This is a genomic window from Microcoleus sp. bin48.metabat.b7b8b9.023, from assembly GCF_013299185.1.
In the GTDB taxonomy this organism is placed as follows: domain Bacteria; phylum Cyanobacteriota; class Cyanobacteriia; order Cyanobacteriales; family Microcoleaceae; genus Microcoleus.
In genome coordinates this window covers 1-43,429 of sequence record NZ_JAAFKG010000067.1, presented here as the reverse complement: position 1 = coordinate 43,429, position 43,429 = coordinate 1, and the positions used below count along the sequence as shown (strand labels likewise).

At 44.6% G+C, this 43,429-nt stretch carries 34 protein-coding genes, 1 tRNA gene, 1 pseudogene and 1 CRISPR repeat array; of the genes and pseudogenes, 8 read left to right on the top strand and 28 right to left on the bottom strand.

What is annotated here, in order from left to right; all coding sequences use genetic code 11:
* From QZW82_RS27790 to QZW82_RS27745, 11 genes and pseudogenes are all read right to left on the bottom strand, one after another.
* Positions 1-88 (bottom strand): annotated as a pseudogene (locus QZW82_RS27790) (IS1 family transposase); the annotation flags it as partial.
* Between the two features lie 28 nt (positions 89-116).
* On the bottom strand, positions 117-962 hold the full coding sequence (locus QZW82_RS27785; protein WP_293156068.1) for a DUF3854 domain-containing protein: 846 nt from the start codon (positions 960-962) through the stop codon (positions 117-119).
* An 86-nt stretch (positions 963-1,048) separates the two neighbouring features.
* Positions 1,049-2,468, bottom strand: a protein-coding gene (locus tag QZW82_RS27780; protein WP_293156065.1) for an IS5 family transposase whose coding sequence is annotated in 2 segments (ribosomal slippage) — positions 1,049-2,407 and positions 2,409-2,468 — 1,419 coding nt in all. Because the reading frame shifts where the segments join, the coding sequence is not laid out codon by codon here.
* A 107-nt stretch (positions 2,469-2,575) separates the two neighbouring features.
* Positions 2,576-2,848 (bottom strand): DUF3854 domain-containing protein, encoded by a 273-nt coding sequence (locus QZW82_RS32320; RefSeq protein ID WP_293369994.1) that lies wholly within the window; start codon positions 2,846-2,848, stop codon positions 2,576-2,578.
* 14 nt (positions 2,849-2,862) lie between these two features.
* Positions 2,863-3,279 carry a hypothetical protein gene (locus QZW82_RS27775; RefSeq protein WP_293156062.1) on the bottom strand — a complete coding sequence of 139 codons (417 nt, stop codon included), beginning with the start codon at positions 3,277-3,279 and terminating at the stop codon, positions 2,863-2,865.
* Positions 3,280-3,410: 131 nt separating this feature from the next.
* Positions 3,411-3,803, bottom strand: a complete 393-nt coding sequence (locus QZW82_RS27770; RefSeq protein ID WP_293156059.1) for a hypothetical protein — start codon at positions 3,801-3,803, stop codon at positions 3,411-3,413.
* Positions 3,804-3,968: 165 nt separating this feature from the next.
* On the bottom strand, positions 3,969-4,526 hold the full coding sequence (locus QZW82_RS27765) for a hypothetical protein (RefSeq protein ID WP_293156056.1): 558 nt from the start codon (positions 4,524-4,526) through the stop codon (positions 3,969-3,971).
* On the bottom strand, positions 4,514-4,780 hold the full coding sequence (locus QZW82_RS27760) for a hypothetical protein (protein ID WP_293156053.1): 267 nt from the start codon (positions 4,778-4,780) through the stop codon (positions 4,514-4,516). The genes QZW82_RS27765 and QZW82_RS27760 overlap by 13 nt, the downstream gene beginning before the upstream one ends.
* The gene (locus QZW82_RS27755; protein WP_293156050.1) at positions 4,781-5,254 is read right to left on the bottom strand and encodes a hypothetical protein; all 474 of its coding nucleotides are present in this window, start codon (positions 5,252-5,254) and stop codon (positions 4,781-4,783) included.
* 9 nt (positions 5,255-5,263) lie between these two features.
* Entirely contained in the window at positions 5,264-5,731 is a 468-nt protein-coding gene (locus QZW82_RS27750) for a hypothetical protein (RefSeq protein WP_293156047.1), read from the bottom strand.
* Positions 5,732-5,995: 264 nt separating this feature from the next.
* Positions 5,996-7,141 carry a tyrosine-type recombinase/integrase gene (locus QZW82_RS27745; RefSeq protein ID WP_293156044.1) on the bottom strand — a complete coding sequence of 382 codons (1,146 nt, stop codon included), beginning with the start codon at positions 7,139-7,141 and terminating at the stop codon, positions 5,996-5,998.
* 147 nt (positions 7,142-7,288) lie between these two features.
* Between QZW82_RS27745 and QZW82_RS27740 the strand changes: the two genes are divergently transcribed.
* Positions 7,289-7,375: transfer RNA gene (locus QZW82_RS27740), tRNA-Arg, on the top strand.
* 3 nt (positions 7,376-7,378) lie between these two features.
* On the opposite strand, the gene QZW82_RS27735 is transcribed toward QZW82_RS27740, so the two are convergent.
* Positions 7,379-7,609 carry a hypothetical protein gene (locus QZW82_RS27735; protein WP_293156041.1) on the bottom strand — a complete coding sequence of 77 codons (231 nt, stop codon included), beginning with the start codon at positions 7,607-7,609 and terminating at the stop codon, positions 7,379-7,381.
* A gap of 88 nt (positions 7,610-7,697) precedes the next feature.
* On the bottom strand, positions 7,698-8,831 hold the full coding sequence (locus tag QZW82_RS27730) for a transposase (protein WP_363318908.1): 1,134 nt from the start codon (positions 8,829-8,831) through the stop codon (positions 7,698-7,700).
* A 387-nt stretch (positions 8,832-9,218) separates the two neighbouring features.
* Between QZW82_RS27730 and QZW82_RS27725 the strand changes: the two genes are divergently transcribed.
* From QZW82_RS27725 to QZW82_RS27705, 5 genes are all read left to right on the top strand, one after another.
* Positions 9,219-10,745: a site-2 protease family protein gene (locus tag QZW82_RS27725; protein WP_293156074.1), complete on the top strand. Its 1,527-nt coding sequence runs from the start codon at positions 9,219-9,221 to the stop codon at positions 10,743-10,745.
* Between the two features lie 138 nt (positions 10,746-10,883).
* Entirely contained in the window at positions 10,884-11,837 is a 954-nt protein-coding gene (locus tag QZW82_RS27720) for a PIN domain-containing protein (RefSeq protein WP_293156038.1), read from the top strand.
* Between the two features lie 230 nt (positions 11,838-12,067).
* Positions 12,068-12,349 (top strand): hypothetical protein, encoded by a 282-nt coding sequence (locus QZW82_RS27715; RefSeq protein WP_293156035.1) that lies wholly within the window; start codon positions 12,068-12,070, stop codon positions 12,347-12,349.
* A 29-nt stretch (positions 12,350-12,378) separates the two neighbouring features.
* Positions 12,379-12,774 carry a hypothetical protein gene (locus QZW82_RS27710; protein ID WP_293156032.1) on the top strand — a complete coding sequence of 132 codons (396 nt, stop codon included), beginning with the start codon at positions 12,379-12,381 and terminating at the stop codon, positions 12,772-12,774.
* 547 nt (positions 12,775-13,321) lie between these two features.
* Positions 13,322-13,966, top strand: coding sequence for a hypothetical protein (locus QZW82_RS27705; RefSeq protein ID WP_293156029.1), 645 nt, complete (start codon positions 13,322-13,324; stop codon positions 13,964-13,966).
* Positions 13,967-14,076: 110 nt separating this feature from the next.
* On the opposite strand, the gene QZW82_RS27700 is transcribed toward QZW82_RS27705, so the two are convergent.
* From QZW82_RS27700 to QZW82_RS27680, 5 genes are all read right to left on the bottom strand, one after another.
* A complete protein-coding gene (locus QZW82_RS27700; protein ID WP_293156026.1) occupies positions 14,077-14,250 on the bottom strand; it encodes a hypothetical protein in 174 nt (57 codons plus the stop codon).
* 20 nt (positions 14,251-14,270) lie between these two features.
* Positions 14,271-17,276 (bottom strand): UPF0182 family protein, encoded by a 3,006-nt coding sequence (locus QZW82_RS27695; RefSeq protein ID WP_293156023.1) that lies wholly within the window; start codon positions 17,274-17,276, stop codon positions 14,271-14,273.
* 322 nt (positions 17,277-17,598) lie between these two features.
* On the bottom strand, positions 17,599-18,891 hold the full coding sequence (locus QZW82_RS27690; RefSeq protein ID WP_293156020.1) for a glutamyl-tRNA reductase: 1,293 nt from the start codon (positions 18,889-18,891) through the stop codon (positions 17,599-17,601).
* Positions 18,892-19,078: 187 nt separating this feature from the next.
* Positions 19,079-20,116 (bottom strand): class II fructose-bisphosphatase, encoded by a 1,038-nt coding sequence (glpX, locus tag QZW82_RS27685; protein ID WP_293156018.1) that lies wholly within the window; start codon positions 20,114-20,116, stop codon positions 19,079-19,081.
* A 68-nt stretch (positions 20,117-20,184) separates the two neighbouring features.
* A complete protein-coding gene (locus QZW82_RS27680) occupies positions 20,185-20,424 on the bottom strand; it encodes a hypothetical protein (protein ID WP_293156015.1) in 240 nt (79 codons plus the stop codon).
* Positions 20,425-20,468: 44 nt separating this feature from the next.
* Between QZW82_RS27680 and QZW82_RS27675 the strand changes: the two genes are divergently transcribed.
* Complete coding sequence (locus QZW82_RS27675; RefSeq protein ID WP_293156071.1) at positions 20,469-21,086, top strand: CP12 domain-containing protein; 618 nt, start codon at positions 20,469-20,471, stop codon at positions 21,084-21,086.
* 152 nt (positions 21,087-21,238) lie between these two features.
* On the opposite strand, the gene QZW82_RS27670 is transcribed toward QZW82_RS27675, so the two are convergent.
* The 8 genes from QZW82_RS27670 to QZW82_RS27635 all read right to left on the bottom strand — a co-directional run bounded on the left by QZW82_RS27670 (position 21,239) and on the right by QZW82_RS27635 (position 38,565).
* On the bottom strand, positions 21,239-22,033 hold the full coding sequence (locus tag QZW82_RS27670) for a dienelactone hydrolase family protein (protein ID WP_293156012.1): 795 nt from the start codon (positions 22,031-22,033) through the stop codon (positions 21,239-21,241).
* A gap of 435 nt (positions 22,034-22,468) precedes the next feature.
* Positions 22,469-23,386: an AraC family transcriptional regulator gene (locus QZW82_RS27665; RefSeq protein WP_293156009.1), complete on the bottom strand. Its 918-nt coding sequence runs from the start codon at positions 23,384-23,386 to the stop codon at positions 22,469-22,471.
* Between the two features lie 109 nt (positions 23,387-23,495).
* Positions 23,496-23,882, bottom strand: a complete 387-nt coding sequence (locus QZW82_RS27660) for a VOC family protein (protein WP_293156006.1) — start codon at positions 23,880-23,882, stop codon at positions 23,496-23,498.
* Between the two features lie 140 nt (positions 23,883-24,022).
* Positions 24,023-24,694, bottom strand: coding sequence for an SOS response-associated peptidase (locus QZW82_RS27655; RefSeq protein WP_293156003.1), 672 nt, complete (start codon positions 24,692-24,694; stop codon positions 24,023-24,025).
* A gap of 150 nt (positions 24,695-24,844) precedes the next feature.
* Positions 24,845-25,789 (bottom strand): UV DNA damage repair endonuclease UvsE, encoded by a 945-nt coding sequence (uvsE, locus tag QZW82_RS27650; RefSeq protein WP_293156000.1) that lies wholly within the window; start codon positions 25,787-25,789, stop codon positions 24,845-24,847.
* Between the two features lie 353 nt (positions 25,790-26,142).
* Entirely contained in the window at positions 26,143-33,498 is a 7,356-nt protein-coding gene (locus QZW82_RS27645) for a sigma-70 family RNA polymerase sigma factor (protein ID WP_293156077.1), read from the bottom strand.
* The gene (locus QZW82_RS27640; protein WP_293155997.1) at positions 33,495-36,806 is read right to left on the bottom strand and encodes a helicase-related protein; all 3,312 of its coding nucleotides are present in this window, start codon (positions 36,804-36,806) and stop codon (positions 33,495-33,497) included. The genes QZW82_RS27645 and QZW82_RS27640 overlap by 4 nt, the downstream gene beginning before the upstream one ends.
* A gap of 106 nt (positions 36,807-36,912) precedes the next feature.
* Positions 36,913-38,565, bottom strand: coding sequence for an AarF/ABC1/UbiB kinase family protein (locus QZW82_RS27635; RefSeq protein WP_293155994.1), 1,653 nt, complete (start codon positions 38,563-38,565; stop codon positions 36,913-36,915).
* Between the two features lie 354 nt (positions 38,566-38,919).
* On the opposite strand from QZW82_RS27635, the gene QZW82_RS27630 reads away from it, so the two are divergent.
* Positions 38,920-39,504: a Uma2 family endonuclease gene (locus tag QZW82_RS27630; RefSeq protein ID WP_293155991.1), complete on the top strand. Its 585-nt coding sequence runs from the start codon at positions 38,920-38,922 to the stop codon at positions 39,502-39,504.
* Positions 39,505-39,634: 130 nt separating this feature from the next.
* On the opposite strand, the gene QZW82_RS27625 is transcribed toward QZW82_RS27630, so the two are convergent.
* Together QZW82_RS27625 and QZW82_RS27620 are read right to left on the bottom strand one after the other, a co-directional pair.
* The gene (locus tag QZW82_RS27625) at positions 39,635-40,696 is read right to left on the bottom strand and encodes a mannose-1-phosphate guanylyltransferase (RefSeq protein WP_293155988.1); all 1,062 of its coding nucleotides are present in this window, start codon (positions 40,694-40,696) and stop codon (positions 39,635-39,637) included.
* A 360-nt stretch (positions 40,697-41,056) separates the two neighbouring features.
* A CRISPR array of direct repeats spans positions 41,057-42,103; the repeat unit is 37 nt; unit sequence GCCGCAAAACACCTAAAACCCTATCAGGGATTGAAAC.
* Between the two features lie 98 nt (positions 42,104-42,201).
* A complete protein-coding gene (locus QZW82_RS27620) occupies positions 42,202-43,104 on the bottom strand; it encodes a trypsin-like serine protease (protein WP_293155985.1) in 903 nt (300 codons plus the stop codon).
* Between the last annotated feature and the right edge of the window lie 325 nt (positions 43,105-43,429).

The window sequence follows — 43,429 nt, the reverse complement described above, 5'->3', positions numbered from 1 at the left end:
GACTGCATTGGACACAAATGTGATTTTGTTTTCCTTTCTTCTTGCCGTTTTTACGGATATGGGTTGATTTACATTCAGGGCATTGCATAAATTATTCCTCCTATTCATACTCTAACTCAGCAACGCCTAAAAATCTTTCGTTGCGCTGGCTCAAGACACTCTAAAAGGCGATCGCAATCCGTAGGGTCAACACCAGGGTCATACTTACCACCGACGTAGGTGTAAATCTGGCTGGGATTGTGTGACACAAGTGAATGAGAGCCGTCAAGGTTAATCTTGACTACCCCGTTGGAACAATTCAAACCATCGGGGTTTATCTTGTTTGGGTCAACAGCAGTCCGATTGACAACCCAATTCAGAACCTCATTAATATTGCCTGACTTTGCCCGATTGTTAACCCAAACGCCCTTTACTTTCTCTGAGTAGGTGTTTAGCCAGTCACCTATACGCCGTCTCTCTTCCGCCTCTGGCCGCAATTCATAGTGACTGCCTACCCAGTGGTACAGTTGTCCCGCAATTGACACCCAATGACCGTTCCCATAGAGTGCAAATTCGGATTTCTGGACGAAGTTTTGTTCTGCAATCGGCGCTGTGTCTGGAATGTAGTCATTTGTACTATTCTCATACTTCTGGCATACTACTTCACGTGTGCGCGCAGGAAGAGTTAGAGAATTATTAGGGGTTGAAACTGCTTTTTTGCGATCGCTTTTTTTAAGCTGTCGCTCCCATTCCTCTAGAGTTAGCGCGTTCGCGACAGCTTCCTTGAATGCTTCTGCCCCGTTAGCTTTGATAAAGTCATCCATGCCTTTGAACTGCTTGTCCCAAACCGTTATGTGGACTTCACACCCGTGCTCAATCAGCAAGCGGCCGAATTTCAAAATGGCTGCACGGCAAGATGGGTTCTCGGCAAAATCCGAGTCAAAGTCTATGTAGGGCTTGCTGAAAAAGTCAGAAAACAGCATTTAGAAAGATGAGTGGATTTGAACTCGCCTCGGTAATATAATTTTTATTAATTTTTCGATGGCGAAACATAGCTTTTGCCAATGATTTAAGCCAAAAAACATGACAAAAGGTTTTTGTTGTGAAATAGACCGAAAAAAAGCCAAAAAGCCTGCCTTAGCAGGGCAGAAAGATTCATCACCAGAAAAGTTATTGCGATGCTTGTTTCCGAAGTATTATTAAGTTTAGCCATCACTCTAGCGAGGCTGAATCTTCTTTTGGCTTCTCCAAATTTCCCCTCAATTAAGTTACGAATTCTCTCATCTGATTGAGCTTGTTTTTTTAGTGATTTGCTCAGATTTTTGGGAGATTTTCTTAGGCGAACACCGCTCATTCTTATGCCGAGTTCTTTGCACAAAATGCTATTTTCTTCTGTTCGATATATCTGATCTACATGAATTGATTCAGGGTAATATCCGGTAAATTTTTTAAAGGCTTCTACTTGTGTTTTAAGGTCTCCTGATTCGTTGAAGTTATCCCAACTAATTCGGTCTAAAAATACGTAACCCTGGAGACAACTGGCTGACAGTTTTGCCCCAAATTCAACGGATTTCCCGGCTTTCCCTCTCACTATCGGGCGGATATGTGGTTGCTTTAAACTTACTATTCTATCGGGAATACTATGTTCTTTCTTTTCATACATTGAGAACTGTTGGCGGTAGACTTCTGTAACTACTAACAGCATTCTATAATCAGATTTGGTTAATAACTGTAGCTCACCCATTCGCTCTATACTCGCCAAATTTCTTTGGATGTATTGCAGTTGTTTTTTAATTGCTTTTCTTCTTGCTTTTCTTCGTGGCTTTTTTTGTTTTGCTACGCTCAGGTATTCTTTTCTGGCTCTGTTTCGATAGGTTAAGAGGCTTTTTTTTTTCGGTGATTTAGTTTGATTGTGTAGTATATCTATAATTTTTTCTGTATGTTCTCTGGCTTGATTTAATAGTCCTAAGTCCGTCGGATATTTAATGTCTGCTGGCGCGCAGGTTGCATCTAATATTAATTTTCCTTGATTTTTGGGTTCACTTCTTTCTGATGATTCTTTTTCTACTTCCTCTCCTTGTACTTGGGTCTGGTCTTTGACCATTTTTTCATTGATTTTATTGACTAGGTTGATTCCTATTCTTTTCCTAAAATGAACTAACATGGATGAGTCGAATGGTGATTCATTACTATAGCCACTCAGACCTAGAAAGTATTGTATGTATGGGTTTTCTCTTATTTGTTCTACTGTTTCGGCATCGCTAGTTCCCAATCTTTCTTTGATTATTAATGCTCCTAATGCCATACGAAACGATTTGGCGGGTGCTCCTGTTGAACAGGTGAAATTTTGGGCATATTCTTCTTCAAAATCTGACCACGGAATTATTTTTGCCATGATTACCCAACGATTATTCTTTGACAATTGTCCCTCGTGCAAGTAGGTCAAAGTTGGAAGGTTCTTTTGGGTTTGGGTCAAGTTTTCGGTACATGGACGAAAGTGATGCTGTGCATGGCTTTTGACTAATTTTACCTCATAGTCTTACACATTGTTAGTGCCGAATGCGAGTCAAAGCCTTTTCAGGCAAGGGTTTTAGGCTTATTCAGCAAGCCCTATGTAGTGAATGGTTCCAGGTTGCGCCCAGTCGCTGACCTCTTTTGCTAACTGACCGTCTTTTCCCCAATTCCAAACGCCTGTAAGCGCAATTACCGCCAAAGCTATGCTCAATCCCGCTCCAGCTTTTTTTACCCCTTCTGTCCAGTGCCGGGGAATGCTGGTGTCGTTGCGAGTCTTGAGCCAGTAATCCTTAGACCTCCTGCGAAAGTCCTCACCTAATCGACAGAACCGATAATTACCAGTATGTCTGGCCAATCTTTTATTATTAGTTAATAATGGCTGAAATGGCTACTGTTAAAGGATCGATAAAATACTTTCGCAGGAGGTCTCTTATCTGGCATGGCTAAAAATATCGCGTCAGGCTCCATTCCTGAGGCTGTGAGGTATTTGCGCGGTTTTTGTCCTTCTGGTTGGTGAGGTCTATCTGGTTTGGCTTGTCCGTAGCGATTCCCCATTCTTGACCCTGTTCGCCAGTTAACGTCGCGACACCACCAACCACCTGTTTTGATTGGCTCTTTGGGTTGGATGCGTTCGTTGAGTTCTTTAGCCTCTAGCGATTCAATGTTGAGACGGGCGATCGCTTCTGATAAGGCTGAGCCTTCTACCCACTCGGTGAGGTGTTTGGGGTTGATGGAAATTGAATTTACGGATGCAGAAATTTTCCCGTTGGGATATGATGATTCCATGGATTTAATGTCCGCTCTCAAAGGCGGGTTTAGTACCAAAAGCCGTTGCGCTCAGGTTCCAATTGATAGCAGCGGTTTTTTGGCGTTTGCAGGTTTTGTTGAAAATTTAAGGCATAGGGGGAACCGCCCTGCTAGTTGATTGCAGGCGCGATTAGGCTGTCGTTGCGAGCACAGCCACCTATTTCAGAGTCAGGGACAGGTACAAAAGTCTCAACCAGCGTCTGCCAGCGATTCACCTCGGGTATTGACTTTTCTAGGTCGATCTCTGATGGCTGTGCTGTACCCTCTGCTTCCCACTCAATACGTGGGCCGGGCGGTGGTGAGGACAATCTATTGATACCCAGGACTATCGCGACCAGGGATTCCTTAACCGCATGACAGAGCATTTGCCAAAAAGACCATTTCTTTGGATTTCCTTCGCGAACACGCACGAGAAAATCAATCAGCGGTTCACCCGAGACATGAAAAGGCCGGAGGCATCGCCTAGACTCTCTGAAATACTTATCAACATCAATATCAACCATGTTTTCATTTTAGCCGTTGACGTGGGTCAGAAGATTGCTAGAGAGCGAGTGAGTTTCCCGTCACATCCAAACCCTTAATCTGAGGCAGTCGTCGAGTGTTTTTACCTTTAAACCCGACGAGTGAGTTTTCGGACGTAAATCGCACGCAACTCACTCGCCTTTTACCTACTCCCCGACTAAGCGTTTATACTCACCCTCGGCATCTTTGTATTTTTGAGAGCCACCTTTATTGACTCCCCAAATCTCAAGAATGATTTTTGCCTTGCCGTAGCCGCGCGCCCGCAGTTGCATGATGCGTTCTGCGAGTTCCGCATCGCCGTTCTGGGAACGTTCTGCGTCGGGTTCAACTAGCTGGTTTGAACGTTCCACCACAGGCTCGTCGCTATCGTCAGAAGTCAGTGCCAAAGCGCGTTCTAGATGTTCCACCGGGTTCAGGATAGATTCTGCTTCCTGCCTGCGTTGCTGCTCGGAAATGTACACGGAAGTGCTAACTTCATCCACCATGTCCGCATTGATTGCCGCTTTTTTCAGAGCCTCAAATTCTTCCTCTTCAGCAACCTTTAAAGCTAATTTCCGGGATTCAAAGCAGCAGGCAAATCCGGCTATCAATGCTGCTCCTGTGGTTAGATTGTGCAGCGGTACTTTACGGGATAGAAGGAATGGCGGCGCCAACCATAAAGCGACACCCGAGACCGTGAGGATAGTTGCTTTTAAGCCCGACATAGTATCACCCCCAAACCTATTAAGGACGCGATCGTACTCGCAATCAGCCGACCTCTGAGTTCGAGTAAGTCAATTTTGAGAACTCGGACGATAAAGTCGTCTAACAACCACGCAGACGCAGAAACAATCAGCTTGAGCGCGAAAAGTGCCTGTACCAAGAGCAACAGGTTGGGATGGAGCGACGCCAGCCAGCACAGGAAGCTGGAGGCAATCGCAGTTAGCAGAAAGTTGTTGCCAAGTGCGATCGCTCTCATTTACTTATTTCCTCCCAGCAGTTTGGTTTTGATTTCCTCAATCCTTGCAGTGGCGTTGGTTTCAGCCTTCTCTAGCCCAAAACCCAGCCGCGCGTAACCGGGGCGAAGTCCGTGCAGGTGTTTAGCTAGACCTGCGTCGGCGCGCTTTTTTTTCAGTTCGTTGGTGGCAACGCTTTTCTCGTATCCCCGGTGTAACTTATGGACTTTTGCGTCGGCTTCCTCAATTTTGCCCATTGCCTTGTAAGCGCGTTTGGCGTGACCTGCACCTTCGGTTTTTTCCTTGGCTAAGTCCTTGAGTGCGTTGGCTTCGTCCTTGGTGAAGTAGCGTGGGTCGGTGCATATGGGGGTTGTGCGGATGCTGCTGAATTTGCCGGGGTTAAGCGGCGTGATAACGCTGGCGTCGGTCGGTGCGATTAGCTTTTCGTTTTTGGCGGTAATGGCGTCGCTGTTGCCACCACCAAATAAGGTTGTCATTGCTCCCATTTACTTGGCTCCGATTTGAATGTTGATGCGGACTGGAGGAAATAAGTTGAGGGGGTTGATTTGCCGCCACATGGACATAGCCAGCACAAACACCCCCGCCGATGCGAGTACGAGTGCGATGAGTTGTCCGAAGTCAACCCAGTCTAAAAAGTTGGTGGAATTGTGGCGGGTAAAGTTGCAGACAGGAAAGGAGCCGTCGTTAGTCCAGTCAACAGTGTCTACACTGTCTACATACGCTGTGTCAAGCGGTTCAGATATTTTGTCTACAGTGTCTAGCTCCGTGTCTAGTGGTGTAGCTAGCACTGTGTCAAGCGATTCGCCGTCAACGAAATACAGTTCTAGTAGCGACTCCCACGTGGCAGTTTTGGAAAGTTTTCCGAACTGTTTGGCGTCTTCGTTGGTGAAACCGTTCTGAAAGGCGATCGCCCTGAGTTTGTCGATGCGGCGGTAGTGAGGGGATTCAGTCATGGCAAAACCCCGCCAACTCAAATGTAAAGAGTTGCGGCTGCTTCTTAGGGCAACCGACTGAAAATGTCATAATTTTTAAGCTCCAAACGTTGTTAGATAACGGTTTGGGGAAGTCGTGACTTGGTTAGCATTGCAAGTGCTAGTCAGTCGCGCACCAATCTTCCTTAGTTACATACGATCGCAGTTTCACAGGCATCTGTCAACACACGGACTGTAAAGTTTCGTATCGCAAAAGTTGCCTATAGAATCAACATATTAACAGCATCACAATGGGCGTAAATGCTCCAATACTTTGTTATCTAAATAGTGGGAATTGATAATACTTTCCGACGTATCGCACCAGCGAGCAAGCACCGCAGATGGAATGCCTTGCGCCAATTGCTCGCTAATAAAAGTATCGCGACAAGAATATGGGGTAGTAGGCTTGTAACCAGGTTCCCGTGTCTTGTCAGTGATAGGTAAAACTATCTTCTGCCAAGCTCTTTGAGAAAAATTGCTGTAGTTGATTGCCTCCCTAGTTGGAGAACAAAAAACCAATTGCTTAGACTCAAACTGTTGCGGCTTAATTGACAACAAAAACTCCTTCAACCCATTGTTGCAAGGGAATTTCCGGTGTTTGTTATTTTTACTGCCCTTGCTCTCAACAGCTTTGCCCTCAATAAACTGAATGCTGCCGTTAAACAAAACGTAAGAACAGTCTGGCGAGACATTCCCCCAAGTCAAACCAATAGCTTCGCTAGGACGGCAACCCGTTAAAAACCAAAACTTTACCAATGGGTAGTATGTGTTGTAGCAGCGTCCGGGCTGATTTTTGTGAGACTCAAAAGCTTGTAACACCAGCAACTTTTCTTCAGTGACAAAAGCATTAGGAGTAGGGTCATTCTGCCAGTTGTACTTAGGTAAATCATTAGCCATATCTTTGTACGGACTGACAGGCAAAATAATTAACCTGTGCTTGATGCCCCAATTAACAGCAGCATTTAAGTGGGTGAGAATGCGCTTAGTCATGTCCCCCGTTGTTGCCCCTAAAAGAACTTCGCGAACCTCTAGCGCTTGCAGAACATCCGAAGGGCACTTGGCTACGTGTCGCCCCAACGTAGTCCGCAAGTAGTGCAAAGACTTTGGTTTAAGCGTGTCCTCCTTGTAACCTAAATATTTGTCCCACAACTCTTGCAGCGTCAAACCCGCCACCCCAAATTTAGCCTGTACCAGATTGCCCTGTTTGTGGGCTTGGACAGGCTTGTACTTGCTTAAATCATTTGGGTCAAACATCCCTGCAAGAATGTCAAACTCAATCTGCTTAGCCTTGCATTCTGCGATCGCCCGGTTCTCCAGAGTATCCGCCAGACCGATATACAGAAACGTATTTTTACCGGAATAAAGCTCGCGGGGCAAATGAAGACGTAGCATACCTCGGCTTGCCATCACTCCCACAGTCCCCTTTCTCCGACGCTGAGATTGGTTTGTTTGCACGATTGCGCCCTCAACTCTACAGGCTTACAATATCAAAATGTTGTGCATTTGTTGTGCATCTTGGTTTGCTTTTGTATGATTAAAGGCTGAAAGGCTTACGTACCGACAGATGCAAAAATTTGAAGCTACTGCCTTCTAAGCAGCGAGCCGCAGGTTCAAGTCCTGCCGTACCCGTTAACCAAACCTATACATGACAAGAGTTTCCAACGTTTGGACACAAACGGACATACTGCCTGAAACCTTGTGTCGCAGTTTTTGCGTAGTTGTTTCGGATTCGGGCATCCGAAACACCATCAAATCTGCACAGAAGCGCCGCCTGCGAAACCAGGCTAATCTTTCCGTTTCCGGGCGATCGACACTCCTAGCTATCTGAGTATATGTTTGACACACCCGATGTGCTATCATAAAAAGTCTTTTGTGTCAATAGCCCAGAAGTTAAAACAGCAGCAGCCGATTGTGGGCCGGGTAGCCCTCAAGAGTTATCCTTAGTAAACTACCTGCCACCAAGCTGAGTACAGCTATGGTGGGGGCTTTCAACAGCCCTCAAGCTACAGAATAGCTCGGAACCTTCAGGTCGGTTTACAGACGACCCCAATAATTTAATCATCATCGCACCGTTCAAATCAGCATCGCCATGCCAACCGCAATGTCCACACTTGAAACTCTTACCCCTCCGATAGGACTCGCCTCTAGTCGGATGGATATGCAGGCATTTGTGGCAGGTTTGACTTGTATAGCGCGGATTAATCGCAATCACTTCAACGCCCGCACCAATACCTTTGTAGGTCAAGAACTGGCGCAACTGATAGAACGCCCAACTATTGGAACGAAACCGCTCAGTCTTGCTTCTCGGCATCTGGTTGGTACGATCTCTAATCCCCGTCAAGTCCTCGATGGCGAGGATAGCATTACTCGCTCCTGCTTGCTTGATGATGGTTTTGCTGATTACATGATTTTCATGTGTTTGAAAACGTCGCTCGTTCCCCGACAGCCGTTGCAAAATCTTACGGCATCTGCGCCGTGTCGATCTTGTGCCTTTCGATGCTTTACTCTGAAGCGAAGCTCTAGTTCTGGAATATCGATCTCTGACTGCGGTAATGTGCTTACCGCTCCATTTTTCGCCCTCGCTAGTTACGGCAATATCTGTACGTCCAAGGTCTACACCAATTACCTGGCTAGATTTAATCGGTTCTGGTGGTGTGTCTTTGACCTGAATATGGATGTAGTAGCTACCATCTCGATGTTTGCAGAGTTGGGCAGCAGTAGGCTTCTTACCTTTGAGCTTGCCTGTCTGGTACTGCCCCACATTCATTTTGATGTGGTAGCGTCCATTCATCAGCGTGAGGCTGACAGTCCAATCTTTTTCCCTAAAAGCAAAGATTCGAGCATCGTAGTCAGCACTGGTTGGCTTGAACGTTTTAACTGGCTTGCCCTTGAGCTTGGCAGTTTTGCGATTAGCACCAACCCGCACACAAGCGCTGACTGCCAAGTTAGCGCTAAGCCCAAAGTTCGAGCGCAACTCTTGATAAACCGTAGTTTGAATCGTGGTCTTGCTAGTGGTCTGTGGCTTAACTACCTCATTGGCATAGTTGCAAGCAGCCGCAAACGCCTGAAGGGTTGCCTCTATTTGGGCGACCTGTTCTGGCGAGGGATTGAGTTTGCTTTCCTAGCGTCAGTACTTGTTCCATGCCAATTATTTTATCACATGTGACATATTTTTTATGGCAAGTGTAGATCTGTTTGTTCATTCGTCGCCCACCCCTTTGGTTGCCATCGATCTGCGATTGTCAACCCACTCAGGGGTGGGACTCTTCAATCACACCCCATTCCTCCCACCGCCAAGCCGAGTACGGCTATGGCGGGGGTATCCTGGGGGTCTAGGTGTTCGGGCTATTTTTGGACAGGTTTGGATATGTTAAGAGCAATTTTATTTCATATACCCCAAAATTTAATGCTATTACTCGACCGCAGCGCGATCGACCAGTTACAGCCGGTATTGGCGCAAGCAACCGGAATGCCGATCGTTGCATCGGAAAATACCGCCACAATTGCACTGGTATTGGTTGCTGTGGGAATTCTGGGTTGGGGATTTTATCGGGCCAGACCTTTTGGCAAACTGGGAATGTTAGCTTGGTTGCAGTCAGTGGTGCTGATGAGTCCGTGGCTGCTGTTCTTTGGTTTGTTCGGTGCCGGGATTTACCTAAATCTAGTGGCGGTATTGTTGCTGCTGGTGACATCCACGGGATTGTACATTTATCTGGGCAGGCAATTACGCAAGGCAGCAGCCGATGCAGCGATTGACTCGCGCCCCGATCTGGCCCAGATCGAGTCCCAAAGCGATGGAAACTCCCCTCCAAACAAACAACAGGTACCAGCAAAAGAAATTATTAAGATCGTCACATCGCCTGCAACTAATGAATTAGAAATAATTCCCGTTCCAGTTGAAGACCTCAAGGCAATTCAAGGAATCTTTGGCATCGATACTTTCTTTGCTATAGAAACGATTCCCTATCAAGATGGGGTAATCTTGAAAGGCAATCTCCGGGGAGACCCAGAACAAGTACACTCGCGTTTGACGGCAAGTTTGCAAGAAAGATTGAACGATCGCTACCGCCTGTTTTTAGTAGAAAATCAGGACGAGAAGCCGGTAGTTATTATCTTGCCCAGCACAAATGACCCGCAGCCAACTACCCTATCTCAAAAAATCCTCGCAGTCGTGCTACTACTAGCAACAATTGCTACCAGTTTGGAAACAGCGGGTTTGCTGCTGAGTTTCGATTTCTTTAACTCGCCTGGTAGATATCCAGAAGTGCTGCCAATTGCGGCGGGAATTTGGGCGGTTTTAGGGTCAGGCGAAATTGCTCGCCGAGTGCTGGCAAATCAGTACAAGGTTGGCTTGAGTTGGCCGTTTTTTATACCAACTTTTCAGATAGGTTCTTTTGGGGCGATCGAGCGTTTTGAGTCGCTGCTTCCCAACCGTAAAGTTTTGTTTGACATCGCTTTTGCTGGGTCAGCCGCTGGGGGAATAATTTCTCTGCTCATGCTGGTAACGGGTTTGCTGCTTTCTCACCCCGGCAGTTTGTTTCAAATTCCCGCAGAGTATTTCAAGGGCTCGGTTTTGGTGGGAACTTTGGCAAAAGTGGTTTTGGGTGCGGCGTTGCAGCAACAGATTGTTGACGTTCACCCGCTGGTAGTTATTGGTTGGTTGGGCTTGGTAATCACGGCGATTAATTTGATGCCTGCGGGACAGTTGGACGGAGGTAGAATTGTGCAAGCAATCTACGGCCGGAAAATTGCCAGTCGCGCTACTTTGGCGACGTTTGTGGTGCTGGCGATCGCTTCTTTAGTTAATCCTTTGGCTTTATATTGGGCGATCGTGATTCTGATTTTACAGCGGAATCTGGAGCGGCCGAGCCTCAACGAGCTGACTGAACCTGACGACGCTCGCGCAGCTTTGGGTTTGTTGGCTTTGTTCTTAATGATTTCTGTACTTTTGCCCTTGACTCCCGCTTTAGCTGGGCGTTTAGGAATTGGCAACTAATCATCTGACCATTGGTGGGCTGGGTGCGCTTGGGCGCACCCCAGATATTTATGAATTAACCCAATAGAAAAGCTCGGAATTTGTTTAAACTTAATTTAGCAAGTAAAAATCACGGATATGAGCATCTAGGCTAAAGTTATGGCTAATCAACTTCCTCCTGTATTGGTAACTTTTGATGCGGATGTTTTGATGGCTGGCAGAACCCAAGTTTGGCAAGAATATGCCAAGGTGGGAAGTTGCTATCTCCCGGAAGTAGTGTATGACGAAATAGATTATCTGACAGGGAAAGCGGTAGAAAAAGCTCAAGAGCAAGTGGCCAGAGAGTTTATGCGCTTTTTTGCAGATAGTGGCTGGATTGTGACTGATGCTCAAGAAACGCATCGGGGTCTAGAACCCTCGATGAAAAATCAAAGCGCACAAGCAATGCTAGTAGTAGCTACAGCTCAGTGCGTTTACGGTCTGGCTCAGGAACATCCCGACGCACTGGTGGTGTTTGTGTCCAACAGTCAGCCTCTGCTGAAGCGGATAGCTTCTGTGGGGGCTGCGAATCTTTGCGGCATTACTGCGGCGATGCTGTTAAATTGGGCGAGGAAAGCGGAACGCCCGCCGGCTGCGACTCAGCAATTGCAAAGTTTGATGCGAACTTTAGCCGATCGCCAATCAACTCAGCGCTCTAACAGTAGAATACAGAATGCTGGTGTTGGCAAAACCGGGACATCTGTTAGCAAGTTCACGATGCGTGGCGATTCTGATTTGGACTCGCCCAGTAGTTCTACTAAAACTAATCAAACGGGTTTGAGTGGGAGCCCCCGTAAGAGTTCGCGCACCAATGCCAAAAAGCCGGTGCCCAGTCGCGAGGAACGGAAAGATTACGAGCCGGCTGTATATCGGATCAAACACATTACGCCTCCGAAAAAAAGGGATGGCGGTTTTCTGTCTGGTGCGTTCAATTTTTTGGGAGCGTTATTTTTCTTGACGGTAGCGGTGGGTATTTTGTGGCGAGTGTTGGATGCTCGGGGTTTTAGAAAGACTTTTGTACCGGCTCTACCGCAGCCTGTGCAACAATTTGTCAAGTCGATCGACCCTAAATGATATATCGGTCTGAAAATTCCGCTTTCTAGCTTCAATAAGGACTATCACCATCGACAGCAAGTAGCAAAAGTCTGTGATAGCCTTAATCTGTAATTGCCAGCCCGGTTAATTGGTAACTATTCACAGATTGAGAACACATCAAAATAAGCGAGAAAGCATTAGCGGAATTAGATTTTACATCTTTGCGCGATCGCAAATTTTTTCCTTCTCCTGTGGCTTGGGAAGACCAAGTGCTATATTTTTTAATGCTCGATCGCTTTTCAGACGGCACAAAAAACGGTTATGAGGACGATCGGGGAAAAGTCGTCACCAGCGGGAAAACTATCCCGAAGCTTTCCCAGACGGAACAATTTTGCCAGCCGAATTTTAAGATTCATCTAGTTATAACAAAAAAGGTTATATTAGCAATTGGGATAATTACCCTGAGTATGTCGAAGGAAATTTTTTCGTTATCAAAGATATCCATACAGGTGAAGGAAGCACAGATTTTTACCAGCCTTCTGAGGCGCTAATAAATCTGTGCGAAGCTTACAATTTTTGGATGGCTTATACAGATATCGATGGATTTCAAGTTGATAAAGTCAAGCACGTGCATTTGGGTAAAATTCGGTTATTTGCAGAAATTATTCACGAATTTGCTCACTTAATTGGTAAGGAAAAATTTTACTCGATTGGCGAGATTACCGGAGGGCACAAACAAGCATTTTCTACATTAGAAGTGGCTGGTTTGAATGCGACTTTAGGAATTAGCGAAATCCTCGATGCCTTTGCCTACATGGTAAAAGGATATCGCGATCGCAGCGTTTATTTTTCTTTGTTCCGCAACTTTCTGCTGCTGCAAAAAGAATCTCACGTTTGGTTTAAGAATAAAGTGGTCACGATGTTTGACGACCACGACGGTAGAAAAAGGCAACCACAAAGCGCATTTTTGTGCTAGTAAAAACGGTGAAAAGGTAATATTAAACGCTTTAGATCTGGATGCGACGACTTTGGATATTCCTTGCATTTATTACAGTATCGACTACAGTTTACACAAAGTTGGGGACAGTTTCAAGTGCATTTACTAGACAGACAACACGCAAATTAATAGTAAAGTTTATGTTGAGGACAGACAGAGAAAATGTATTTCGCTGACTGTACCGGCGGCTGGGTTTGTAATTTATGAGCAGGTGAACGTTAAGGGTTAGGACATTTCTAATGTGTAGATTTTTATCATTTATAAGGTTTGTAGTGAGGACTTCAGTCCTCTGATTTTTGATGCGGACTGAAGTCCTCACTACAAACCTATTTTATAGCGGTTGTTCGAGCAATAATCGGGACAGTTTTTTGGGGTGGTGGCTAAAACTGGCATTCTACCGTTAAGATTTCAGCCTCTGAGGAAGCTGGAACCCTTATTATACCGTTCGCGATCGCAAAATATCCGGACTATTGCTCGATCGGACATAATATTAATTAAGATTTCACTATTTGCGCCGAATTTAACAATGCTTAACTGGAACGAAATAATTAGTGGATTTGTCTTAGCTTTGGCGGGTTTTGTTTATGCTGCATTCTTTTTTGTGGTTCTTCCCTTTAGGCAGTACGATTATGCAGCACCGATTTGGGCTATAGTAATGGCGATCGGCCTGACGGTAGCAATGAATTGGCTACTATCTGAATCCTTGCTGACTGGGTGGGTTTGGGTAGCTGCATTATTTGGTTTTCAGATACCCCTGATGCTTTTTTGTAGCGAGTTTCTGGGAGATGGACTATTGCTGCCTAGTCTGTTATTTTTTGGAACAATGATAGTAGGAGTTACGAGCATTTATACCAATTTTTCGCAAGCAAAAATACTGTTGATTGTGAGTTTGTGTACAGTATTTTTCCTGACTTTAATGTACATATCTTTCATTGGTGGCTATGTGCTCAGAGGCAAAAATCCGTTTCATGGTTCTTCAAAGCAAATGCTACCGCTGTTGAATCACAAGGTAGAAATTCACACTGACGATCCCAAACAATTGCAATTCAATGGTAAAACAGGCGAACTCACTCAGATCGATCGCTATGAAGTGACCGTCAAGCTAGATGATGATAAAGTATTCTGGCCTTATGTCCAGCTTTGGTGGGAAGATGTCAAGCCTGCTAACTAACAGTAATCCTCAGAGTTATCAACTCTAAATAACTTTCTCCCCTTCTCTTCTCTCAGCGCCCTCAGAGCCATCTGTGGTTTATTTCGAGCCCGGAATTCTGTCAAGCAATTTTAATAAAGATGTTTCAAATTCAGCAAAAATTGAGCGCTAGGCAAATAGGTGATCACAAATTCACTGCTAAATAAAGCATGAATCGGGAAGCGGTGCAAGTCGCGGTTAGAAATCAGAATTAAGTTGGTAATGCCGTTTGATTGTAATTGTTGTTCGATGAATGAGAATGCCATTTCCATACACATATCATCTGTCAATTCAACGCTGGAGATGCGCCTTCTACTGGCCTCACAATTGCGGGTTTATTAGTAGATTTTGGCTGGAAAAGTGCCTTCAGTGCCTTGTCGAGATTTTCTGCCATCACAATTCGATTTTCGTAGGCAACAATCACTCTAATTAAAGTTGGCAAACTATTGCGTTCAGCCTCCAAATAAAAAGGTTCTACGTACAGCAAAGATTGTTCTATCGGAATTACTAATAAATTACCTTGAATCGCCTTTGAACCCTGCCGATTCCACAGAGAGATTTGTTCAGAAATTACCGGATCTTGGTTGATTAAAGCTTCTATCTGTTCCGGGCCGTAAACTAATCGCTGTTTGGGGAATTGATACAATAGCAACTTACCATAATCATCGTCATCCGATCGCCCTGCAATCCAAGCAATTAAATTATTACGACTGACTGGCGTAAATGGCAATAGCAAAATAAACTCTTCTGATGTTTCCGTCGGCAGTTTCGTAATCAAATAATACGGTTCTACGGGCTGCTGTTTGCCACCATAAATCTCATTAGGAACACGCCACAAATCCTCCCGATTGTAAAATACCTGCGGATCTTCCATGTGATAAGTTAACAACCGTTCCGATTGAATGCTCAACAAATCTACGGGATATCTAATGTGTTTGCGGAGTGCCGGAGACATTCTTTCTAGGGGTTTGAAGAGTCCGGGAAAGATAGCCATCCAACTCTTAATGATCGGGTCGGAAGGATTGCTAACGTAAAAATTAACAGAGCCATTGTAGGCGTCAATCACGACTTTTACCGGGTTGCGAATGTAGTTAAATTCATTTTTTCCTGGATCTGAATAGGGGTAGCGCTCGCTCGCTGTATAGCCATCGATAATCCAGTAAAGATAGTTAGGATATTTATCGTTTGCAGGGGGTGATTTTTTAATAGAGTTGCCAGATTGAACTAATTCTTTTTCTATTTCTCCTTTACTGAGATTGGCGTTTGCTACTACTAAATATGGATCGGAATCGTAGCGCAAAAAAGGAGCAATCGCCCGGACTCTTTTGTTAATATTGCGGCGATAAAGTAACTTGGTTTCTGGTGTAAAATTGCGGGTAAGCGCCATTTGCCAATTTTTGAGATAACTCGCAAATAGCAAGCGCTTCCATAGAGAGTCGATCGCAATTCCGCCGGTACCGCTGTAGGTATTGTAAACATTGTCTTGGCCGCTGGGATAGTCGAATTCCTTGACTTTTGTCGGTGCGATGGCGTCTGTATCGGTGACTTCGCCGTAGTAAATGCGCGGATAGCCGATCGGGATACTGGCCCGAATGCTATCTTTAGTTACATCTAAAACAGTGTCTCCTGTCTGGGCTGTTACCCCAATATCTTTGACAAAATAATCGGGTAAACCGCCGACACCGACTGTGTTTACGGGAGAAAGAGTAAAGCCGTAACCGTGAGTGTACACGAGATGTTCGTTTACCCAAGTTTGAGCTTCCGGCGCAACTGCTGTGTAATCTAATTCCCGCGCCGCCAGAATTACTTGCTGGCTTTCCACATCTCCCTTTTTTGCTGTGGCGTTTTTGATTGTGTAGCGATCGATATCCGCATCAGGAAATGTATAATAAGGTCGAATTTGCTGTAACTGTCGGTTGGCTTGCAGCAGTGGCTGTTTGTCCCACAGCCGGATGTTGCTAATAGTAAGTTGATTTTTTTCTAAGTCTTGATAGGTAAGTTTTCCGCCTGGATCGAATGTTTTAATTTCAATTTTCTTCAGGTCAAAAGCTTGTTGAGTAAAGGCAATGCTGCGCTGGATGTAGGGCTGTTCGCGCGCTAGTTCGTTGGGTTTGACTGCGAGTTGCTGCACAATTTTTGGCAGCAGCAAACCTAGTAAAAAACTTACAGTCAAAAATGCTAAGATGATTTTTTTAAAGTTATTATTGTTGATGTTCAATTGGAAAACAGGCCAAAGCATGAAAAGTGCGATCGCCCCAGCCACAATACTCAAAAAGCCATAGACGGGAAGCCGCACCGTCACGTCAGCGTAACCAGCCCCGTAGGTAACGTCTCCGCGCGAGTACAGCAAGGTGTAACAGCCCAGCCAGTACCGGAGTGAGACGGCTACCATGCAAGCTGCTCCCAAGCCGTACAAGTGCCGCTGTTGCGATCGCGAAAACCCCAAAAATATGCCTTGACTCAGGCTGTTTCCCGCCAGCAAATAGGTTAAAGTGCAAGATACTAAACCGTACACAGATACAATAGTCAGCCCGAAACTTAGTAATTCTAAGATCGGCAAGATAAATACATAAAAGCTAATATCTTGATTAAAAATCGGGTCGGTGATGTTAAAATTAGTAGGGTTGAAAGATTGTAAAAGTTTAGTCCAGCGACTGGCGGCAATTATCCCGATCGCCAAACTGAGCAAAAGAGCGATCGCCCGCAACCAAAAATCCGGCTTAATTGCTACAGCTAACATCATTCCCAGCAGCAAGCCCAACTGCCACCAATCAGACGATAGCTGCACCACCCCAACCTGGATTGACTTAAATCCGAAGTCTATTGGCGGCGCCGACAAACCCCCGACTATCCTAAAATCGCCGATGGTACCGGCGGCTAAGAGCCCGCAGTGAATTACTGTTAAACTGGCGATCGCACTTAATCCAAATATCGCCAACAACAGCCAGGGAAAGGCAATTTGAGATTTAGCAGCAGGTAGTTGATGATTTTTCTTCGTGTTTGGGCCACTTGCGGGCGCGATTAACTGCCTAAAAACAGGTGATTTGATGTTGCTTTCGGTGGGAAGTTGCAGGCGGCGGGCTAGGGCTAAATTTCCGAAGAAGAAGGTGGAAGATACCAAAAGTGCGATCGCGCCCAGCAACGCTTGAGTTTTCAGTTTTAACAGCAAAACCTCAAGATATCCAACTTCCTCAAACCAGAGAATTTCTGCCGCAATCCGGGAGGAAAACTCAAAAACTAACCACAGCCCTACAAGCAATAAAATTAATTGATAAATTCGCTTAATAGTCATTAGTCATTAGTTATTAGTTATTAGTTATTAGTTATTAGTTATTAGTTATTTGAGCTAATAAACCCCGTTACTTAATCAGCAAATGGGTAATATCATATCCGGTAGATTACCATAACAATGAAAGTTCGTAGTGCGGACTTCAGTCCGCCATACGGCTGCGGACTGAAGTCCGCACTACGAACCAATCTTATGGCGGTTCACCAACCGGAAACGATATAAGTCCTAATTACATTAAAAGCTAATGCAAAACATCACTAATGACTACTGTCAACTGATTAACGCTGTCAACTGTCAACTGTCAACTGTCAACTGATTAACGCTGTTAACTGTACTGCTGATTGACATCAACATCCAAATTAAACAGCGTTTGCAAAGTCTGCATCGCTTGTCGGCGCGCCTCAATATCCTGCTGCGCCCGCAACTGCACCATCGGATCGTGCAAAATCTTATTCACAATCCCTCTTGTTAAAGATTCAATCACATCTTGATGTTTCTCCGAAAACTCGGAACCCAGACGCGACAAAGCTTTTTCTAACTCTTGTTCCCGAATCAATTCGATCTTATCTCGCAAACAGCTAATGGTAGGAACAGTTTCTAGACTGCGCCACCAGACATCAAAAGCCTCTACTTCCTGTTCCAGCAAGCCCTCAGCTTCCATTGCCATTTTGCGGCGGCTTTCGTGATTTTGAGCTACCACTGCTTTCAAATCGTCCACATTAAACGACTTCACGTTAGCCAATTCCTTCGCATCCGAGTCAACGTTGCGCGGCACAGAAATATCTACCAACATCAACGGGCGATCTGGTTTTAAGACAGCTTCTAATTTAGCTTTATTTAACAGCGGATCTGTAGCGGCTGTACTGGTAAACACCAAGTCAGAATCCGCAATTACCTGCATCATGTCCGAGAGCAAATGCAAGTGCAATGTAGCATCTTTAAACAAACCGGCCAATTCCTCAGCCCCTCGCATCGATCGATTGACGATCGCAATATGACTCGCTCCTTTCGACAGCAAATGCTGCACCAACAACCGCGACATCTTCCCAGCACCGATAATCGCAATCCGGCTAGTTGCTAAATGTTGACCTTTTAATTGAGCTAATTCCGCCGCCGCTGAACTAATCGAAACCGCACCAGTACCAATGCTAGTTTCCGTGCGAACACGCTTCCCGGCTGTCAGAGCTTGCTTAAACAAACGTTCTAAAATTCTGCCAACACCTTTGTACTGCTGGGCGAGTTTGTGAGTTTGTTTCACCTGAGCCAAAATTTGTCCTTCTCCGAGTACCAAACTGTCGAGGCCCGCAGACACTCGCATCAAGTGCATCACCGCATCTTCGTGCAGCAAAATAAACAGGTGAGGGCGCAAAGACTGCAAAGGAAGCTTGCTGCATTCCGAAAGGAACTGCATCACTTCTCGCACTCCCGGCTCTGACTCTGCGGTAACGATATAAATTTCTAAACGGTTGCAAGTGCTGAGGATTGCAACCTCTTGAATGTGGGGGTAGCCGCGCAATTGGGCGATCGCCGCTTCAATCTTTTGTTCTGGAATGCTGAGTTTTTCCCGAACTTCAACCGGCGCTGTTTTGTGGCTGAGACCTACGACTGCAATATTCATGTTTATGATTTGTCACTATTTATTTATTACTTGTCAACAGTCACCTGTTATTAGTTATTAGTTTATCGCTGATTGCTAATAACAGGTTACGGTCAACAGCAAACAGTCAACTATCAATCGTCAACAGCCAACCGTCAACAGCTAACTGTCAACTGTCAACTGTCAACTGTCAACTGTTAACTAATGACTATTTCAATTGCAGAGATTTCGGCTGGTCAAACATATGGATTGTATCCACAAACCGAGCAGTCTTCGACTGAGAAGAAATTACCAAGCTTTCTGTACGAGCGCCGCCGCCAAAGAAGCGAACTCCATCCATCAGCGTTCCGGGAGTAATTCCGCAAGCTGCAAACAGCACAGTTTCTCCAGATGCCAACTCTTCAGCATTGTAAATCTTGTCTGGGTCTGTGATGCCCATTTCTGTCAGGCGAGCGATGTTGCTTTCTTTGCTTTCACCGATCAAACCAGTTTTAACAACAGCCGGATCGTAAATTAACTGACCTTGGAAGTGACCGCCCAAGCAGCGCATTGCTGCTGCGGAAATCACACCTTCAGGTGCTGCGCCAATACCCATCAGGGCGTGGATGTTGGAACCAGAAAACGCGCAAGAAATCGCAGCAGAAACGTCACCGTCGCTGATCAGTCGAACTCTTGAACCTGCTGCCCGAATTTCATTAATTAAATCTTTGTGTCGGGGGCGATCCATGACCACCACCACCAAATCTTCAATACTGCGGCCGAGACAATCAGAGATAATTTTGAGGTTTTGTGTTGGTGTTTTGCGAATATCTACATGATTTTTCGCAGCCGCAGGAGCAGCCAATTTGTTCATGTAAAAATCTGGTGCAGCAAACAAACCTCCTTTCTCAGAGATTGCCAAAACTGCCATAGAACCGTTTTGACCGTAAGCAACTAGGTTAGTACCTTCGCAAGGGTCAACGGCGATGTCAATTTCTACCAATTCATCTGGGTTGCAGAAATCTTTGGCATTTTCTTGGGTACAAATACCCACTTGTTCGCCGATGTAAAGCATGGGTGCGTCATCGCGTTCGCCTTCACCGATCACGATGCGGCCGCGCATATGAATTTTGTTCATGCGTTCGCGCATTGCTTCTACAGCTACGCGATCGGCTTCATCTTTCTCGCCTTTGCCCATCAAGCGAGCGGAAGCAATAGCTGCCTGCTCGACTACTTCAATAATCTCTAAACCGATTACATTGTCCACGAATTAGATCCTCCCAACTTAAGTCCTGCTTGCCTTGTGCTTTTTTGCACTCCCAGCCATCAAGTTTATCAGAGCCGGGGATCTGTGCGAGCGCAAGCAGTTGGTTTGTTTGTGTTAACTTTTACTTCTTTGAGACTGGGGCTGATAAATTGGGCAAAATAAGCTGAAGGCTCGATCGCCCGAATGCTTGACTCTTGCTTGGGCGATCGTCCGAAACAGGCCCGCCCGATCGAGAAATCGCGGACTCTCGGAGGCGAAGGCGGACACAGGGGTAAGTGGCGATCGCGATCGTAAATCAGGCGCCGCACAATCGGGATACACTCTATAGTGTATGAGCTGGGAGCAAGAAAAAATGATGATGAAAGCCCAAGATATCATGACAAAGGAAGTTGTCACCATTCGTGGTTCGGCAACGGTAGCTGAAGCAGTGGCGATGATGAACGAACTCTGCCTGCGCGCGTTAATTGTGGAACGCCGCCACGAACAAGACGCCTATGGCATTGTCACCGAAACGGATATTGTTTACAAAGTAACAGCCTACGGAGTAGACCCGCAAAAAGTCCGCGTCTTCGAGATTATGACCAAACCGTGCATCACGGTGAATCCCGACTTGGGCGTGGAATATGTGGCGAGGTTGTTCGCCAATACCCGCATCCGTCGAGCTCCGGTGATTAAGGACAAACTGCTGGGCATTATTTCGGTAACGGATATTTTGACAAAAAGCGATTTTGTTGAGAAGCCGAAGAGTGTTGTCTTTGAGGATGAAATTCAAAAGGCGATCGCCGATGCTAGAACAGTCTGTGCAGAGAAAGGCGCTACATCTAAAGAGTGCGCGGTAGCTTGGGACATCGTAGAGGAAATGCAGGCTGAGGCCGCTCACCAGCGATCGATCAAGCTTGACAAAACGGCTTTTGACGAGTATTGCGAGGAAAATCCCGACGCGGCAGAAGCGCGGATGTACGACAGTTAAGTTAGTCAGTTGACAGTTGACAGTTGACAGCTTTTCAGTTGACAGTTGGTAGGGGCGGTGGATGGTGCGGGCCCGCCCTCTTAATTGACAGTTGGTAGAACGTAAAAAAGCTGAATTTTTGATTCTGCCTTCAAAGACTAACGATCTCGCTGCTAATCTTTAAGTTTGTTTTGAAAAAGTTCAATAACCTGTTGCCACGCATCAGCAGCAGCTTCTCTGTTTATATTAGGGTGTTCTGCTAAAAACGGGTACTTATCTACGAAAAATGCACCAAAGAATCCATGTCCTGCATCGTATCGAAATACACGATGATTGATTTGATGTTTCTGTAGTTCTGCCTCGATTTTGAGGGTTTCTTCCTGTGAAACCAATGTATCCTGCGTACCAAAAAATGTATAAATCGTGCCTTTAATTTCCGAAGTGCGATCGAGAGTTGGAGTAGATTCTCCATAGCTAGAAGTTGTAATCCCCCCACCATAAAACGAAGCACTTGCTTTGACATCCTGTAAAGTTGCAGCCATATAAGCAATATGACCGCCAAAGCAAAAACCAATGCAGCCAATAGAGTCAGATTTAACGTTGGGTAATGTTTTGAGATAGGCAATCGTTGCTTGAATATCGCTGAATATTTCCCAATATTTTACTTGTTGATAGTATTGCAGCCCCAATTGGTAAGCTTCTGGACTATAACCAATATCTGGTTTGCTAAACCCAAATTCAAAACCGGGTGCAATACGTTGATACATCGCCGGTGCAATTGCTATGTATCCTTGTTGTGCTATCAATTCGGTAATATCCCGAATATTTTCATTTACACCAAAGATTTCGTGAAACACCATAACCGCAGCAAAATTTCCCTTTTCTACTGGTTGGGCTAAGTAAGCATCGATTTGTACGTTATTGTTAATAACTTTGACTGTTGTGGTATTAATTTCGCAATTTTTCATTTGCTTTCTCCAGCTTCGAGCGTTCAGTTTCAATACAGTTGGGTTAACACAGTTAATTCCCCGGAAATCCCCCTAAATCCCCCTTAGGTCGGGGGACTTTGAGTAAGTTCCTATCCCCCCCCTTTGTCTACCGTGTACACACAAGTCGAGTTGGAAATCAAATGACGGAAAAAAACGGAAATTTATTTTTTTAATCCTTGATTTCCCGTCAACCATTATCAATAAGTTAAAACTATTGATAAAAACTTCCCTCATCTCAAAACCTTGCCTACGTCAGGTTGTGTCAGACACAGCCAGGTTTCTAGGAGTTGTGTGTACACGGTAGCCTTTTTAAGGGGGGCTAGGGGGGATCGGCCTTATCTGAACCGTATTGAGTCTTAGCTTAGAAAATTGGGGATTCTGAATTCTAGAAAAAAGTTGCGGGATTTTGGTAGATTATTGCGATCGCCCTGAGAGAAATTGTTTCGGTGTCATCCCCAGCAGGCGCTTGAAACATCGAGTCAAGTGACTTTGATCGCAAAATCCGACTCGCAAAGCAATATCTGCGATGCTCAGTTCGCTCTGGCGTAAGAGATACTTGGCTTTGTCGATGCGACGCTGCAAGATATACTGGTGAGGTGTGATGCCAATGCTTTGCTGGAACAGACGTAAAAAGTGATAAGGACTGATTTGGGCGATCGCAGCCAGTTCAATTAGTTTGATGTCTTGATGAAGATGTTCGTTAATATATTCCCTCACTTCTTGCAGCTTGGGTTTAGATAATCCATCAGAATAGCTAGAAAGCCGAGGTGGCGCGGTGCAATAATTCCGCAACAGGTGAATCGCTAATGCGGTTTTAAGACTATCAATCAGTAAATAACCGCCGATTTTGCCAAATTCTAATTCTTGTCTTAAAGCGCCGAATATCCCTTGAATCAGGATATCTTGCTCTGTCATGTAATGAGGGATCAGTTCAATGCGATCGCAATTTACCAAATCTTGACCGACTTGTTGCAGGAGTGTAGGGGCGATCGCCAAAATGGTAAACTGAGCTAAAGTATTCCAATTGCAGCGCTGGGAAATACCCGCCGGAATCACCGCAATGTCTCCCTGATTCCGGGCTTCTGTTTTCAGCTTACCATCCAACCACCGTTCTCCCGATCGCTCTCCCGATACCTCAACATCAGGACAATGGGCAATAACGTGCCATGTACCTTGATGTTCGGGCGTGTCAAACTGCGGCTGTTGATGGTGTTCGTAATAGATTTTATCCCATCCCGAACTTGTCAGGACAGCAGGCTGAGGCAATAAAAAATCTGTTGCCTTTTCTTGACTGAAATCAATCAGTTTTACCTCTGCTTCTGATGTTCTCATCTTTTATAGTTAGCGCGCTGGTAGTCAGAAACCGGGTTTTTACGAGCATACTCGATCGCAGTCCAGAAACTCGAAAAAACCCGGTTTCTTTAGTCGGATCGGAAAAATCTTAACTGTTTGGTTCAATCATACAAAACACGTTCAGCTTATTGCCATCAAGATCCCGAAAATATCCCGCATAAAACCCCGGTAACGCGTCTCTTGGCCCGGCTGCTCCTTCATCCTGAGCGCCAAGTGCGATCGCCTTATTGTAAACTAAATTGACTTTTTCTGGACTATCAACTTGAAGTGCAATCATAACGCCATTGCCAACAGTTGCTTCGTTGCCATCAAAGGGTTTGGTAACAGCAAGTGCTGGCATTTCCGGAGAAACGCTCCATGCGATAAATTCCTCCATTTCCATGAATCGTTTAGCCCCAATTTCAGCCAGCAAAGCATCATAAAACTTGGCTGCACTTTGCAAATCGTTTGTACCGAGGGTAACATATCCGATCATATTTTTTGTCCTTTGCCTAATGTTGAGATGAAGAAAAGTATTTGAGCAAATAACAACAGAGTTTAACTGTAACACTCCTCGACTTATTAGTCCGCGGAGGCGGACTTCGTGTGTGTAGACGCGGTTTCTAACCGCCGAGTTTATTCTATAGCTTGAATGCACTCGGGGCTGTCTTTAGTTGGACTGTTGACGATCGCACTTACAGCATTTGCGATCATTGCTGCTGGATCGTAGGGCTTTAACAGCGGTAAAACCTGCTGAGCATTTTTAATTGAGGGGTCAAGCCACTCTTCCCAAACGCTTGCGGGCAAAATCACCGGCATTCGATCGTGCACTGGCTGTACAGTTTCGTTAGCTGCGGTAGTAATTATACTGCAAGATACAATCTTTTCTGCTTCCGGCGATTCCCAATTTTCCCACAAACCGGCAAAAGCAAAAGGTTCGCTGTTTGCCATTGTAAAATAGTAAGGCTGTTTTTTCTTCCCCTGCGGTTGCCATTCGTAGAAGCCGTCAGCGATTATCAAACACCGCCTGTGCTTGATGGCGCTGCGAAAAGCTGGTTTTTCTGCTACTGTTTCCGATCGGGCATTAATCGTATGGCTGGCGATTTTCATATCTTTTGCCCAACTGGGAATCAATCCCCAGCGCATAAATTGAAACTGTCGCTCAATCTTTTCGGAATTGACTGTGACGGTAGCAATTGATTGAGTTGGAGCGATATTGTATCGCGGTTTGATGTCGGGAATTTCCGAGAGTTTGAAGAATTCGGCGATGATTTTAGCTGGAGTATTTAACGTGAATCTGCCGCACATAATTGCTCACATTATTTATAGTTTATAATACGGTTCGTAGTGAGGACTTTAGTCCGCATCTATGAAGGACTAAAGTCCTCACTACGAACCAATTTGAGTGCGATGGTTTTATTTCGACACGATATTAAAATTGTCGGATTCCCCGAGTCGCTACACGATATTGCTTAATTCGGGAATCTTGGCAGCCAGCCATTCTTTCCGCAACTTGTCAATAGCTAACTCTTTAAATTTAGCTTCTACTTCAATCCAAGGAGCATCATAATAACAATCGGGCATATCTGCAATCAAGTCGCTGTGGCGCGGATCGGCAAAAAATTCTCGGCCATTTGATATGTGTACTAATTGCCATTCGGGAACAGGCCAAGTAGTCTTTGCTGCTGCTAGCATTTCGGCCACATTCGGATCGTTGTAAGTTTCTAAATGTTCGTGAATGACGTGGTGGTGCGCGTCAAAAACCAGCGGTACTGCGGTATCGAGACAAACTTCTAAAAGTTCTGAGCAACTGTAAGCGTATTCGTCATTTTCAAAGGTTAAGCGCGATCGAATAGATTCGGGTAAGTCGCGGATGACTGATGTCAGTTGCGAAGTGCGATCGCCCTTACCGCCGTGAATGTTCATCAGCGCGTAGGGCGATCGGGGCTGTTGCAACATATCCATAATTAAAGCATGAGTCGCCAGAATTTTAATGCTGTTTTTCACAACATCCGGCTTGTCGGAACTGAGGACGACGAATTGATCCGGGTGGAGTACCAAACGGATGTTGAGGTCAATTGTGCGATCGCCCACTCTTCGCAATTCCTCATTCATCGAATCTAAAACTGTTTCCCCCAAATCTGTATCTGCAAAAGGGAACAGTGCAGAAGTCATGCGATACAATTTAATCCCATTGGCGTAGCAGAAATCAAGCGCTTTGTCAAGTCGTTTTAAGTTATCTGCATACAATTCGCGCAATACTTTTTCTTGTTCAATTTCTGTTAGCTGCAACAGCCGTTTCCGCGTGACAGTCCGGAAACGAACTGCGTCCGAAGTCGTAATGCAGACCAATCCTAATTCTGGCTGTTTTTGACTTGATAACACTTGGTTAATATTGCTCATTAATAATATCTATCTCTAATCTTATTTTAACATAGGTTCGTAGTAAGGACTTTAGTCCTGAATTTGGAGGGACTAAAGTCCCGACTACAAACCTGAATCTAACTTAGGTTCGTAGTAAGGACTTTAGTCCTTAGTTCTTAATTAAGAGGGACTAAAGTCCCCACTACGAACCTGAATCTAACTTAGGTTCGTAGTAAGGACTTTAGTCCTTAGTTCTTAATTAAGAGGGACTAAAGTCCCCACTACGAACCTGAAGGTAACTATAGTTTCTAGTTTAGACTTAGTTGCTGCGGGCGATCGCCTATCTGAAGTCAGAGATGTGCTTGAGTACATCGCACAGGAGAAAGTGCGTATTACTCTGCCATAGATTCCAGCAGACGGCCAACTACAGGGTCAATCTGCCAGTAATCCTTACCGTCTTGCTTCTGATTTCCTAAATGCGAGACGAGACTGAGGAGATCCGCCCATCTGAGAGTCTGCTTGACAACTTCAGGCGATACATCATCAAGAACCTCAATTAATACCTCAACCGTTGCTGCTTCTCTCCATTGGGCCAAAGTTCTCATCACCAGTTTTCTTTGAGGTTCGCAACCGTCAAAACCCATTGAATTAATTAATTTGTCAGATTTATTAAATTGCTTCTTCAGTTGGGCCAAGGAATCTTGCCAGCAATGCGGATTAATTTGAGCAAATTGATAGAATTCTTGCAGCAGGTTTGACCAATTTCCTGTAACTGCCGCAATCTTTTTTCTCACTTCTAGTTCGCTGGGCAAATTAGTATCTTCCAGCCAATGTCGCAGGGCGGCATCGTGCCAAGGTTTGAGGCTGAAAAATCTCATATCCTTAAATAAATCAAAACCTGTGGAACTATAATTAACTAACTGCCAAGCTTTCTGAGGATCGGCGACAAAAACAAGCTGGATAAACGAGTCTTCTTTCTTCAATATTTTGATTTTCTTAATAGCCTCATCAACCCAATCCTTACTCCAAAGGTTGGTGGCTGATACAACAACGAGCGTGATATCTTTTTTACGAGGGTTAATAATTTCCGTCAAACGCTGGCTGAAATCCGATCGATCTGAGAGATTTTCTAAATAGTGATAGTGAATTTTGCAATCCTTCTTACTAGATGCTGCTTTCATCATAAAAACTCTCAAATCGTCAATTCCTGCCGCTTGGCAGCCAAATATAATAGAGACACGATTCTCCGGGCGCAGCAAATCTGATTCCTGTTGAACAGTTAAAGGACTGCGCCGGGAATCAGCTTTATTGTTGACTAGAAGAGGAGAACGAAAAGTAGTAGGTTCGTATTCAGGTTGAGGTTCGCGGTGTCTCAGAAGTTCTGTTTCAATCTCTCGCTGCGTACCCATAAGCAAGGCTAAATTAGAACTTCTCAGAGTGAAGTAACCTGCATCGGTTTCTCGTAAAACTCCTAATCCGACCATTTCTTCTAGTAAAGCAAGAATTTCATCTTCCGATGACCTTCCCACGAATCCCTCAGACCACCAATACAAGACTTGTTCGCGAATCCAAGATACAGAAAACCCATCCTCCATACCTGTTTCATTCTCCTGAGAGCCATGAGCAATCGAGTAGGCAATTACTTCGTAGCGCGGATCTAGTCCCAGTGTCAACTTAAAGCGATCGCGAATATTTTTGCGAAGGTCTTGACTTTGATAAGCTTCTTCTACATGGCGAGAAGCGATCGCGTAAGGCGGGCTAATTTTAGGATCGAAAGTAGGGACATCTGGGCTAGTGATGTGCTTGAGTAACTGCTCGCAATAAAGTTGAATCAAGCTCGGATAATAGTTAGTCTGCCACAGAATGCGCTGGATTAAATCTTCCGATTCAAAATGATAGCCAAGACTAGCCAGCGGACGTTCTACCAAAGCTGTTGCGGCTCGCATTTCACCATTATTCAGCAAAGGCCCAATGCAGATCGGCGTGCCAAAGTGAGCCAGGGGATGGTTTGCTTGTCTGGTGGTTCTCAGAACGTTGTGCAATCCAGCAAAGACCACCTTAAAACGTCGGTGAGTTTCCGTCATTAATTTTCTGAACTCATCGCAGCGCGGGAAATCCTCCTTACCATCAGCTTCCAGGAAATTATCAGCCTCATCCAACAACAGCAAAAAGCGCCGCTGCGTGTCGAATTCCAGCCAACTTTTAATCCGCTGCAAGCTGCTTTCGCGGACGGAATTGCGCCGGTTGGTATCGGGAATTTGCAATTGATCCAATTCTTCGTTTAGTAGATGCCAAATTTTATCTAACTGTTGCTTGCGCCCAATTTCTTTAATATCCAAAAATAGGGCGTTCCTTCCCGCGTCGGTGGCGTGAAAAGTCCGCTGTACATACTTAAGCAAAACCGTTTTACCTAACTGGCGGCCTCCATAAATTAAACAAGAACCTTCGGGATTGATTATAGATTCCCGTTCTCGTACTCGCCCGTAAAACATCTCAGGCGGAACTTCTCCTGCTGCGGTTTTATACGGTTCCAGGAAAGTAAAGGGTAAGGTACAATCAAACAATACAGGTAGGCGTGTTTTTTGTTCTCCGCAAAGGTAGAGCATCAGCACATCATCTATAACAATGAAAGTGCTCCGACGCTGCCGACACAAATCAGCCAAATCTCGGCGTCTCTTGACGGTCATTCGCCCAAAATGAAAGACGAATACTGGCTCTCCCAGAGCAGTTTCTCCAACTGCATTGAGGAGATCCTGTTCGTTCGGTCTATCCCATACGCAAAGAATGCGGTAATGACCGTTCGCGGCTGAACCATAGGCAGACACAGGACAGCGATTTTGGTCAAATATCGGCTCAGAATTAACGTCAATCCAGGTATAGTTCCCTAATTTTTTGACGGTAACAGATTTGATGTGAAAACCGAGGTTGCTGAGAATTTGGTTAGCATCTTTCTCTGTGACTTGATTTCTGCCCTTAGCTGCCAACCAAGCGTCGAGCATTTCAGCGGCTTTTTTGGCTTGGGCCCCCTGCGGCATCTGGATTTTGGCGATATTTTTCCCTTTGGAAATGTCTGCAATTAGCTCTTGCTTTTTGTAATCCTGAAGGACTTTTTCGATCGCAGTATACTGATCATGCTCGAAGAAGTCTTTAAAAGCCTCTCTCTTTTTTTCTGGTTCAGGAAGCGATCGCCCCTTTTTCAGCATATCTATATATTCCTCGGCCGTCAGGATATCGCCTTGCTCCAATACACTGCAAATTCTGGTACGATCGGCATCTGCTATACCTGTTTGCTGAAGACTCTCTAATTGCTCCGACACTCGATCGATCTGTTCCTGGCGCTTGGCATTAATTCCTTCATCGATCGCCCGAAGCAGCTCAATTTTTTCAGAAAACCGCCTGGTTGTTTCCAAAGCATTTTTAATGCTTTCAATCTGTGCTGCATAAGCAGTTCTATCTGTTTCTCTTAGCAAACCAAAAGCTACGGCTCTTTCGAGCTGTTTGCTAGTAGTCTCGACCTGCTCCTGCAAAATTCCTTGGCACTCTTCAATCCGATTATTTCGTTCGTCCTTTAGCTGAGCGAGGTCTAATGTTAATTCGGGATTGTGTTCGAGGTATTCGATGATTTGCGCCGTAGCCTCGTGATTTCCCACAGTTGTTGAACTACAGATATAACTCTGCATATCGAATGCTTTTTGCCAATCCCAAATGTCATTTTTGACTAACTCCAAAATTCCCTTTATACCCGCTTCAGAATTAGCAGTATCCAGTTCCCAGTCATCGTCGATCGACAGAGATGGCATTCTCAACAGCTCCGCGTGCAGGATATGTCTTGGGTAAGGTTCTGCGGTAGGCAATTCAGTATCTGGATCGAAGAGATTGCCGATATCTTTGACAGCTTTTCGGCAACAGGCAATACCAGCTAAAATAAACACTGGAGGTTTTGTTTCCTCAAAAGCATCCAATTCTTTAATAACAGTATTTTGAAGTTTCTCAATATCTTCTTTTAACTGTTTGGCTTCTTTCTGAAGATAATTGTCTCTTCGATCTAAGCGCGATTCCTGAATTTCAATCCACTTTCGCACCAACTCAACAGGTTCACGAACGCGATCGCGAAACTGAATCACGGCTTTCCCCATCATGGAGTCACGGCGACTGCTGCGAATTTTACGATCGGTCTTCTCAATTTCAGAGTCGATCTGGGATTCGTCAGACAATTGATTGACTTTCTGCTTGATTGCTGAAAGTTTACTCAAATCTTTTTGAAGTACAGGAAATACTAAAGAGTGAATCAGTTCGTCAGGCTTCAACCAATCTTGCCACACCTTCTTCGCCGGCGGGTAAATCATATCTTTTTTCTGTGCTTGAAACCACCAAGCTTCGATATTTTGATGCAATTCGTCTAAAGATTTTTGTACGTCTGCTTGGTCTTTAGCTTTCTTGATGGCTTTGATATCCAGAGCCCGCTGACCATCGCCGTATTTAGCTATTATTTCGCAATAATCGTATAGTTTTGCAAGTCCAGCTTTACCGAAATGAAGCTGCTGGAGAAGGTGCTTCGCACCAGTATTGGGCGCTAGTAAAGACGGTCGCATTGCTGCTGCGGCCAAGAGCAAGCTTGCAGCTTGATTCCATTCACTTTTGTCTGGTAATGAATAGCTGGCGGTGTAACTGGTGAAGTCATCTTTAAGCAGATTTGCAAGTTTTCCATATCCTACGTCATAGCGGAGGTTTTGTCCTAGCAATACTGCTCGAATTAACTGCGGTGGCAGGTGCGGCTCGAAGTTGGAGTATTGTTTTTCAAAGCAGCGAGCTAAATGAAAGGCAAGGCTGAGTTTTTGTTCTAGAATCAGCCGCCAAACTAAGTCGCGCAGAACTGCTGGGCGTTCTAGATCGGGGTCATCCAAGATGGATTGAGCGATTTTTTGAGCGGTATCATTGTGCGATGAGCTGTAAAGAGGCTGTTTTTGTTCTCTTTTTTTATTACCCTGATTTTCTACTTCTTTTCCTTGCTTATTTTCCGAATCTTGCTGATTAATCTGAGTTGAGGTGGGCGGTTCTGTTGGTGGAAGATTAGGGATATTTTCAGCGGTTGGCTGCGCGATCGCCTCATCTGTCAATACCGATTTCAACTCTGCTGCGGGTGGTTGTTCGACAATAAGCACAGTTTCAGATTCTGGCTCATCAACTAAGGAAGTTTCCTCTAAATTATTGTTAGTAGAAACAGCAGGGAAATCTGGTATTGCTTCCGCCTGAATAATCAGTTTACCTCTGACTGCTGCCATCGCCAGAGTTCTTCCAAATGATTCTGCTACGGCATCCTGTAAAGAAGCCAAATGCTCATCATCTGCTGCTTCCCATTCTGCAATTAGTGTTAGCAGTTTGCAGAATGGATGATTGCCGTCAGCCAAGAGTTGGGTGTCGGGATGCAAGTCAGACTCCTGAGATTCGGAGATAGCGCGTTGAAGTTCGCGGGCTTTTTCCTGACATTCCAGCAATGACTGAAAATTGCTCTCTACTCGATGGGCGATCGCTAAAATTCGTTCCAGCACCCTCAAAGCAGAGTCGCGGACAAGGGCGATCGCACTTTTTTGCTTCTCGGCAAAATCCACACGATCGAGTACAGACTTGATATCTGCTAAAGAACCAATTTCCTCAACTTTCAGCGTTGTCGATACTGCCAAAGATTCAGCCAGTTCTAGCACCTTGTCGCGAAGCTGAATAAACTTTTTATGGGACTCATCCAGTTCTTGAATCAGCTTTTGAGATATAGGTATACCAGGATCTAGCAACTTTCGACTTGCCTCTGACAGCCGTTTCTCTAATTGGGAAAAAACATCTTCTAGTGCGGTGAGTTCTCTGAGTAAGTCTGCTGAATTTTGTTTCATCGGTTTAATCGCTCCATTTAAGTCATTTTCTGTCAGTTCGGCAATGTGGAAATTATGCTCGTTCAAATTTGCATAAGTGAGATTGTTTTCATTTTCATCTGCACTCGACAGGTAAGTTTGAGCCAACTTTTTTTGTTCTATATTTGATTTTTCTATGAAATTGTCAAAAGGAATTAATGGTTCTACCGTATTAGCTGTTTCAACTATTTTATCATGAACAGGCTCCTGTAAGAAAGTGTCGCAATGGCTGGGAGACAAGTTTTCTGAGATGTTGAACCGTCTGAGCTGCATCGGTTGGGCGATCGGTCTTTTTGTCTGAGTTTCGTAAATTGCTGTCGGGCGAATATAATCTTTTAAAATGCTGTTGCGGTTTGGATGGCGCAATCTTAGTAAAGCCTTACCCTCAATTTGCCGAATCCGCTCGCGGGTAACATCAAATATATTTCCGATTTCCTGTAGAGTTTTTTCCCGGCCATCATCCAAGCCGAATCGCATCTGAATAATGTCACGTTGTCGAGGTTCTAGAGTATCTAAAACGCTTTCTAAATCTTCGCAAAACAATTTTTTATATACTTTTTCTTCTGGTGTTTCTCCATCGAATTCAATCAAATCTCCCAATGTAGAAGTTTCATCATCACCCATTTTAGTATCTAAGGAAATGATAGATTTAGCCGATTGAACAACAAAGCGCAATTTTGCAATTGTTATCTCCATTTTAATCGCGATTTCTTCTTCCGTAGGCTTGTGGCCGATTTCTTGAGAAAGCTGCTTGGTAGTTTTCTTAATCTTAGAGATAGTTTGATAAACGTGAACTGGTAGGCGGATAGTTCGCGATCGATCGGCAATAGCCCGCGTAATTGCCTGACGAATCCACCAATATGCGTGGGTAGAAAACCTGGTTCCCATCGTGCAATCAAACTTTTCTACAGCCTTGATTAAACCGAGATTTCCCTCCTGAATCAAGTCTAATAAATCCAGCCCTCGATTTTGATATCTTTTAGCGATTGAGACTACCAGCCGCAAGTTAGACTCTACCATTTTGTCTTTAGCTTTTCGGCTGCCCTCTAATTCTAACTCAGCAATTTTACGAGCTAATTCAATTTCTTCGTAAGCTTTGAGCAGGGGAATTCGACAGATTTGTTGCAGGTAAAACCGAAGCGAATCTGGCGGTAGACGATCTTTTTTAAATTTGATGTTGTCAGGAATAGTTTTATGCCAAGCTTCATGAAATTCGTCAAAGTTGCTAAAGGCATGATTCTCATGCAACTCTGTCAAAAAAATATTGAAGAGCATTTTTAAATGAGAGTTTGTCGGACTGGCGAATGGGATATCTTTAATATGTTTGACTTTTCCTAATACATCTTCAGATTCATTGCGTTTGTGTTGGCGACGGTTGATAATGGATAAAGTCAGAGTTTCTCCATGCTGAAAGAGAACGATCGCGGGAATCGGTAAAATTTTATTAATCTCGCGGACAATCCCGTCAAGTTGTTCTATAGTGTACTCGCTCCTCGGCAGTGCGATCGCGAAAAACAAGTAGGAAGTAAAAAAGGCATTCTCGTCGCTGCTACTATCAAATTCGACAAACTGGTCATTATCTGCAATTTCTGTCCCGGTAAACTGGAAGAGAAAATCAACCGACAGCCATTCCTCTAAGAGAGCTTTTTGGGAGTTGAGCTTTTGATCTATGTCAAATTCTGCAATAAAATTATCCGAACTATTAGGTTCGAGCGCATAAATTAGATCACTGCGGTAGCCAAGAACAAAGAACAAATTCCGGGCGTTATCGGCTAGTTTTCCCTTGGTAAAACTACTTAAAGCTTGCTTAATAGATGTTTTGGCTTGTTGTTCGCTGATGCTCATTTAATCACCAGCCAGGTAATCAGTTCAAAATCAGTTGTTGCTTTAACCTGATGCGCTTGTTCAACCAACACAGCACTGCGGCTAGACAGCAGATTGCCGATGAGCCGCTTGTTGTAAATACCTGCAATTGAATCAACCGCCCGCTTCAGCAAATCGTTATACAAACTCATATCAAATCCGTTATTAGTTTGTCTGTCGAACAAATTGCACAACTCTTCATAGGGAGCAGTACATCCCGCGCACAGCAACCGATATATTTCAAGTATTTGTTTGGGTTGAGCAAAAGTTAATCGCACTTCCTTATTTTCCCGCACGTAAACTACAAAGTATGGTTGCAGCGGGTTGACGGTTTTATTATCAAGAGAATCGCCTTTCTGTTTGAGGCAAAAAATTACGCCCGGAGCAATTATCGGGTACTCCGAGTTAGTTGGAACTACTGCATAGAGTCCTAAAGGCGCATCTTGGAGTAGTTTGCGGTTGCTCTCAATGTATTTGGCTAGTTCCATTCGGAAATCATCGAGAGTGAATTCGGTTAGGGCTACACTCTCGGTGAAATCTTCGAGATCCAGCACCTCGTCTTTCAATCGCAGCAACTGCTTGTCGCGGTATTTCAAATCAGTCTCAATCACTTCTTGAATTTCCTTTACCTCTAGCAGGTTATCTTCAAATGTACCAGCCATGTCTGCTAAAGCCATCCGTGCTTCTACTCGATTTTTCAGATTAATGTACTGATCCAAGTCCTCTGTAGGCCAAAAATTAATTAATTGTACGGTGTAATTGGGGCTGCCAATGCGATCGCACCTACCGAACCGCTGGATAATTCGGACTGGGTTCCAGTGGATGTCGTAGTTAATCAGATAATCGCAATCTTGTAAATTTTGCCCTTCTGAAATACAATCTGTGGCAATTAATAGGTCAATCTCGCCGTCTTGCCGCATAGATGGAATTTGAGCGCGTTTCTTGGCGAAAGGCGAAAAATTTGTCAGGACGCGATCGAACTCGTTTTTGCCAAAGGTAGTCTTATTTGCCGCCGAACCACCCGTCACCAAAGCTAGGTTAATTTTCAATTCTAATGTTGCCCACTCCCGCAATCCTTCGTAGAGATAAACTGCGGTATCAGCAAAAGCAGTAAAGACTAAAACCTTGCGATTTGGTTTCCCATGCTTGTTAGTCGTAGGATGCTTGACTTTCGCGGCGATTAGTGCTTTTAACTCAGCCAGCTTGGCATCGCGTTCAACAGAAATGCTTTGGGCAGAATTGTAAATTTTTTTAAGCTGTTCCTTGTCGCGTTTCAAGTCTTTTAACCACGTTTCGACATCGAGGTGCGCCATTTGAAATATCAGCTTTTGACCTACTTGCATGGCATCTTGCAACTCTTCATCGTCGAAGTCTTCAACCATCAAATCGCTGATAATAACTGTCTGGTTAGCGTCACGAGATTGCTGAAATTGCTGAAAGTTTTGAATTTTGGTCTCTAGAGCTTCAATTTTGGTAATTGTGCGCTCCATTGTCAGCGCAAAGGAATGGATGGAGCTTTCTAAGCGTTTGAGAAAATTGACTTTCATCATGCCAATTAAACAGCGTTCGCGATCGCTCTGTTTGAAATTTCGCACTCCTTTATTTTCATACACCGAACTGTATGGCGGCAGGACATATTTTGAAGGGTTGAATAGCGAGAGTTGATATTTAGAAATTTCGCTGTTAAGCTGTTCGTAGGACATGAACTCACCCTTTAGGTCAATCTCAGGAAATACGGAGATGGGTTTGAGCCGTTCTGGAAAGCCGCCTAATTGGGCGATCGCATCTTTATAGTATTTTTGAATGTGCTTGCGCGATCGGGCGATCGTAAGTTCGTCAAGCAGTTTGAAGAAAGCAGAACTTAGTTCTTCCAGGAGTTCGCTAGTTTGGCGATCGCGACTTTTCTTTGCCCACTTGGTAAATTTCCGCTGAGCATCAGCTAGTGTATCCCGCAGACTGGCAATTCCTAGCGATTCCCCAAACGCAGCATCGTGACCTTCTGTGATAAAATAAAGTTGATTCCGCAAATCCTTTAAATCATTGTTAACCGGAGTTGCGGATAAGAGTAACACCTTAGTTTTGACACCGCTCTTGATAATATCATCCATCAACCTTTCGTAACGGCTCTTTCTAATTAAATTGCCAGATTCGTCCCGTTTGCTCTTGAGATTGTTGCGGAAATTGTGCGATTCGTCAATAACTACCAAGTCATAGTTACCCCAATTAATCTTTTCTAAATTAATGTCCCCAGAGTAACCAGAGTCACGACTCAAGTCGGTGTGAGATAAGACTGTATAGTTAAAGCGGTCTTTAACCAAAGGATTGAGCTCACTATTGTTCTGTGCTAGATATACAGTCCAATTTTCGCGGAGTTTTTTGGGACAAAGAACCAAAACTGTTTGATTGCGAAGTTCAAAATATTTAATCACCGCTAGAGCTTCAAATGTTTTACCTAACCCAACGCTGTCAGCAATAATACACCCGTTATATTGTCGGATTTTATTGATAGCTCCCTTAACTCCGTCTTTTTGAAATTCAAATAGAGATTTCCATATTTCTGTATTAAAGAAGTGTAACTGTTCGCTGAGAATATCGTTTTTTTCTAGGTCATCGAGGAAGGTCTCGAAGATATGAAACAGAGTTTTGTAGTAGATAAACTCAGGAGAATTATTTTGGTAAAGTTGCTCTAGGTACAGCAGCACATCTTGTTTGACATCTTCGATTAGTTCGGCATCATTCCAGAGTTCATCAAACCAGGCTTTCAGGTCGCGGGTATCCCGTTTGCTATCTACTTCTAAATTGAGTTCAATATTGTTGTTATTTTTACCTAATCCCAGTCCCCGCAGGGTAAAATTAGAACTGCCCATAATAGCATTTTCACTTCCATTATGAGCAATGTGATACATTTTTCCGTGCAGTAAATTAGATTGCTTGACTGACCGTATCTGGACTTTTTTTTCAATCCATTCTGCACATTCTTTCGCAACCCGCTTTTGCTGCAACCGATTCTGTAGCTGCAAGCCCCGATCCTCAATTTGGAACGCCTTTTTATCGGTTTTACTTGGGTCAAGGGATTTGATGAAGCGCGGTTCGCCAAACAGAAATTTCAAGCTTTTAATACCTAGAAGTTGTTCCTTCAAAGCATCAAAGGCATAAATTGTAAAGTAAGCAGAAACAATGGACAAGGTTGAGTTTTCCTCAACCTTGGCTTTCAAAAAATTGCCCACAGTTCCGCGATGACGGTTGTCTCTAATTGCCGACTTTGGAAGAGAAGAATCATGTTGTGACATAGCCTACCTTTATGCGGTTGTTGCATTAGGCTATATTCTACATCTTCCACGATTCTCAAGAACAGGCAAGATGCCTGTTCCACAACACATAATGATCTTGTACCAATCAACTCCGCAAACGACCTGACCTGAGAATGCTAATAATCAACCAAAAACCCAGAAAACTCGCCGCCCCAAACAAACCGTTGCTCAAAAAAGATAGCTGAGCAGTTTGCGCGTTAGAAGAAATAATTGCCGCCCCCACAATCAGGGAACCTACGACAATACTAAAAGAAAGTCGGTTCGCCGAATCACCCAGAGTGCGGCGCAGCGGATCGAGTTCTTTGATGCTCAAGTTCCACTTCAAAGTTTCGGAAGTAACCCGGTCTAAAAGCACTTCCACCTGTCGCGGAGATTGCAAAGATAAGCTTTTCAGATCCAGGGCCGTTCTCAGCAGAGCTTGCACTGGGTCTTCTCCTAATAACTGACGCCGAAACATATCGGTCATCAGCGGTTTGACCTGTTCTACAATATTAAATCGGGGATTAAAAGAACGCGCTACTCCTTCTAAATTAGCGAGAGTTTTTGCATACAAACCGAGATTACTGGGAAGCCTAATCTTATTTTTGCGAGTGATTTCTAGCACTTCATAAAAAATTTCCGACAAGTTCATCTGCGATAAGCTGACATTATAATACTTCCGCAGCATTCGAGCCAAATCGTTCTCTAGATTAGCCAAACTCGCAGGCTGTGCAAATTCGGCCATTTGCAATGTTAATTGAGCGCAGCGCTGAGCATCTAAATCGACAATTGCTAGCAACATTTCTGTCAAATTTTGCTGAGTGCGCGGGTCTAATCTGCCAACCATGCCGCAGTCTAGCAGCGCAATTCGACCGTCTTTGAGATAAAATAAGTTGCCGGGATGTGGGTCTGCGTGAAAGAAGCCGTCAATATATAACTGTTGGAAGAAAACGCGGCAAAGCAGGGTTGTAATTTCTTCGCGTTCGGCATTTATGTCTCCTTTGTGGCGAATTCCTTGTAAGTCCCCTAACAAAATTGGGACTCCGTTCAGCCACTCCATTACTAAGAGTTTTTTTGTAGTCAATTCCCAGTGAATTTCTGGGAGGACAACTTGTGTTGGGTCAAACCAGCGGCTTTTAGATAAATTGCGGCGCAATTCGTCGGTGTAGTTGGCTTCTTGAATGAAGTCTAGTTCTGCACGCAGGGCGATCGCAAATTCTTCGGCTAGGGCTACAATATCGTATTGTTGACCGAAGTCTGTGAGCATGACAAGTTCTGCTAAACCTCGGAGCACGGCGATGTCTTGTTCGATGACAATATCAATACCGGGGCGCTGAACTTTCAGGGCGACTTCGCGGCCGTCTTTTAAGGTAGCTTTGTGGGTTTGGGCGATCGAACCTGCGGCAACTGCTTGAGTGTTAAATTTGGAGAAGGTTTCTTCGATCGACTGTTTGAGTTCCAGGCGCACGATTGCTTCTACTTCCGACCACGGTACGGGCGGCACTTCGGCTTGTAGGGTGGAGAGGGTTTCGATGTAGGCGGCCGGTAACAAGTCGGGGCGGGTACTCAGCAATTGTCCCAATTTGACAAATACTGGGCCTAATTCGACGAGGATGTTGCGGAGAACTGCGGGAGTTGGGAGACTGGGTGCGTCGGTTTTGCGGCCGGTTAGGAGGCTTTTCATGTAGTCCCAACCGTTGCGGAAGACGACCTCTAGAATTTCTCCTTTGCGAGAAGTGTTTTGAACTAGGCTGAACACGTGGCCTCCGGGTCGATCGGGTTTAAGGGCTATACAACTACTAGGATAGCGCTGTTAACCAAGCTGACCATTGTCTTGAGGAATAACTTGGAGGGAATAGCGCAAAGGGCGCGATTCAGCCAAGAGGGATAGCTGCGCCGCGCGTACTTTGGGCTGTGGGGGAGGGCGATGGCGTTCCGCCCCGCAAGCTACGGTTTTTGGCAGTGGCATTAATCCTCATGCTAATATTACAGTGAAACCAGACACGATCTTTTTATAATGAAATTTATTGAGTTGAAAAAGTTGTGTCAAAGACTTGAATTAGTAAGTTATTACAAGCCAAATTCTGAATGTGTTTCAAACCATATAAAAAACATGATTGCCATCCAATCTCCTGCCACCTCGATCGAATTATCCATAGACTTAACTGACGAGCAATTTTTTCAGCTTTGTCAGAACAACCGCGATTATCAATTTGAACGTACAGCATCAGGGGAATTAATTATTATGGCACCGACAGGCAGTGAAACTAGCAGACGTAATGCTGACTTAACATCTCAAGTCCGAGTCTGGAACAGTGAAACTAAACAGGGAGTTGTTTTCGACTCTTCTGGAGGTTTCACCCTCCCGAATGGTGCCGATCGCTCTCCTGATGCCTCTTGGGTCAAAAAAGAACGGTGGGATGCTTTAACTCCCGAACAAAAAGACAGTTTTGCTCCTTTGTGTCCCGATTTTGTGGTCGAGTTGCGATCGAAGACTGATTCGTTGAAAAAGCTGCAAGATAAAATGCAAGAATATATAGATAACGGTGCGAGATTGGGTTGGTTAATTGACAGGCAAAATCGGCGGGTAGAAATTTATCGCCCCGGTCAAGATGTGGAAATTCTCCAAAATCCTGCTACACTCTCAGGGGAAGATGTACTGCCGGGTTTTGTGTTGGATTTAGCAGAAATTATGTAAATAGTTGACAGATGCGAGTTGCGTCACTAAAATTTCCTAGGTTCGTAGTGAGGACTTTAGTCCTTGTTATAGAATCGGAAAAGAAAGGACTAAAGTCCTTACTACGAACCAGTTTTTTATTGTTGTGTCCTTACAATAAATCTTTCAACTTGTCATCTTCTCCCAACACTTTGATCACCTGTTTGATCTCCTGCGTCCTGTCCTTTTTCACAATCAAAGTGACATTGCCATCTCTGACAACTACGACATCTTCTAAACCAATGGTGACAATTACTTCATTCTCATCCGCTGCATAGAAAATAGCGTCCTTGGTATCAATTCCGATGTGTTTTGCTAACTCGACATTCGGCTTGTCTCCTTGCAGCAAACGGCCGATCGCATTCCAGTCACCCAAATCGTCCCAACTAAAGCCTACAGGCAAAACACAAGCTTTTTGCGTCTTTTCCATCAGCGCGTAATCGATGCTAATTTTCGGCAATTCGGAGTAAGCTGCGGCGCCTTTTGCTTCCAAAGCGGCCATCATTTCCGGTACATGATTTCGCAATTCTGTCAACACTGTGCCGACTCGAAATACGAATATTCCGCCGTTCCAGCTAAACTTACCGCTACTTACAAATTCTTCGGCGGTAGTACGATCGGGCTTTTCGGTAAATCTCGCCACCCGATAAGCTGGAAAACCGCCAAAACTGCCAATTTCTTCGCCTTGTTCGATGTAGCCGTAGCCAGTGGAAGCATAACTCGGTTTGACTCCCAAAGTGGCGATCGCACTTTCCTTTCTAGCCAATTCAGCCGCCGCCTCCAAAGTCTTGACAAACTCCTCGGGTTCCCCAATCCAGTGATCCGCCGGGAAAAACCCGACAACCGCATCCTCACCGTAACGCTTCGCAGTTTCTATAGCACTCCAAGCCACAGCCGGCGCTGTATCTCGGCCTTCCGGTTCCGCCAGCAAATTCTCAGGAGGTAGTAGCGGCAACTGTTCGCGGACTCCCGCAGCCAACATTTCCGATGTTACTACCCACAAATCATCCCAACCGTTACCTAATGTTAATAGTCGATCGGCTGTGGCTTGCAGCAAACTTTTGCCGCTACCGTCGAGACTGAGAAACTGTTTGGGGCGCTGTTTGCGGCTGAGTGGCCAGAAGCGTTCGCCTTTACCGCCGGCGAGGATTACGGGAATTAAGGTTTTGGTCATGGTTTGAAGTGAAATGGTTCTGATCTATTTTGCTTGACACTTGATAATATTGAGAGAATTGTTAGTGTTTGCTGGTGGCAAGGGCGATCGAACAATATTTTTTGCCTAGTTTCCGTGAGCCGGTAGGTGTTAAAATAGGGGTATCAAATTTTTCGGCTGAAACTGATGTGCAGCAAGAGTTTGATGCCTCCAGTCTCAAAAAACGATTCACGGAAAGTCTGAAAGCTTTACAGGATAACGTTTTGGAGTGAGTATGGAAAATTGGGGATTGACAAGTCGAAGAGTGGAATGGTACTTTAGTTTTAGATTCACGGAACTGCACCTTGAAAACCAAATATACCAAGGCTTCTGGAGCGGGCGGCCGCAAAACACCTAAAACCCTATCAGGGATTGAAACTAATTGCTTTTGATAGATTTTGTGACCATCCGTAGCCGCAAAACACCTAAAACCCTATCAGGGATTGAAACATATCCGAGTTTCGGCAACCCATTAAAAATCAGGTTGTGCCGCAAAACACCTAAAACCCTATCAGGGATTGAAACTCGAATACGTGCTTCCTGATATTTTTGCAATATCGCCGCAAAACACCTAAAACCCTATCAGGGATTGAAACGTCGGTAAATTTATCGGGAATCCAAGCCCCGATCGCCAGCCGCAAAACACCTAAAACCCTATCAGGGATTGAAACTTGCATTGGAGGTCGCATCCAATCTACTCTCAAAGCCGCAAAACACCTAAAACCCTATCAGGGATTGAAACAAAGAGATTTATCCATCGGGGTGATCAACTATTTGCCGCAAAACACCTAAAACCCTATCAGGGATTGAAACCTAACTCAAGTTGAAGCATTTCTACGAACGCATCAAAGCCGCAAAACACCTAAAACCCTATCAGGGATTGAAACAAAAATCGCTGTACCACAGCCCATGACTTTTAGGCCGCAAAACACCTAAAACCCTATCAGGGATTGAAACGCATACGTGAATTGTTCGTGACCCAAATCCTTGCCGCAAAACACCTAAAACCCTATCAGGGATTGAAACAATCTTTTCCCGCAACCAAGGCGTGTCTATGTGAATTCTCAGCCGCAAAACACCTAAAACCCTATCAGGGATTGAAACGTAGCTGCTGACAAGAAGCGCGGCAAAGTTAGCACTGCCGCAAAACACCTAAAACCCTATCAGGGATTGAAACCTTGACAATCGAACTCAAGATCCTTCATACTGTGTCGCAAAATACCTAAATCCCTATCAGGGATTGAAACGCCAATCTCTTTGATGCTATTGAATTTTCGTAGCGCCGCAAAATACCTAAATCCCTATCAGGGATTGAAACCATCAAGGTCGATCGCCCATATAGATGCGCGATGCCGGAAAATACCTAAATCCCTATCTAGGGCTTGAAACGCCGAAACTACATGAAACTTGCGATATAATCGATCCAACTAATTGTTGACAGCGTGGCGTTGACGCGCCACGTTTTTTTCGATCGCAAATTAACCAAATCACTTATTTCTTGTCACCCGATCGATCCAACCAGCATAAAATGATACCCGCGTGTCGCCGGAAATTTCGCCAAAACTGCCATTATCGTCAATTTTATCGATATCGCCGATATTTGTTTTGAAAAAACCCCGATCGCTGTAACCCCAAGAACTAATCCCCGCAATCTTCCCGTCCACAAACGACGGGCCGCCGGAATCACCGCTAGCCGTCGCTATCTCATTTTTTCCCAAACCTCGATCGCGCAACTTCGGAAAATGCCTCCCCAAAGCATCGTGTTCCGCACTTCCATCGTCAAAATCAAAGATTAATTGACTTCCCAAAACCAATTCCGACATATCTGATTCTGTAGCATCTTTCAAAACATCAATCAAAGCATCATAGCGATTCTGTCCGCTATATCTTTTCGCCTCAGAATTAGAATTTTCATCCTGTCCCTTCGTACCTACACCGATATATCCGTATCCCACCTTGGTAAATATTTTGCCCAATTCATTTTTATTTCTATTTATCTCGTACTGTTCGATACTTGACGGCGCAGCTTTTTTCAGCTTTAAAATCGCAATATCGTTGCCAACTTCCGACTCGTAACCAGTCCAACCAGGATGGATGTAATAGTTGCTAACGGGAATGCTAACTTCACCGCTACGCAATTTAAAAATTGCTTTGATTGCTGTTTCAGCGGGAACCTTTACTCCGCCTTCGTTCAGACAGTGGGCGGCCGTGAGAACGTACAATCCTCCTGTTAGCAGCGAACCCGTACATTGAGCCGGTTCGAGATAAGCGACGCCTGTATATTGATTTAATGCTAAAGGTTTGCGGGAACTGCTGTCACCAAAAGCGCTGATTATAGAGTCTGCGATTTCTGCTGTTTGTAAAACTAAGAAAAAAGTTATCACTGCCATTAACAAAATTTTGATTGCTGATTTCATGTTTGAGATTAAACTGGTTGCATAAATGTTACATCTAATCCGGTATCCTCGGAATTAATATTACCCACGATCGAGACACTGCACGTGCCTTTCGTGTCAATTTAATGCTAAACCCCATCAGAGACTACTGTTCGATAACTAAGCCTAGATCCCCCCTAGCCCCCCTTAAGAAGCAGGGTGGATTAATTGTCGAGAGGTTAAATCAAGGCTATGAAGGCTATTGACTGACATCATGCGAGGCATTTAACAGGTTTATCTGAACTAGATAAATCAAAAAGTAACTCACTCAAATCTTCAA

Bases quoted from the DNA above. Each gene is read 5' to 3' on its own strand.
- QZW82_RS27765 (WP_293156056.1), bottom strand. From the start codon at position 4,526: ATGTCGGGCTTAAAAGCAACTATCCTCACGGTCTCGGGTGTCGCTTTA.
- QZW82_RS27735 (WP_293156041.1), bottom strand. From the start codon at position 7,609: ATGATAGCACATCGGGTGTGTCAAACATATACTCAGATAGCTAGGAGT.
- QZW82_RS27700 (WP_293156026.1), bottom strand. From the start codon at position 14,250: ATGGCATTCTCATTCATCGAACAACAATTACAATCAAACGGCATTACC.
- QZW82_RS27775 (WP_293156062.1), bottom strand. From the start codon at position 3,279: ATGGAATCATCATATCCCAACGGGAAAATTTCTGCATCCGTAAATTCA.
- QZW82_RS27705 (WP_293156029.1), top strand. From the start codon at position 13,322: ATGCTTAACTGGAACGAAATAATTAGTGGATTTGTCTTAGCTTTGGCG.
- QZW82_RS27675 (WP_293156071.1), top strand. From the start codon at position 20,469: ATGATGATGAAAGCCCAAGATATCATGACAAAGGAAGTTGTCACCATT.
- QZW82_RS27655 (WP_293156003.1), bottom strand. From the start codon at position 24,694: ATGTGCGGCAGATTCACGTTAAATACTCCAGCTAAAATCATCGCCGAA.
- uvsE (WP_293156000.1), bottom strand. From the start codon at position 25,789: ATGAGCAATATTAACCAAGTGTTATCAAGTCAAAAACAGCCAGAATTA.
- QZW82_RS27695 (WP_293156023.1), bottom strand. From the start codon at position 17,276: ATGACTATTAAGCGAATTTATCAATTAATTTTATTGCTTGTAGGGCTG.
- QZW82_RS27620 (WP_293155985.1), bottom strand. From the start codon at position 43,104: ATGGCAGTGATAACTTTTTTCTTAGTTTTACAAACAGCAGAAATCGCA.
- QZW82_RS27625 (WP_293155988.1), bottom strand. From the start codon at position 40,696: ATGACCAAAACCTTAATTCCCGTAATCCTCGCCGGCGGTAAAGGCGAA.
- QZW82_RS27640 (WP_293155997.1), bottom strand. From the start codon at position 36,806: ATGTCACAACATGATTCTTCTCTTCCAAAGTCGGCAATTAGAGACAAC.
- QZW82_RS27665 (WP_293156009.1), bottom strand. From the start codon at position 23,386: ATGAGAACATCAGAAGCAGAGGTAAAACTGATTGATTTCAGTCAAGAA.
- QZW82_RS27750 (WP_293156047.1), bottom strand. From the start codon at position 5,731: ATGACTGAATCCCCTCACTACCGCCGCATCGACAAACTCAGGGCGATC.
- QZW82_RS27770 (WP_293156059.1), bottom strand. From the start codon at position 3,803: ATGGTTGATATTGATGTTGATAAGTATTTCAGAGAGTCTAGGCGATGC.
- QZW82_RS27785 (WP_293156068.1), bottom strand. From the start codon at position 962: ATGCTGTTTTCTGACTTTTTCAGCAAGCCCTACATAGACTTTGACTCG.
- QZW82_RS27670 (WP_293156012.1), bottom strand. From the start codon at position 22,033: ATGAAAAATTGCGAAATTAATACCACAACAGTCAAAGTTATTAACAAT.
- QZW82_RS27760 (WP_293156053.1), bottom strand. From the start codon at position 4,780: ATGAGAGCGATCGCACTTGGCAACAACTTTCTGCTAACTGCGATTGCC.
- QZW82_RS27745 (WP_293156044.1), bottom strand. From the start codon at position 7,141: ATGCTACGTCTTCATTTGCCCCGCGAGCTTTATTCCGGTAAAAATACG.
- QZW82_RS27710 (WP_293156032.1), top strand. From the start codon at position 12,379: ATGGCTTATACAGATATCGATGGATTTCAAGTTGATAAAGTCAAGCAC.
- QZW82_RS27720 (WP_293156038.1), top strand. From the start codon at position 10,884: ATGGCTAATCAACTTCCTCCTGTATTGGTAACTTTTGATGCGGATGTT.
- QZW82_RS27755 (WP_293156050.1), bottom strand. From the start codon at position 5,254: ATGACAACCTTATTTGGTGGTGGCAACAGCGACGCCATTACCGCCAAA.
- QZW82_RS27725 (WP_293156074.1), top strand. From the start codon at position 9,219: ATGCCGATCGTTGCATCGGAAAATACCGCCACAATTGCACTGGTATTG.
- QZW82_RS27660 (WP_293156006.1), bottom strand. From the start codon at position 23,882: ATGATCGGATATGTTACCCTCGGTACAAACGATTTGCAAAGTGCAGCC.
- QZW82_RS27690 (WP_293156020.1), bottom strand. From the start codon at position 18,891: ATGAATATTGCAGTCGTAGGTCTCAGCCACAAAACAGCGCCGGTTGAA.
- QZW82_RS27645 (WP_293156077.1), bottom strand. From the start codon at position 33,498: ATGAGCATCAGCGAACAACAAGCCAAAACATCTATTAAGCAAGCTTTA.
- QZW82_RS27630 (WP_293155991.1), top strand. From the start codon at position 38,920: ATGATTGCCATCCAATCTCCTGCCACCTCGATCGAATTATCCATAGAC.